At 71.4% G+C, this 55,257-nt stretch carries 56 protein-coding genes (1 of these 56 cut by a window edge); 32 read left to right on the forward strand and 24 right to left on the reverse strand.

Going from position 1 to position 55,257, the window contains the following annotated elements:
* Positions 1–968: the 3' portion of a hypothetical protein gene (locus AB0L37_RS24175; protein ID WP_365509053.1), read on the forward strand. The gene continues 424 nt to the left of window position 1, outside the view; the window shows 968 of its 1,392 coding nt (coding positions 425–1,392); its start codon lies off the left edge, out of view; the stop codon is at positions 966–968.
* Positions 969–972: 4 nt separating this feature from the next.
* Here the strand turns inward: AB0L37_RS24175 and AB0L37_RS24180 are convergent, their stop codons facing one another.
* Complete coding sequence (locus AB0L37_RS24180) at positions 973–1,860, reverse strand: neutral zinc metallopeptidase (protein WP_365509056.1); 888 nt, start codon at positions 1,858–1,860, stop codon at positions 973–975.
* A 223-nt stretch (positions 1,861–2,083) separates the two neighbouring features.
* On the opposite strand from AB0L37_RS24180, the gene AB0L37_RS24185 reads away from it, so the two are divergent.
* The 4 genes from AB0L37_RS24185 (at position 2,084) to AB0L37_RS24200 (ending at position 6,115) form a co-directional block, all read left to right on the forward strand.
* Positions 2,084–2,890: a hypothetical protein gene (locus AB0L37_RS24185; protein WP_365509058.1), complete on the forward strand. Its 807-nt coding sequence runs from the start codon at positions 2,084–2,086 to the stop codon at positions 2,888–2,890.
* 105 nt (positions 2,891–2,995) lie between these two features.
* On the forward strand, positions 2,996–4,594 hold the full coding sequence (locus AB0L37_RS24190) for an ABC-F family ATP-binding cassette domain-containing protein (RefSeq protein ID WP_365509061.1): 1,599 nt from the start codon (positions 2,996–2,998) through the stop codon (positions 4,592–4,594).
* Positions 4,595–4,968: 374 nt separating this feature from the next.
* Positions 4,969–5,190: a helix-turn-helix domain-containing protein gene (locus AB0L37_RS24195; RefSeq protein ID WP_018533414.1), complete on the forward strand. Its 222-nt coding sequence runs from the start codon at positions 4,969–4,971 to the stop codon at positions 5,188–5,190.
* A gap of 133 nt (positions 5,191–5,323) precedes the next feature.
* A complete protein-coding gene (locus tag AB0L37_RS24200) occupies positions 5,324–6,115 on the forward strand; it encodes an enoyl-CoA hydratase/isomerase family protein (protein ID WP_365509064.1) in 792 nt (263 codons plus the stop codon).
* Positions 6,116–6,139: 24 nt separating this feature from the next.
* Here AB0L37_RS24200 and AB0L37_RS24205 read toward each other — a convergent pair whose 3' ends face one another.
* On the reverse strand, positions 6,140–6,868 hold the full coding sequence (locus AB0L37_RS24205) for a nucleopolyhedrovirus P10 family protein (RefSeq protein WP_365509067.1): 729 nt from the start codon (positions 6,866–6,868) through the stop codon (positions 6,140–6,142).
* Between the two features lie 101 nt (positions 6,869–6,969).
* On the opposite strand from AB0L37_RS24205, the gene AB0L37_RS24210 reads away from it, so the two are divergent.
* From AB0L37_RS24210 to amaP, 5 genes are read left to right on the forward strand one after another with little or no spacing between them, the layout of a single operon-like run.
* Positions 6,970–7,452: an Asp23/Gls24 family envelope stress response protein gene (locus tag AB0L37_RS24210; protein WP_365509068.1), complete on the forward strand. Its 483-nt coding sequence runs from the start codon at positions 6,970–6,972 to the stop codon at positions 7,450–7,452.
* A 40-nt stretch (positions 7,453–7,492) separates the two neighbouring features.
* On the forward strand, positions 7,493–7,678 hold the full coding sequence (locus tag AB0L37_RS24215; RefSeq protein ID WP_127830364.1) for a hypothetical protein: 186 nt from the start codon (positions 7,493–7,495) through the stop codon (positions 7,676–7,678).
* Between the two features lie 3 nt (positions 7,679–7,681).
* The gene (locus AB0L37_RS24220; protein ID WP_365509071.1) at positions 7,682–8,026 is read left to right on the forward strand and encodes a hypothetical protein; all 345 of its coding nucleotides are present in this window, start codon (positions 7,682–7,684) and stop codon (positions 8,024–8,026) included.
* The gene (locus AB0L37_RS24225) at positions 8,023–8,679 is read left to right on the forward strand and encodes a DUF6286 domain-containing protein (protein ID WP_365509074.1); all 657 of its coding nucleotides are present in this window, start codon (positions 8,023–8,025) and stop codon (positions 8,677–8,679) included. Before AB0L37_RS24220 ends, AB0L37_RS24225 begins: the two co-directional genes overlap by 4 nt.
* Entirely contained in the window at positions 8,676–9,263 is a 588-nt protein-coding gene (amaP, locus tag AB0L37_RS24230) for an alkaline shock response membrane anchor protein AmaP (RefSeq protein ID WP_365509077.1), read from the forward strand. Before AB0L37_RS24225 ends, amaP begins: the two co-directional genes overlap by 4 nt.
* A 108-nt stretch (positions 9,264–9,371) precedes the next feature.
* On the opposite strand, the gene AB0L37_RS24235 is transcribed toward amaP, so the two are convergent.
* The 6 genes from AB0L37_RS24235 to AB0L37_RS24260 form a co-directional block, all read right to left on the reverse strand.
* Positions 9,372–10,127 (reverse strand): SDR family oxidoreductase, encoded by a 756-nt coding sequence (locus AB0L37_RS24235; RefSeq protein ID WP_365509080.1) that lies wholly within the window; start codon positions 10,125–10,127, stop codon positions 9,372–9,374.
* 5 nt (positions 10,128–10,132) lie between these two features.
* On the reverse strand, positions 10,133–11,926 hold the full coding sequence (locus AB0L37_RS24240; RefSeq protein WP_365509082.1) for a glycoside hydrolase family 15 protein: 1,794 nt from the start codon (positions 11,924–11,926) through the stop codon (positions 10,133–10,135).
* A 58-nt stretch (positions 11,927–11,984) separates the two neighbouring features.
* Complete coding sequence (locus tag AB0L37_RS24245) at positions 11,985–12,779, reverse strand: SURF1 family protein (protein WP_365509085.1); 795 nt, start codon at positions 12,777–12,779, stop codon at positions 11,985–11,987.
* Between the two features lie 50 nt (positions 12,780–12,829).
* Entirely contained in the window at positions 12,830–13,063 is a 234-nt protein-coding gene (locus AB0L37_RS24250; protein WP_255966985.1) for a hypothetical protein, read from the reverse strand.
* 86 nt (positions 13,064–13,149) lie between these two features.
* Positions 13,150–14,133: a DEDDh family exonuclease gene (locus AB0L37_RS24255; protein ID WP_365509089.1), complete on the reverse strand. Its 984-nt coding sequence runs from the start codon at positions 14,131–14,133 to the stop codon at positions 13,150–13,152.
* A 62-nt stretch (positions 14,134–14,195) separates the two neighbouring features.
* Entirely contained in the window at positions 14,196–14,825 is a 630-nt protein-coding gene (locus tag AB0L37_RS24260) for a TetR family transcriptional regulator (protein WP_365509092.1), read from the reverse strand.
* 123 nt (positions 14,826–14,948) lie between these two features.
* Between AB0L37_RS24260 and AB0L37_RS24265 the strand changes: the two genes are divergently transcribed.
* The 8 genes from AB0L37_RS24265 to AB0L37_RS24300 all read left to right on the forward strand — a co-directional run bounded on the left by AB0L37_RS24265 (position 14,949) and on the right by AB0L37_RS24300 (position 22,618).
* Positions 14,949–15,746, forward strand: a complete 798-nt coding sequence (locus tag AB0L37_RS24265; RefSeq protein ID WP_365509095.1) for an acetoacetate decarboxylase family protein — start codon at positions 14,949–14,951, stop codon at positions 15,744–15,746.
* Positions 15,746–16,630, forward strand: coding sequence for an SDR family NAD(P)-dependent oxidoreductase (locus AB0L37_RS24270; protein WP_365509098.1), 885 nt, complete (start codon positions 15,746–15,748; stop codon positions 16,628–16,630). Before AB0L37_RS24265 ends, AB0L37_RS24270 begins: the two co-directional genes overlap by 1 nt.
* A gap of 17 nt (positions 16,631–16,647) precedes the next feature.
* On the forward strand, positions 16,648–17,940 hold the full coding sequence (locus AB0L37_RS24275; protein WP_365509101.1) for an amidohydrolase family protein: 1,293 nt from the start codon (positions 16,648–16,650) through the stop codon (positions 17,938–17,940).
* Positions 17,937–19,175, forward strand: coding sequence for an amidohydrolase family protein (locus AB0L37_RS24280; protein ID WP_365509104.1), 1,239 nt, complete (start codon positions 17,937–17,939; stop codon positions 19,173–19,175). The genes AB0L37_RS24275 and AB0L37_RS24280 overlap by 4 nt, the downstream gene beginning before the upstream one ends.
* Before the next feature lie 25 nt (positions 19,176–19,200).
* Complete coding sequence (locus tag AB0L37_RS24285) at positions 19,201–19,923, forward strand: VIT family protein (RefSeq protein ID WP_365509107.1); 723 nt, start codon at positions 19,201–19,203, stop codon at positions 19,921–19,923.
* A gap of 73 nt (positions 19,924–19,996) precedes the next feature.
* Positions 19,997–20,881 carry a sterol desaturase family protein gene (locus AB0L37_RS24290; RefSeq protein ID WP_365509110.1) on the forward strand — a complete coding sequence of 295 codons (885 nt, stop codon included), beginning with the start codon at positions 19,997–19,999 and terminating at the stop codon, positions 20,879–20,881.
* On the forward strand, positions 20,878–21,552 hold the full coding sequence (locus AB0L37_RS24295) for a lysoplasmalogenase (RefSeq protein WP_365509113.1): 675 nt from the start codon (positions 20,878–20,880) through the stop codon (positions 21,550–21,552). The genes AB0L37_RS24290 and AB0L37_RS24295 overlap by 4 nt, the downstream gene beginning before the upstream one ends.
* Before the next feature lie 22 nt (positions 21,553–21,574).
* Positions 21,575–22,618 carry a zinc-dependent alcohol dehydrogenase family protein gene (locus AB0L37_RS24300; protein ID WP_365509116.1) on the forward strand — a complete coding sequence of 348 codons (1,044 nt, stop codon included), beginning with the start codon at positions 21,575–21,577 and terminating at the stop codon, positions 22,616–22,618.
* 17 nt (positions 22,619–22,635) lie between these two features.
* Here the strand turns inward: AB0L37_RS24300 and AB0L37_RS24305 are convergent, their stop codons facing one another.
* The 5 genes from AB0L37_RS24305 to AB0L37_RS24325 form a co-directional block, all read right to left on the reverse strand.
* A complete protein-coding gene (locus tag AB0L37_RS24305) occupies positions 22,636–23,631 on the reverse strand; it encodes a CopD family protein (RefSeq protein ID WP_365509230.1) in 996 nt (331 codons plus the stop codon).
* Between the two features lie 121 nt (positions 23,632–23,752).
* Positions 23,753–25,102, reverse strand: a complete 1,350-nt coding sequence (locus tag AB0L37_RS24310) for a CoA transferase (RefSeq protein ID WP_365509118.1) — start codon at positions 25,100–25,102, stop codon at positions 23,753–23,755.
* A gap of 72 nt (positions 25,103–25,174) precedes the next feature.
* Positions 25,175–26,680, reverse strand: a complete 1,506-nt coding sequence (locus tag AB0L37_RS24315; protein WP_365509121.1) for a S8 family serine peptidase — start codon at positions 26,678–26,680, stop codon at positions 25,175–25,177.
* 24 nt (positions 26,681–26,704) lie between these two features.
* Positions 26,705–28,159, reverse strand: a complete 1,455-nt coding sequence (locus AB0L37_RS24320; RefSeq protein WP_365509233.1) for a S8 family serine peptidase — start codon at positions 28,157–28,159, stop codon at positions 26,705–26,707.
* Positions 28,160–28,221: 62 nt separating this feature from the next.
* Entirely contained in the window at positions 28,222–29,754 is a 1,533-nt protein-coding gene (locus tag AB0L37_RS24325; RefSeq protein ID WP_365509124.1) for a S8 family serine peptidase, read from the reverse strand.
* Positions 29,755–30,112: 358 nt separating this feature from the next.
* On the opposite strand from AB0L37_RS24325, the gene AB0L37_RS24330 reads away from it, so the two are divergent.
* From AB0L37_RS24330 to moaA, 3 genes are all read left to right on the forward strand, one after another.
* Entirely contained in the window at positions 30,113–30,481 is a 369-nt protein-coding gene (locus AB0L37_RS24330) for a DUF485 domain-containing protein (protein ID WP_365509126.1), read from the forward strand.
* Positions 30,478–32,103: a cation acetate symporter gene (locus tag AB0L37_RS24335; protein ID WP_365509129.1), complete on the forward strand. Its 1,626-nt coding sequence runs from the start codon at positions 30,478–30,480 to the stop codon at positions 32,101–32,103. The genes AB0L37_RS24330 and AB0L37_RS24335 overlap by 4 nt, the downstream gene beginning before the upstream one ends.
* Positions 32,104–32,255: 152 nt before the next feature.
* Positions 32,256–33,254, forward strand: a complete 999-nt coding sequence (moaA, locus tag AB0L37_RS24340; protein ID WP_365509132.1) for a GTP 3',8-cyclase MoaA — start codon at positions 32,256–32,258, stop codon at positions 33,252–33,254.
* Position 33,255: 1 nt separating this feature from the next.
* Here the strand turns inward: moaA and AB0L37_RS24345 are convergent, their stop codons facing one another.
* Both AB0L37_RS24345 and AB0L37_RS24350 read right to left on the reverse strand, forming a co-directional pair.
* Positions 33,256–33,510: a hypothetical protein gene (locus AB0L37_RS24345; protein ID WP_365509134.1), complete on the reverse strand. Its 255-nt coding sequence runs from the start codon at positions 33,508–33,510 to the stop codon at positions 33,256–33,258.
* 276 nt (positions 33,511–33,786) lie between these two features.
* Complete coding sequence (locus tag AB0L37_RS24350) at positions 33,787–34,137, reverse strand: DUF3099 domain-containing protein (protein WP_365509135.1); 351 nt, start codon at positions 34,135–34,137, stop codon at positions 33,787–33,789.
* Positions 34,138–34,361: 224 nt separating this feature from the next.
* On the opposite strand from AB0L37_RS24350, the gene AB0L37_RS24355 reads away from it, so the two are divergent.
* Complete coding sequence (locus AB0L37_RS24355; protein ID WP_365509138.1) at positions 34,362–34,637, forward strand: GlsB/YeaQ/YmgE family stress response membrane protein; 276 nt, start codon at positions 34,362–34,364, stop codon at positions 34,635–34,637.
* 68 nt (positions 34,638–34,705) lie between these two features.
* Here the strand turns inward: AB0L37_RS24355 and tyrS are convergent, their stop codons facing one another.
* The 3 genes from tyrS to AB0L37_RS24370 form a co-directional block, all read right to left on the reverse strand.
* A complete protein-coding gene (gene tyrS, locus AB0L37_RS24360) occupies positions 34,706–35,977 on the reverse strand; it encodes a tyrosine--tRNA ligase (RefSeq protein WP_365509141.1) in 1,272 nt (423 codons plus the stop codon).
* 65 nt (positions 35,978–36,042) lie between these two features.
* Positions 36,043–37,437: a metallopeptidase TldD-related protein gene (locus AB0L37_RS24365; protein ID WP_365509144.1), complete on the reverse strand. Its 1,395-nt coding sequence runs from the start codon at positions 37,435–37,437 to the stop codon at positions 36,043–36,045.
* The gene (locus AB0L37_RS24370; RefSeq protein WP_365509147.1) at positions 37,434–38,957 is read right to left on the reverse strand and encodes a TldD/PmbA family protein; all 1,524 of its coding nucleotides are present in this window, start codon (positions 38,955–38,957) and stop codon (positions 37,434–37,436) included. The genes AB0L37_RS24365 and AB0L37_RS24370 overlap by 4 nt, the downstream gene beginning before the upstream one ends.
* Positions 38,958–39,153: 196 nt before the next feature.
* On the opposite strand from AB0L37_RS24370, the gene fabG reads away from it, so the two are divergent.
* The 3 genes from fabG (at position 39,154) to AB0L37_RS24385 (ending at position 41,110) form a co-directional block, all read left to right on the forward strand.
* Entirely contained in the window at positions 39,154–39,873 is a 720-nt protein-coding gene (fabG, locus tag AB0L37_RS24375; RefSeq protein ID WP_365509149.1) for a 3-oxoacyl-[acyl-carrier-protein] reductase, read from the forward strand.
* A 5-nt stretch (positions 39,874–39,878) separates the two neighbouring features.
* Positions 39,879–40,655, forward strand: coding sequence for an enoyl-ACP reductase FabI (gene fabI / locus AB0L37_RS24380; protein WP_365509152.1), 777 nt, complete (start codon positions 39,879–39,881; stop codon positions 40,653–40,655).
* Between the two features lie 80 nt (positions 40,656–40,735).
* Positions 40,736–41,110: a hypothetical protein gene (locus tag AB0L37_RS24385; RefSeq protein ID WP_365509154.1), complete on the forward strand. Its 375-nt coding sequence runs from the start codon at positions 40,736–40,738 to the stop codon at positions 41,108–41,110.
* Here the strand turns inward: AB0L37_RS24385 and AB0L37_RS24390 are convergent.
* Positions 41,085–41,780 (reverse strand): FadR/GntR family transcriptional regulator, encoded by a 696-nt coding sequence (locus tag AB0L37_RS24390; protein WP_365509156.1) that lies wholly within the window; start codon positions 41,778–41,780, stop codon positions 41,085–41,087. The two genes, AB0L37_RS24385 and AB0L37_RS24390, sit on opposite strands and share 26 nt — an antisense overlap.
* Before the next feature lie 79 nt (positions 41,781–41,859).
* On the opposite strand from AB0L37_RS24390, the gene AB0L37_RS24395 reads away from it, so the two are divergent.
* The 4 genes from AB0L37_RS24395 (at position 41,860) to AB0L37_RS24410 (ending at position 44,329) form a co-directional block, all read left to right on the forward strand.
* Complete coding sequence (locus AB0L37_RS24395; RefSeq protein WP_365509159.1) at positions 41,860–43,173, forward strand: CynX/NimT family MFS transporter; 1,314 nt, start codon at positions 41,860–41,862, stop codon at positions 43,171–43,173.
* Positions 43,174–43,202: 29 nt separating this feature from the next.
* Positions 43,203–43,322: an SGM_5486 family transporter-associated protein gene (locus AB0L37_RS24400; protein ID WP_324772382.1), complete on the forward strand. Its 120-nt coding sequence runs from the start codon at positions 43,203–43,205 to the stop codon at positions 43,320–43,322.
* A gap of 196 nt (positions 43,323–43,518) precedes the next feature.
* Complete coding sequence (locus AB0L37_RS24405) at positions 43,519–43,725, forward strand: hypothetical protein (protein ID WP_365509162.1); 207 nt, start codon at positions 43,519–43,521, stop codon at positions 43,723–43,725.
* 85 nt (positions 43,726–43,810) lie between these two features.
* Complete coding sequence (locus AB0L37_RS24410; protein WP_365509165.1) at positions 43,811–44,329, forward strand: histidine phosphatase family protein; 519 nt, start codon at positions 43,811–43,813, stop codon at positions 44,327–44,329.
* Between the two features lie 101 nt (positions 44,330–44,430).
* Here AB0L37_RS24410 and serB read toward each other — a convergent pair whose 3' ends face one another.
* On the reverse strand, positions 44,431–45,678 hold the full coding sequence (gene serB, locus AB0L37_RS24415; protein ID WP_365509168.1) for a phosphoserine phosphatase SerB: 1,248 nt from the start codon (positions 45,676–45,678) through the stop codon (positions 44,431–44,433).
* Between the two features lie 125 nt (positions 45,679–45,803).
* Positions 45,804–47,462 carry a streptophobe family protein gene (locus AB0L37_RS24420; protein WP_365509171.1) on the reverse strand — a complete coding sequence of 553 codons (1,659 nt, stop codon included), beginning with the start codon at positions 47,460–47,462 and terminating at the stop codon, positions 45,804–45,806.
* A gap of 270 nt (positions 47,463–47,732) precedes the next feature.
* On the opposite strand from AB0L37_RS24420, the gene AB0L37_RS24425 reads away from it, so the two are divergent.
* Positions 47,733–50,273, forward strand: a complete 2,541-nt coding sequence (locus AB0L37_RS24425; protein WP_365509174.1) for an FHA domain-containing protein — start codon at positions 47,733–47,735, stop codon at positions 50,271–50,273.
* 117 nt (positions 50,274–50,390) lie between these two features.
* On the opposite strand, the gene AB0L37_RS24430 is transcribed toward AB0L37_RS24425, so the two are convergent.
* From AB0L37_RS24430 to AB0L37_RS24440, 3 genes are all read right to left on the reverse strand, one after another.
* On the reverse strand, positions 50,391–51,128 hold the full coding sequence (locus tag AB0L37_RS24430; RefSeq protein WP_365509177.1) for a transglycosylase SLT domain-containing protein: 738 nt from the start codon (positions 51,126–51,128) through the stop codon (positions 50,391–50,393).
* A gap of 281 nt (positions 51,129–51,409) precedes the next feature.
* A complete protein-coding gene (locus tag AB0L37_RS24435) occupies positions 51,410–52,492 on the reverse strand; it encodes an S-adenosylmethionine:tRNA ribosyltransferase-isomerase (protein ID WP_365509180.1) in 1,083 nt (360 codons plus the stop codon).
* On the reverse strand, positions 52,489–53,187 hold the full coding sequence (locus AB0L37_RS24440; RefSeq protein WP_365509183.1) for an SDR family oxidoreductase: 699 nt from the start codon (positions 53,185–53,187) through the stop codon (positions 52,489–52,491). The genes AB0L37_RS24435 and AB0L37_RS24440 overlap by 4 nt, the downstream gene beginning before the upstream one ends.
* Before the next feature lie 183 nt (positions 53,188–53,370).
* On the opposite strand from AB0L37_RS24440, the gene AB0L37_RS24445 reads away from it, so the two are divergent.
* Both AB0L37_RS24445 and AB0L37_RS24450 read left to right on the forward strand, forming a co-directional pair.
* Positions 53,371–54,516, forward strand: coding sequence for a GAF domain-containing sensor histidine kinase (locus tag AB0L37_RS24445; protein WP_365509185.1), 1,146 nt, complete (start codon positions 53,371–53,373; stop codon positions 54,514–54,516).
* Positions 54,509–55,150 (forward strand): response regulator transcription factor, encoded by a 642-nt coding sequence (locus AB0L37_RS24450; RefSeq protein WP_365509188.1) that lies wholly within the window; start codon positions 54,509–54,511, stop codon positions 55,148–55,150. The genes AB0L37_RS24445 and AB0L37_RS24450 overlap by 8 nt, the downstream gene beginning before the upstream one ends.
* Positions 55,151–55,257: the final 107 nt, after the last annotated feature.

Genomic DNA, 55,257 nt, shown 5'->3' on the forward strand with positions numbered 1-55,257 from the left:
GCGGCTGGGTCGCCCTGTTCGACGCCTGGTCCCTCGTGCACCCCGCGCCGGACTCCCTGGAGCCCGCCGCCGTCGCCGAAGTCGTCGAAGCCGTACCGCAGTTGCTCTCCTTCCTCCAGCTGATGGCGGGCCCGGTCGCCGTCGACCAGCTCCTCGACCTGCTCGACCAGCGCGTCACCGAACTCCGTACGGAGCGCTGCGAGATCCCCTTCGGACCGCAGCCGGAACCGACGCCGCCCGAGGACACCCCGCTCCTCCCGCTCCTCGACTGGGCGCTCAACGGCCTCGCCTCGGTCAGCGCGCTCACGTACGCCGACGGGCACGCCACCCTCACCCCGCTGGGCAGTTGGGCGGTCTGGGTCAAGCTGGAGCAGATCTGCGTCGCCGCCCAGTCCCCGGCCGGGAACATCGAGGTCTCCGCCGAGGACATGCTGCGCGGCTGCGCGCGGCTGCGGCCGAACGCGGCCCGCTCCGAGTACCGCGCCTGGCTAGCCGCCCGTGACGTCGGCACCGCCGTCACCGAGCTCGTCGACGCGGCCGGTGGCGAGGACGCCCTGCTGCGCGGCCTCGCCTTCGAGGCGCTGCGCGTCGTCGGCGCCCCCGCCGAACCCGAGGTCCGCCGCGCCGCCGACGACCCGGCCCTGCGCCCCTACGCCCTGCTGTGGCTCGCCGAGTACGAGGGCGCGGACCCCGAGGACGTCCACACGGTCCTCACCCGGGAGGAGGCGACGTGGCTGTGGGTCGACACGGCCGCCGCCGTCGCCGACCACGGCGAAGCCCCCCTGCTCGTACGGCACTTGGAGTCCGCGGTGCAGCCGACCGTGCCCGCGCTGATCGAGGAGGTCCGCGCCGTCGGCCACCCCCGCACGGTTCAGGTCCTCGTCGCCCTCGCCGCCGCCCACCCGGACCCGGCGCTCGCGAAGGCGGTCCGCCGCGCGGCCTTCCAGGTCCACACCGGCGGGGCCTGACGCCCTACCTGAACGTGTTGCACTGCGCCATGTCGCCGCTCTTGTAGCCCTGGTAGAACCACTGCTGGCGCTGCTGCGCCGAGCCGTGCGTCCACGACTCGGGCGTCACACGGCCCTGGTACCGCTCCTGGATCCGGTCGTCGCCGACCGCGGCGGCGGCGTCCAGGCCGTCGCGGATGTCGGCGTCGGTCAGGTTCGTGATGAGCGGCCTGCCGGTCGACTCGTCCGGCGTGCGCGTGGCGTTGCGGGCCCACACCCCGGCGTAGCAGTCGGCCTGCAACTCCACCTTCACGGCGTTGCTGTTCTGCCCGGTGCGCCCGTCCTGCGAGCGCTTCAGGGTCCCCATCAGGTTCTGCACGTGGTGCCCGTACTCGTGCGCCACCACGTACGCCTGCGCGAACGGCCCGCCGCTGGAGCCGAACTTGGTGCGCAGCTCGTCGAAGAAGCCGAGGTCCAGATAGACCTTCCGGTCGCCGGGGCAGTAGAAGGGCCCGACCGCCGAGGTCGCCGCGCCGCACGCCGTGGACACCCGGTCGGTGAAGAAGACGGTCGACGCGGGCGTGTACGTGCCGCCCCTGCGCTGGAACTCCGGGCGCCAGAAGTCCTGCACGCTGTTGACCACCGCGACGATCCGGCAGTCGTCCTTGGTGTTCGCGTCCGATCCCGTACGGCAGTGCTGCTGCACCTGCGCCGCGCTGGAGACCGACGTCGCCGGGGTGCCGGTGCCGTCGGAGGAGAGCCCGAACTCGTCCGTGCCGAAGAAGAGCCCGAAGAACAGCGCGATCAGCCCGACGAGCCCGCCCCCGATGGTCGCCTTCCCGCCCGGGACCCGGCTGCCCCGCACGTCCTGGACCTCCGAGGTGTCCAGATTCGCATCGTCGTCGAACTGCATGCCGCACCGCTTTCTTGTCTCTTGCAGAGAGCTGGGGGATCGACCACTTCATCCTGTTACGTGCCCTCCATGGAGGGCCTGATGCGGGGGCCGAACGGGGGAACGCGCGCCGTCGTGCACGCCGTGTCGTCACGCGCCGGGGAGCTGGCCGCGCGCCCCGCGGCTACGCTCTGCGCCGGATCGTGGCCGAAGGCGACGAAAACGGCACAAAAAAGGGGGAGCAGTGGCGGTCGTTCCGCTCGACGTGGCACTCGACGTGACAACAGAGGCGGGCCACGTACCGGTCTCCCGCGTCGCCCCGCCGCCCGCGCCCCGCCGCCGTCCCCGCGCCGCCCTCCTCCTGCCGGTGCTCGGCGCCCTGCTCGCGCTCCCGCTGGTCACGGCCGCCCACCAGGTCCGCCCCACCGCCTACGGCGACCACCTCACGCGGTACGCGCGCGTCGCCGCGGCGCCCGAGCCCCAGCTGCGCACGCGCGGCCGGGCGGTCGAGGCGTACGACGACACCGGCGTCCGCTGGCGCCACACCCGCGACGGCCGCCGCCCCCTCACCGTCCTCGCCGCACCGGGCCGGGCCTTCGCCCTCTGGAGCGACGGCATGGTCACCGACACCGAACGCGCCGCGGGCCGCGGTGTGCGCTGGCACCGGGCGATCCCCGACGCGGCGCCCTGGCTGCGCACCCCCGGCGCGCGCGACGGCGCGGGGGTCCTCCAGCCGCTGGACGCCGACACCCGGATGCTCGCGGTCGTCACGCCCCGGCGGATCGCCGCGTACCGCACGGCGGACGGGGACCTGCGCTGGGTGCTGCCCGCGCGCGCGGGCTGCGTCTTCGAACCGGCCGACTACGTCAGGCGCGAAAAAGCGGTCCTCGTCGCGCAGCCCTGCACGGATCCCGCCGTCCCCTGGACCGAGCGGATCGTGGCCGTGGACGGCCTCGGCCGCATCGTTCCCCGGCGCACGCCCCTGGGCAACGACCTGCCCGCGTCCCGGCACCCGGGGCGCGCGGGAAATCCGCTTGCATCCCACCGTTAAACTGGCTCGTATGACGTTTCTTCTCTGGGTGCATTAGCGGCGCCGACCGGCCCTCGCCCTGGCCCTTGCTCGTCAGTAAGCCGTTAATCCTGTCCTGGAGTCTTCGTGATCACCGCATCCGGCATCGAACTGCGCGCCGGCGCCCGCATCCTCATCGAGAACGCCACGTTCCGTGTCGCCAAGGGCGACCGCATCGGCCTCGTCGGCCGCAACGGCGCAGGCAAGACCACGCTGACCAAGTGCCTGGCCGGTGAGGGCATCCCGGCCGGCGGCACCATCAGCCGCTCCGGCGAGGTCGGCTACCTCCCGCAGGACCCGCGCACCGGCGACCTCGACGTCCTCGCCCGCGACCGCATCCTCTCCGCCCGCGGCCTGGACACTTTGATCCGCAAGATGCGCGAGAACGAGCAGCGCATCGCGACCGGCACGGGCGCCACGCAGACCAAGGCCCTCAAGCAGTACGAGCGCCAGGAGACGGAGTTCCTCACCAAGGGCGGGTACGCCGCCGAGGCCGAGGCCGCCACCATCGCCGCCGCGCTGAACCTCCCCGACCGCGTGCTCGGCCAGCCCCTGCACACGCTCTCCGGTGGTCAGCGCCGCCGTATCGAGCTGGCCCGCATCCTCTTCTCCGACGCGGACACGCTCCTGCTCGACGAGCCCACGAACCACCTGGACGCGGACTCGATCGTCTGGCTGCGCGACTACCTGAAGACGTACAGCGGCGGCTTCATCGTGATCTCCCACGACGTCGACCTGGTCGAGACGGTCGTCAACAAGGTCTTCTACCTGGACGCGAACCGCGCCCAGATCGACGTCTACAACATGGGCTGGAAGCTCTACCAGCAGCAGCGCGAGGCCGACGAGAAGCGCCGCAAGCGCGAGCGCCAGAACGCCGAGAAGAAGGCCGCCACCCTCAACGCGCAGGCCGACAAGATGCGCGCCAAGGCCACCAAGACGGTCGCCGCGCAGAACATGGCCAAGCGCGCCGACAAGCTCCTCGCGGGCCTGGAGGAGGTGCGCCAGCAGGACAAGGTCGCCAAGCTGCGCTTCCCCGAGCCCTCGCCGTGCGGCAAGACGCCGCTCATGGCCGAGGGCCTGTCGAAGTCGTACGGCTCCCTGGAGATCTTCACGGACGTCGACCTGGCCATCGACAAGGGCTCGCGCGTCGTCATCCTCGGCCTCAACGGCGCGGGCAAGACGACCCTGCTGCGCCTGCTCGGCGGCGCGGAGGAGCCCGACACCGGCCAGGTCATCAAGGGCCACGGCCTCAAGCTCGGCTACTACGCGCAGGAGCACGAGACCCTCGACCCGGAGCGCACGGTCCTGGAGAACATGCGCTCGGCCGCCCCCGACCTGGACCTGATCCAGGTGCGCAAGACGCTGGGCTCGTTCCTCTTCTCCGGCGACGACGTCGACAAGCCGGCCGGGGTCCTCTCCGGCGGCGAGAAGACCCGTCTCGCCCTCGCCACCCTCGTGGTGTCGTCGGCGAACGTGCTGCTGCTCGACGAGCCCACGAACAACCTCGACCCGGCGAGCCGCGAGGAGATCCTCGGCGCGCTGCGCACCTACAAGGGCGCCGTCGTCCTCGTCACGCACGACGAGGGCGCCGTCGAAGCGCTCCAGCCGGAGCGGATCATCCTGCTCCCGGACGGTGTCGAGGACCTGTGGGGCCAGGGCTACGCGGACCTCGTCGCGCTCGCCTGACGTCAGCACCGCTTGATCGAATAGCTGATCCACTGACTGGTCACCGGCTGATCCACTCCGTATGGATCATTCGGCCGATCCGTGATCCTTCATCTGAGTGAGATCGCCTCGTACCGCGGTGTGTCCTACACGGATCCGGGCCCGCCCGGGACCCCACAGCCCTTGCGGCGCCTGGGCAGTCGCTGACCTGCCGGTTCTTTCCCAGGGGCCTTTCCCGGACCCGGGAAAGGCCACCGGAACCCCTGATTCCACTCGTGTGGATCGCCTCGCGCCCCGGAATTCCCGGCCTACGGACCTTGCCGAATGGGTGGCCAGGAAGGCCGCAAGGGGTGATCATGGGAAATCCAGAGCGCACTTCCCATGAGGAGGCACGGGTGGCCGAGACTCTGAAGAAGGGCAGCCGGGTAACCGGCGCCGCGCGCGACAAGCTCGCGGCAGACCTGAAGAAGAAGTACGACTCCGGTGCGAGCATCCGGGCACTGGCCGAGGAGACCGGCCGCTCGTATGGCTTCGTCCACCGGATGCTCAGCGAGTCCGGGGTCACGCTGCGAGGTCGCGGTGGGGCCACGCGAGGCAAGAAGGCCGCGGCGAGCTGACGCTCCCCACGGCTCGTTCTGCTCACTGGCTCCCTCGGTGACCACCCGGTCGGTTCTCTGATCGGCCGGGTGGTTACTGTGCAGTCACTTACGCTCGTGTGTTGCGTACGACTGCGCAGACCCGGAGGTCCAGATGACCAAGCCCGCACCGCTGCTCGACCAGGACGGCGTCCGGCTCACCGTTGACGACGCGATCGCCACGGTGACCCTGACCAATCCGGACAAGCGCAACGCCCAGAGTCCCGCGCTGTGGCGGGCGTTGAGCGAGGCCGGCCGTGTCCTGCCGGGTTCCGTACGGGTGGTCGTGCTGCGCGGCGAAGGCAAGTCCTTCTCCGCCGGCCTGGACCGTCAGGCGTTCACGCCTGAAGGGTTCGACGGCGAGCCGTCCTTCATCGACCTGGCACGCGGCGCCGACGACGTCCTCGACGCGACGATCGCCGAGTACCAGGCCGGTTTCACCTGGCTGCGGCGCAGCGACATCCTGTCCGTCGCCGCGGTCCAGGGGCATGCGATCGGCGCCGGATTCCAGCTCGCCCTCGCCTGTGACCTGCGCGTCGTCGCCGACGACGTGCAGTTCTCCATGCGCGAGACCAGCCTCGGCCTGGTGCCGGACCTGACGGGCACGCACCCGCTCGTCTCCCTGGTCGGCTACGCGCGCGCCCTCGAGATCTGCGTCACCGGGCGCTACGTCCATGCCGACGAGGCCGTCGCCAGTGGTCTGGCCAACGTGGCCGTGCCCGCCGAGCAGTTGGACGCCGCGACGCAGGACCTGGTCGCGGCGCTCGTCGCCGCGCCCCGGGACGCCGTGATCGAGACCAAGGCGCTGCTCCAGGGCGTGAGCGGCCGCACCTTCGACGAGCAGCGGACGGCCGAGCGCGCCGCGCAGGGCCGCCGGCTGCGTGACCTCGCGGGCGTCGGCGAGTAGCACCCTCCGCCACGGGTCACCGGGTCACCGCGTCACCAGGACCGCGACCGTCGGGCCGTCCGCAAGAGCCGTCGCCACGGCCTCCCGGACGGCCCGCGCCACGTCCAGGGCGCGCGCGTCCGGCGACACCGCGAGTTCCACCCGTACATGACGGCGCGGCAGGGACGCGGCCGCCTCGGCGGGGCGGGACTCGATGTGCACCGCGCGGCCGAGACCGCCGAGCGACCCGGTCAGCCGGACCACGCCGGGCACCGCGAGCGCGGCCTCGGCGACCCGGCCCTCGTCACCCTCTGCGGACTGCTTGCCGGCCGGCTCCGGCTCCGAGGGCTCCGCCTCGTCCTCCTGCGGCGCCGGATCCTCGTCGAGCAGCGCCGTGACCTGGAGATCCACCTCCGCGATCACCAGGCCGAGCCGGTCGCGCGCCGCCCGTGCCAGCGCGTCCCGCAGCCGCCCGGCCGCCGCCGGCAGCGGTTCCTCCGCCGTCGCCGCGCACTGCGCCTCGATCCGCAGCGGCCCCGGCGGCAGCGCGCTCGGCGGAGCCGGCACCGCCGGCTCGTCCGCGGCCTCCGGGTCCGCAAGATCCAGGCGCAGCGCCCCGAGGCGAACGCCGCGCACCTCCTCCACCGCCCGGCTCAGCGCCGCGCGCGCCGCGGGCTCCGTGATCCACGCGCCGTCACCCGGTCCGCCCAACGGCAGCAATCTGCCCAGTCCGAGCTGTTGCCGCACTGCCTGTCCCCATCGGTCAACCGTCATGGTCCCCAGGCTGCCCCATCCCGGGCGCGGTCCCGGGTAACCGCACTTAGTGTGGGCAAAAGAATGCAACACCCCACCTCCCAGACAGAGGGGACGGCCCGATGAGCGACACCACGCAGAAGCCGGGTGAGACGTCCGGGGCCTCGACCGTGGCCCCCACCGGCAAGACCAATGTGACCAAGCGCGGCGGGGGAGACCCCGCGAGCCGCGGGCGCACCACCATCGCCGACGGCGTGGTCGAGAAGATCGCCGGGCTCGCGGCCCGCGACGTCGTCGGCGTCCACGCGATGGGCAGTGGCCTGTCGCGCACGTTCGGCGCGGTCCGCGACCGGGTGCCGGGCGGCACCAAGTCCGTGTCGCGCGGTGTGAAGGCCGAGGTCGGAGAGGTCCAGACGGCGCTCGACCTGGAGATCGTCGTCGAGTACGGCGTGTCGATCTCGGACACCACGCGCGCGGTACGGGAGAACGTGATCGCGGCCGTGGAGCGCATGACCGGCCTCGAGGTCGTCGAGGTGAACATCGCCGTCAGCGACGTGAAGCTGCCGGACGAGGAAGAGGACGAGCCGGAGTCACGGCTCCAATGACCACCGGGTCCGCACCGGAGAGACGTAGGAGGAGCACACGATGAATCTGGCCGTGATCGGCATGATCGCCGGCATGGCTCTCGGGTTCGCCGGATATTTCGGCGGCTTCGGGGCCTTCCTGCTGGTGGCGGCGCTGGGCGCCATCGGCTTCGTCGCGGGCCGGTTTCTCGAGGGGGACCTGGAACCCGGCGAGTTCTTCCGTACGCGCGGCGATCGGCGGCGGTGACCCATGGCGGCACAGGTCGCGCCCGCGGAGCGCGGCGCGACCCGGATCGCCGACCGGGTCGTCGCGAAGATCGCCGCGTACGCGGCACGTGAGGCGCTGGTCACCGTCCCCGAGGACGGTGCACCGCCGCACGCCACAGTCACCGTGCACCACGACACCGCGCGCGTCCGCGTCAGCCTGGAGCTCGACTACCCGGCGGACATCGGCGCGCAGTGCGGTCGGGTGCGTCGCCAAGTCGCCGAGCGGGTAAGGGCGTTGGCGGGGATGGAGGTGCCGGAGGTGGCCGTTCAGGTGGAGCGGCTGCACTCGGCCCGGACGCGCGGAACGGACCGGGGAAGGATCCGATGAGCGAGCCCACCGAGCGCCTGCCCGTCGTCGAGCGCGGCCAGGGCGAGTTCGGCGACCAGTCGGAGTCGGCGGCGGCGTACGAACCGCACCCCACCCTGGCCGGCGAGGAGAAGCCGGGCCGGTTCTGGTCGGCGCGGCGCGTCCCCGCGGCCCTCGCGGCCCTGGTGCTCCTCGGTGGCACGGGGCTGCTCCTCTACGACATCGCCGCGGTGCGCGCCGGACACGACGCCATGTCCTGGCGCGGCTCCCTCGCCGACGAACTGGCGACGCGGCCGCTCGACGACACCGCCGTCCTGGTCGGCGCGGGCGTCGCCGCGGCGCTCGGCCTCTGGCTGATCGTCCTCGCGGCGACCCCCGGCCTGCGCGCGCTCCTGCCGATGCGCCGCACCCACGCCGACGTCCGCGCGGGACTGAACCGGGACGCCGCCGCGATGGTGCTGCGCGACCGTGCGATGGAGGTGTCGGGCGTGCAGTCCGTACGGGTCCGTGTGAAGCGTTCCAAGGTGGATGTGCGGGCACTGTCGCACTTCCGCGAACTCGACGACGTACGGGCCGACTTGGACACCACTCTGGGCAACGGCATCAAGGAGCTGGGGCTCGGCAGCGCCCCCGCGCTCTCGGTGCATGTGGCGCGGCCCGGGAAGAAGGGATGAGCGGCGTGCTGAAGACCGTGAACCGGATCGTGCTCGGCCTGCTCGGCCTCGTCCTGGTCCTCGGCGGCGGCTCGGTGCTCGCCGTCGGACTCGGTGTGAACCCGCCGTCCTGGTGGATCCACGACGGGCCGCACGACGTGCTGCTCAGCGAGGCGGACCGGGACCGGTGGCGCGGCGACGGCTGGTGGTGGCCGACGGTCATCGCCGTCCTGGCCGTCGTCGTCCTGCTCGCCCTGTGGTGGTTCGTCGCGCAGTTCAGGCGGCGCAGGCTCACCGAGGTCCTGGTCGACACGGGCGACGGCGAGGGCGCGCTGCTGCGCGGCCGCGCCCTGGAGAGCGTGCTGGTGAGCGGCGCCGAATCGCTGGACGGGGTCGCCCGCGCCGCCGTCGCCCTGACCGGCCGCCGCTCGGCCCCCGAGGCCCGCGTGAGCCTCACGCTGGAGTCCCACGCGGCCCCCGGCGAGGCCCTCACCCTGCTCAGCGACGACGCCCTGACCGAGGCGAAGAACTCGGCGGGCCTGGCGACCCTCCCGGCCGAGGTCCGCCTCCGCGCGGTCAAACACCGCGCGGAGAGGGTCAGTTGACCGCCTCGATCTTGCCCGTCACACATCAAGCCCGTCCGGTGATTGAGGACGAGCCCGAAGGGCGATCGACGGGACGAAGTCCCGTGTCCCACGACGGGACGATCAGCGTCAGAACCCGTGCCGGAACCCACCGTCCACCGGCAGCATGACCCCCGTCAGATACGAAGCAGCCGGCGACAGGAAGAACGCCGCGGCTCGCCCGAACTCCGCAGGCGTCCCGTACCGCCGCAACGGAATCCGCGCCTCATTGGCAGTCCGAGTGGCCTCCGGATCAGCCGAGTACCCGTCCAGCTCGCGCACGCGATCCGTGTCGATGCGCGCCGGCAGCAGCCCCACCACCCGAATCCCGCGCGGCCCCAGCTCGTCGGCAAGGGACTTGGCGAACCCGGCGAGACCGGGCCGCAGCCCGTTCGAGATGGTCAGCCCGGGGATCGGCTCGTGCACGGAGCCGGAGAGCACGAACCCGATGACCCCGCCCTCGCCGAGCTCGGCCGCCGCGGTCCGCGCAAGCCGCACCGCCCCGAGGAACACTGACTCGAACGCCGCCTGCCACTGCTCGTCCGTGTTGTCCGCGACGAACCCGGGCGCGGGCCCGCCCACGCTGACCAGCACCCCGTCGAAGCCGCCGAATTGCTCGCGCGCGACGCCGATGAGCCGCTCCGCGACCTGCGGCTCGGCGTTGTCGGCCGCGACCCCGAACGCGTTCGGGCCGAGCTCGGCCGCCGCGTCCTTCACCTTCTGCTCGTCGCGCCCGGTGATGACGACCTTCGCCCCGTCGGCGACCAGCTCACGCGCGGCGGCGTTGCCGAGGCCGCGGGTGGCGCCGGTGACTACGTACACACGGTCCTTCAGTCCAAGATCCATGGCTCCTATCCTGCCTCTCCGTCCCGCGCGGTGCCGAACAGGGTCAGCGCGGTGCCCACCATGCCGATGTGGCTGAACGCCTGCGGGAAGTTGCCGAGCTGGCGCCGCGCCACCGGGTCGTACTCCTCGGCGAGCAGCCCCACGTCGTTGCCGAGCGCCACGAGCCGTTCGAACAGCTCGCGCGCCTCCTTCGTGCGGCCCGTCATGTGCAGCGCGTCCGCCAGCCAGAACGAGCAGACGAGGAACGTGCCCTCGTGCCCGGGCAGCCCGTCGACGGCGGTCTCGTCCGAGCTGTAGCGCCGCAGGAACCCGTGGTGCGACAGCTCGGCGCGCACCGCGTCGACCGTGCCGACGACGCGCGGGTCGTCCGGCGGCAGAAAGCCCACGCGCGGGATGAGCAGGAGGGAGGCGTCGAGTTCGTCGGAACCGTAGAACTGGGTGAAGGTGCCGCGCTCCGCGTCGTAGCCGTTCTCGCACACATCGCGGTGGACGTCGTCGCGCAGCTTGCGCAGCCGGTCGATGTCGCCGGGCAGCCGCGGGTCGTCCTCCATGGCCCGCACCGTCCGGTCGGCGGCGACCCAGACCATCACCTTCGAGTGCACGAAGTGCCGGCGAGGACCGCGCACCTCCCACAGCCCTTCGTCGGGCTCGCGCCACGCCTCGTACAGGAAGTCGAGCAGCGCCAACTGGAGCCGCCAGGCGTGGGGTTGGGCCTTGAGGCCGAATCTGCGCGCCAGGGCGAGCGAGTCCACGACCTCCCCGTACACATCGAGCTGGAGCTGTCCCACGGCGTCGTTCCCGGCACGTACGGGACTCGATCCGTCGTAGCCCTCCAGCCACGGCAGCTCGTACTCGGGCAGCCGCCGTTCGCCCGCGAGCCCGTACATGATCTGGAGGTCGGCGGGGGCGCCGGCCGCGGCGCGCAGCAGCCAGTCGCGCCACGCCTCGGCCTCCTCCAGGTACCCGGCCGACACCAGGGCGCCCAGGGTGAGCGTGGAGTCGCGCAGCCAGCAGTACCGGTAGTCCCAGTTCCGTACGCCGCCGATCTCCTCCGGGAGCGAGGTGGTGGGGGCCGCCACGATCCCGCCGGTCGGCGTGAAGGTGAGTGCCTTCAAGGTCAGCAGGGAGCGCAGGACGGCATCCTTGTGCGGGCCGTCGTAGCGGCAGCGGTCGGACCACGACTGCCAGTCCTCCACGCTGTGCCGCAGCGACTCGTACGGGTCGACGAGGGGCGGGCGCGGCTCGTGCGAGGGGTGCCAGGTCAGGACGAAGGCGACCTTCTCGCCCTCTTCGACGGTGAACTCGGAGTGCGTGCAGAACGACTCGCCCCAGGTGCGCACGGCCGGTTCGCTGCGCAGCCACGCCGAGTCGGGGCCCGCGACGGCCACCCGGTGCCCGTCCGAGCGGCGCATCCACGGCACGACGGATCCGTAGTCGAAGCGCAGCCGCAGCGTGCCGCGCATCGTGACGCGGCCGCTGAGCCCCTCGACGACACGGACGACGTCCGGTGCCTTGTCGCGCTGCGGCATCAGGTCGGTGACGCGGACGCTGCCCTCGTCGGTCTCCCACTCGGTGTCGAGCACGAGGGTGCCGGGGCGGTACGCGCGCCGCGTGCACTCCTTCGCGCCCCGGGGCGCGAGTCGCCAGTGGCCGTTGTCCTCGTCACCGAGCAGCGCGGCGAAGCAGGCGGGGGAGTCGAACCGCGGCAGGCACAGCCAGTCCACGGAGCCGTCCCGGCCGACCAGGGCCGCGGTCTGTTCGTCGCCGATGAGGGCGTAGTCCTCGATACGTGGATGCACGTATCACGTGTGCCCCGCCCGGGGCCGGTGGCTGCATAAAATCTGCGGCCCGCCGACCTCACCCGACCGCGGCGGGCACCTCGTCCACGGTCTCGGCCTCGGCGCGGCGGCGCCGGTCCCGCAGTTCGCGCCGGAGCAGGACGACCCAGCCGACCGGCACGGCGGCGGCGAACAGCCACCACTGGTAGGCGTAGGCGAGGTTCAGCGCGGAGTCCTCCTTGCCGGGCTTGCCGACCAGCTCGGGGGTGTCGCCCTTGGGGTCGGGGGCGGTCTGCGCGATGTAGCCGCCGAGGACCTCCTTGCCGAGCCGCTTCGCTTCCTGCGCGCTGTTGATCAGCATGATCTGCCGGTCGGGCAGTCCCTTGAGGTCCTTGATGCCGCTCGCCGCGGTCGTCTCGTCCGGCATCAGCCGGCCGGTGACGGTGGTCTCGCCGGCCGGCGGCGCGGGGATCTTGGGGAAGGCGGTCTGGCTCGGGCCGTTCGCGGGGATCCAGCCCCGGTTGACCAGCAGGACCTTGCCGTCCTTGAGGACGAACGGGGTCAGGACGTGGTAGCCGACCTCGTCGTCGGAGTTGGTGCGGCGGCGGACGACGACCTCGTCGTCGGTGTCGAAGTGCCCCGTCGCCGTCACGGCGCGGTAGCGCTCCTTGCGGGTGACGCCGTGCCCGGCGGCATCCATCTCCTCGACGGGCACCGGCTTCGCGGACAGCGCGTCACTGACCAGTTGGTTCCGGGCGGAGCGCTCGTCGTAGCGGTGCATCTGCCAGATGCCCAGCCGGATCATCGTGGGGATGAGGAGAAGAGCGACCAGGGTGAGGATCACCCACTGCCGGGTCAACAGAAAGCGGTACACCCCATGACCGTACAACCGCGTCATGGGGTGCGATGAGGGGGGTACCGGGATCAGACCTTGTCGACGATGCCCACCTTCCCCTCCGCGCGGGAGCAGTGCGCCCCGCAGAACCAGTGCCCGTCCACCTCGACGCCCTGCCCGATGATGCGGCACCGGCAGTGCTCGCAGATGGGCGCCATGCGGTGGATGGCGCAGGAGAAGCAGTCGAAGACGTGCACCGCGCCCTGCGCGTGCACCTCGAAGGACATGCCGTAGTCGTTTCCGCAGACCTCACAACGTGCCATGCGCCACAGGGTGGGCGCCGGGACCCCGCCTGGCGAGCGGGCGCGGGGTGAGTCGCCCCGCAATCACCCGTCTGTAGCCCAGCTCTCTAGTCCGCCGGGGCCACATCGCGCAGCAGCTGGCCGAACGCCGCCTCGTCCACGACCGGCGTCCCGAACTGCTTCGCCTTCACGACCTTCGACGTGTACGAGTCCGGGTCATTGGTCACCAGAAGGCTCGTCAGCCGCGACAGGCTCGTCGCCACATGGAGGCCCGCCTCGACCGCCCGGTCCTCGAGCAGCTCCCGCTCGACCGACGTGTCCCCGGAGAACGCGACGCGCATGCCCTGCTTGAGCGGCTTGTCCGGTTCGTAGCGGCCCGGGTTCGGGTACGGGCACGCCGGCCGCTTGCGCGAGGGGCGCCAGGTGCCCGCGGCGCCACCGCCACCGCGGTACGAGGACTGCGGCTGGCGCGGCACCGCCGAGTCGGACCACTCGGTGAGCGGCCGGCACTCCAGGAGCGGCAGCCGCACGCCGCCGGCGGCGGCCGCCCGCAGGCTCGGCCGGAACGCCTCCGCGAGCACGCGCGCGTCGTCCAGCGCGTGGTGCGCGCGCTCCTGGACGACACCGAAGTGCGCGGCCAGCGACTCCAACTTGTGGTTGGGCAGCGGAAGGCCGAGCTCCTTGGAGAGCGCGATGGTGCACAGCCGCTGACGCACCGGGGCGGTGCGCTCCGCACGCGCGTACTCGCGGGAGATCATCGACCAGTCGAAGACCGCGTTGTGCGCGACGAGGACGCGGCCGTCGAGGCGCGCCGCGAACTCCTCGGCGATGTCCGTGAACAGCGGCGCCCCTTCGAGGACGTCCGCCGTCAGGCCGTGGATCCAGACCGGGCCCGGGTCACGCTGCGGATTGACGAGCGTGTACCAGTGGTCCTCGACCTCGCCCTGCGCGTCCAGGCGGTAGACGGCAGCGGAGATTATCCGGTCGTCCCTGGAGAGGCCGGTGGTCTCCACGTCGACGACCGCGTATCCCTGCGGATACGCGGCCGGCCAGGGGGCTGCGGACGCTGCGGTCGGGCGGTCTTCGAGCATGGTCCCTGAGGATACGGGCCCGCACTGACACTCCGATCGCCGCCCGCCCCGTCCGCCGGCCCTCAGGAGCAACTGCCGCCCTCCAGGAGGGACTTCACCAGAGCCCGTACGGAGGTGAGGAAGAGGCGGTCGGGATCGACGGGCCGGGACAGGGAGCGGGCCAGCGTCGCGTCGTCCTCCGCGAGGGCCGTGTCCCACAGCTCCTCCTCGCCCGGCCGCTGCACGGGAGCGCGCTCACGATTCCGCTCGACCAGGACATATCCGACAACCTGGAACTGCACGGCCCGTACGGCGTCGGCGGCGCGGGCCCCGCGCAGTCCGGCCGCGTGCACCTCGCGCACCAGGGCCTGTTGGGCGGGCAGGAACATGCGCTCGGTGAGGCCGCGCTCATGGACCATCGCGACGAGGTGAGGATGGTCACGCAGCTGACGGCGCAGGGTGCGGGCGACGGAGACGACGCGCTCGGCGGGGGTGGCGCCGCGCGGGCGGATCGTGCCGAGGTCGGCGACCGTGCGCTCCACGAGGGCGTCGAGCAGCGACTCCCGGTTGCCGACGTGCCAGTAGATCGACGTGACGGCCGTGCCCAGTTCGGCCGCCAGCTTGCGCATGGTCAGCGCCTCGGGGCCGTGCTGCTTGACCAGGTCCGCGGCGACGACGAGCACCTCGTCCCGGGTGAGCGGTACGCGTGCCATCCTGCGCCCTCCCTCAACTCCCGTACGTGCACGTGTCTTTACCCTTCATCGGCGTCGGTGTAACTGTGTTACAGACGCAGCGCGAACGACCCCCATCACGTCTCGGACGAAGGGCGGTACGGCATGGCACGCGTACGGTACGGAGCGCGCAGCGAGGCGGAGATCGCCGCCGCGCGCACCGCGAGCAGCAAGCTTCCCGACATCTGGTCCACCGGCGTGGTCGCCGTGTGGGAATCCGATCCCGACGCGGTGGCGGCCGTCCTGCCGCCCCCGCTCAAGCCCACCGCGCGGCCCCTGGTGCGGGCCAACATCAGCAAGGTCGACCTGCCGGGCTATCCGCTCGGCGCGGGTTCCGTCGCGGTCGCGGCCGAGCACGGCGGCGTCGAGGGCTGGTATCCGCTCGTCATGCCGATGACCCACGAGCGGGCCCTGATCGGCGGCCGCGAGGTCTTCGGCGAGCCGAAGAAGCTGGGCGAGGTCACCGTCGAGCGCGACGGCCTCGTGGTGCGGGCCGCGCTCGCCCGGCACGGCATCGCCTTCGTGGAGGTGCGCGGCGCCGTCAGCGGCAGCCTGCCGCTCCCGGAGCCGACCCAGAAGACGGACTTCTACTTCAAGTTCCTTCCCGCGGTGGACGGTTCGGGCTTCGACGCGGACCCCGTGCTCGTGCACTGCCTGCGCAACGAGAAGGTCAGGAAGCTGGAGCGGGTCACCGGGGACGTCGTCCTGCGGGAGTCCATGTTCGACCCCGTCGCCGACCTGCCGGTGCGCACCCTCGTCGAGATCACCATCGGCGAGAAGACCACCGACCAGCGCGGCAAGGTCGTCGAGCGGGTCAGCGCGCAGGCCCTGCTCCCGTACATCCACCAGCGCTACGACGACCCGCAGCAGATCCTCGACGGGCCGCCCGAGGGGAGCGTCTGATGCGTCTGGAGGCGGGACAGGTCGCCGTCGTCACGGGCGCGGCGAGCGGCATCGGGCTCGCCATGGCGCGCCGGTTCGCGGCGGACGGCCTGAAGGTGGTGCTCGCCGACGTCGAGAAGGGCGCTCTGGAGAGCGCGGCCGGCGAACTGCGGGCGGACGGCGCGACGGTGCACGCGCGCGTGGTCGACGTCGGCGAGCGCGACCAGGTGATGGCGCTCGCCGAGGACACGTATGCGACGTTCGGCGCCTGCCATGTGCTGTGCAACAACGCGGGCGTCGGCTCGGGCGCCGAGGGCCGCATGTGGGAGCACGAACCCAACGACTGGAAGTGGGCGTTCAACGTCAACGTGTGGGGCGTCTTCCACGGCATCCAGGCCTTCGTGCCCCGGATGATCGCGGGCGGCGAGCCCGGCCACGTCGTCAACACCTCGTCCGGGGACGGCGGGATCGCGCCGCTGCCGACGGCGTCCGTGTACGCGGTCACCAAGGCGGCCGTGGTGACGATGACCGAGTCGCTGTACGCGCATCTGAAGGCGGAGCACGCGCGCGTGGGTGCCTCGGTGCTCTTCCCGGGCCCTCACATGTTGCGTACGGGCCTGTGGGAGTCGCACCGCAACCGGCCCGACCGGTTCGCGAAGGAGCGGCCCCGCAAGACGCCCTACCGCAGCCTCGACCAGTGGGAGGCCGCCATGAAGGAGGCCGGCAAGGAGGTCGCGTTCACGCCCGTGGAGGAGGTGGCGGACTTCGTCGCGGAGGGGATCGCGGCGGACCGGTTCTGGCTGCTTCCCGACAGCGAGCACAGCGACCGTCAGATCCGGGCCCGCTCGCGGTCGATGCTGGACCGGGCGAACCCGGCGTACCTGGAGAGCTTCATTCTCGACTGACCACCGAGGGACGTGTGATGACCGATCAAGACCCGTACCTGATCATCTCCTCCGACTGCCACGCCGGGCTGCCGACCGAGGAGTACCGCCCGTACCTGGACAGCCGCTTCCACCGCGCCTTCGACGAGTTCCTCGGTGAGCGGGACAAGCGCCGCGAGGAGGCGACGCGGCTCGGCATCCGCAACGACGCGTTCGCCGCCAAGTGGTTCCAGGACAACGAGGAGGGGCTGCGCGGCGGCTGGGACGCCGCGCAGCGTCTCAAGGAGCTCGACGGCGACGGGGTGGCCGCCGAAGTCGTCTTCCCCGACGCGGACGCCGTGGACAGCGGGACGGCGGCGCCCTTCGGCGTCGGGCTCGGCCTCTCCGGCGACCAGGACCCCGAGCTCGGCATGGCGGGCGCGCAGGCGCACAACCGCTGGCTCGCCGAGTTCGTGGGGCGGAACGAAGAGAGCGCGGCACGGCACTGCGGCGTCGCCCTGTTGCCGATCACGGCGGAGCCCGACAAGGTCGTCGCCGAGGTGTACCGCGCCAAGGAGTCGGGGCTCGGCGCCCTGATGATCCCCTCCATGTGGGTCGACAAGGACCCGTACCACGCGCGCCGCTACGACCCCGTGTGGGCGGCGGCGGCCGAGTGCCAGATGCCGGTCGTGACGCATTCAGGTGCGGCGCCGCGCCACGAGTACGGCGACCATCTGGGCATCTACGTGAGCGAAGTGACGTGGTGGCCGGCCCGCCCCCTGTGGTTCCTGCTGTGGTCCGGTGTCTTCGAGCGGCACCCAGGGCTGAAGTTCGGTGTCGCCGAGTCGGGCTGCTGGTGGCTGCCCAACTTGCTGTGGTTCATGGACCGCCTCTACCTGGGCGCCCACGGCGGCAAGAAGCTGTCCCCGTTCGCCGAACTGAAGCGGGCGCCGCACGAGTACCTGGACCGGCAGGTCTTCGTCTGCGCCACCAACACCAAGCGCCGCGAACTCGCGCAGCGCTACGAGATCGGCGTCGACAACATCCTGTGGGGCAGCGACTTCCCGCACCCCGAAGGCACCTGGCCCGACACGCGCGCGTGGCTGCGCAGAACCTTCCACGACATCCCGGTCGCCGAGACCCGCCGCATGCTGGGCCTCGCCGCCGCCGAGGTCTTCGGCTTCGACACCGAGAAGCTCGCCCCGATCGCCCGGCGCATCGGGCCGACCCCTGCCGACCTCGGCCAGGACGCCGACCAGAGCGCCGTGGAGGCGTCCTGGGCGCGCTCGCGCGACGTGGGCAGGCACTGGCTGACCGACCACGACTTCCCGACCCTCGGGGTGACGCCATGAGCCATGCGCACCAGGACAGGTACACGGTGATCTCCGCCGACTGCCACGCGGGCGCCGACCTCCTCGACTACAAGCCGTACTTGGAGGCCCGCCACCACGACGCGTTCGACGCGTGGGCGGCCACCTACGTGAACCCGTACGAGGATCTGCTCGCCGACACCGCCGACCGCAACTGGAACTCCGACCGCCGCGTCGAGGAACTGGAGCGGGACGGCATCGTCGCCGAGGTCGTCTTCCCGAACACGATCCCGCCGTTCTTCCCGTCCGCGTCGCTCATGGCGCCCGCGCCCACGCGTGAGGAGTTCGAGCGGCGCTGGGCGGGCCTGCGCGCCCACAACCGGTGGCTCGCGGACTTCTGCGCCGCCGCTCCGGGCCGCAGGGCGGGCGTCTTCCAGATCCTCCTCAACGACGTCGAGGAGGCCGTGAAGGAGATCCGCTGGGCGGCCGGAGCGGGCCTGAAGGGCGGCCTGTTGCTGCCCGGGACGCCGCCGGGGTCCGGCCTCCCCGAGCTCTACTCGTCGACGTACGACCCGATCTGGCAGGTCTGCGCCGAACTCGGCGTGCCCGTCAACCACCACGCGGGTTCGGCATCGCCGCCGCTCGGCGACGAACCGGCCGCCCGCGCGGTCTTCATGGTCGAGACGACCTGGTTCTCGCACCGCGCCCTGTGGCACCTCGTCTTCGGCGGCGCTTTCCGCAAGCACCCGGACCTGAAGCTCGTCCTCACGGAACAGGGCTCCGGCTGGATCCCCGGCGTCCTGGACATGCTGGACTACTACCACGCACGCCTCGTACGGGCCGCTACGAAGGCGAACACCGCGGAGTCCAAGTTCGGTGCGGGGCTCGCCGATTCGATGGGCAAAGGCCCCTCTACTGTGTGGCGCGAGAACTGCTACGTAGGCGCGAGTTTCATGCGCCCCCACGAAGTGCCCCTCCGGGACCGCATCGGCCTCGACAAGATCATGTGGGGCAGCGACTACCCGCACGACGAGGGCACCTACCCGTACACGCGCGAAGGTCTGCGCATCGCCTACGCGGGCCTGCCGCACGACGAGATCGCCGCGATGGTCGGCGGCAACACCGCCCGCGTCTACGGGTTCGACCTCGCCTTCCTCGACCCGATCGCGGCCCGCGTCGGCCCCACGGTCGCCGAGATCGACGAGCCCCTGAAGGAGCCGCCGGCGGACGCGACGAGCCCGGTGTTCGCGCCCGGAGCGTCGGTGCGGGTGTGGTGACGGTGCGGGGTGCCATGCTCGCCCCGTGACAGAACCCCAGGCACCGACCGGTCATGACGAGGCACACGGTGGCGCGCTCGGCTCGCGGCTCAACTGGCTGCGCGCCGCCGTCCTCGGCGCCAACGACGGCGTGGTCTCCACCGCGGGCCTCGTCGTCGGCGTGGCCGGCGCCACCGACGACCGCTCCGCGCTGCTCACGGCGGGGCTCGCCGGACTGTTCGCCGGATCCATGTCCATGGCCGTCGGCGAGTACGTCTCCGTGTCCACCCAGCGGGACTCCGAGAAGGCGGCCATCGCCATGGAGCGGCGTGAGCTGAAGGAGCAGCCGGAGGCCGAACTGGAGGAGCTGACCGGCCTGTTGGAAGGGCGCGGGCTCAGCCGCGAGGTGGCCCGCGAGGCCGCCGAACAGCTCACCGCGCGGGACGCGCTGCGCGCCCACGCGCGCGTGGAGCTCGGTATCGACCCCGACGACCTCACCAACCCCTGGCACGCGGCCTGGGCGAGCTTCCTCGCGTTCACCGCGGGCGCCCTGCTCCCCCTGCTCGTGATCGTGCTGCCGCCCTCGGGCGTACGGCTGCCCGCCACGGTCGGCGCGGTCCTCGCGGGGCTCGCGGTCACCGGCTGGTTCAGCGCGCGCACGGGCAGCGCCGCGGCAGGGCCCGCGGTGTGGCGCAACGTGGGCGGGGGAGCGCTGGCGATGGCGGTCACGTACGCCGCGGGATCTTTGTTGGGAGCCGCCGGAGTCTGACCCTTTACCGCAGGTAATACTTGTCGGTAACTACCTCTAGCCCTGCCTCGGTTCCCCGCCTTACGGTGCACGCATGCCGTCCCCGAACCTGCCCGACGTCGTGCTGTGGTCGATACCCGCCTTCGTGCTGCTCACGGTCGTCGAGATCGTGAGCGTACGGATCCATCCCGACGAGGACGCCGCCGGATACGAGACCAAGGACGCGGCGACCAGCATCACCATGGGGCTGGGCAGCCTCGTCTTCGACTTCCTGTGGAAGATCCCGATCGTCGCGATCTACACGGCCGTGTACGAACTGACGCCGCTGCGCGTGCCCGTCCTGTGGTGGACGATCCCGCTGATGCTGCTCGGCCAGGACTTCTTCTACTACTGGTCGCACCGCGGGCACCACGTCATCCGCATCCTGTGGGCCTGCCACGTGGTGCACCACTCCAGCCGCAGGTTCAACCTCTCGACCGCGCTGCGCCAGCCCTGGACGAGCCTCACCGTGTGGCCGTTCTACCTGCCGCTCATCGCCTGCGGCGTGCACCCGGCGGCGCTCGCTTTCTGCTCGTCGGTCAACCTCGTCTACCAGTTCTGGATCCACACCGAGCGCATCGACAAGATGTGGCGGCCCTTCGAGTACGTCTTCAACACGCCCTCCCACCACCGCGTCCACCACGCCTCCCAAGGGGGCTACCTGGACCGGAACTTCGGCGGAATACTGATCGTCTGGGACCGGTTGTTCGGTTCCTGGGTGGCGGAGGGGGAGCGGCCTGTGTTCGGGCTCACCAAGAACATCAGCACGTACAACCCGTTGCGGGTGGCGACCCACGAGTACGCGGCCATCGCCAAGGACCTGAAAGCGGCGGGCAGCTGGCGCGAGCGGGCCGGGAGGGTCTTCCGCGGGCCCGGGTGGCAGCCCGAGCCCGTGGCCGCCCCGAGCGCCCCGCAGAAGGTCACCGAGGGCGCCGCGTGAGCCTCGTACGCGCGCTGCGGTGGGGCTTCTTCGCGGTGTGCGCCGCCGACCTCGCCGCCCTGCTCGCCGGCCTCGACACGGCGCACACCGTCCTCAAGCCGCTGCTCATGCCCGCCCTGCTGGCGTACGTCGTCGCGCGCGGCGGGCCCCGACTGCTGTGCGCGGCGCTCCTGTTGGGCTGGGGCGGCGATGTCCTGCTCCTGTTCGACAAGGACGCCGCGTTCCTCGCCGGGATGGGCTGCTTCGCCGCCGGGCACGTCTGCTACATCGTGCTCTTCAGGCGGTACGGGACGCCGCGCGCGCCCGAGTCGCGGCTCGGGATCGGGTACTTCGTCCTCCTCACGAGTTCGATCGGCTCCTTGTGGCCCGATCTGCCGGGCGACATGAAGGTGCCCGTCGCCGCGTACAGCGTGCTGCTGACCGGGATGGCGTTCACGGCGGCCCGGCTCGGCCGCAACGCCGGCATCGGTGGCGCCCTGTTCCTGCTGTCGGACTTCCTCATCGCCACCGATGTCGCCGGATGGCCACCGTTCTGGCGGCAGGACTTCTGGATCATGGGCACCTACGTAGCGGCGCAGTACCTGCTGGCCCAGGGGGTCCTCGATGAGCGGCCCACGCCCACCGCGGCGTACCGTGAGGAGAGCGCCGAGACCCGGCGCACCCCCCACTGACCTGCACAAAGGAACACCCCCGATGCGCGCCACCACCATCCACGCCCCGTACGACATGCGAGTCGAGGACGTCCCGGAACCCGTCGTCCAGCTCCCCACCGACGCCGTCGTACGGGTCCTGCGCGCCTGCATCTGCGGCAGCGACCTGTGGGCCTACCGGGGCGAGGCCGCGCGGCAGCCGGGCCAGCGCATCGGGCACGAGTTCCTCGGCATCGTGGAGGAGACCGGCACGGAGGTGTCCGGCATCAAGCGGGGCGACCTGGTCGTCGCGCCCTTCATGTGGTCGGACGGCGTGTGCGACTACTGCCGCGAGGGCCTGACGACGTCGTGCGAGCACGGCGGCTTCTGGGGCGCGGTCGGCCACGACGGCGGACAGGGCGAGGCCGTACGCGTCCCGTTCGCCGACGGCACCCTCGTGCGGCTGCCGTCCGAGGCCGCCTCCGACGACCACCTGCTCTCCGCCCTCCTGACGCTCTCCGACGTCATGGGCACCGGCCACCACGCGGCCCTCGGTGCGGGCGTGCGCGAGGGCGCCACGGTCGCCGTCGTGGGGGACGGCGCGGTGGGCCTGTGCGGCGTCCTCGCGGCCAAGCGGCTCGGCGCCGACCGGATCATCGCGCTCGGCCGTCACCAGGTCCGTACGGACATCGCCCGGCGCTTCGGCGCCACGGACGTCGTCGCCGAGCGCGGGGACGCTGCCGTCGAGGCGATCCGCGAGCTCACCCGCGGCCAGGGCGCGCACGCCGTGATCGAGGCCGTCGGCACCGAGCAGTCCATGAAGACGGCCGTGAACATCACCCGCGACGGCGGCGCCATCGGCTTCGTCGGCGTCCCGCACGGCAGCGGCACCGGCCTCGACCTCGGCGTCATGTTCGACCGGAACATCGCGCTGCGCGGCGGCGTCGCCCCCGTCCGCAGCTACATCCCCGAGCTGCTGCCCGACGTCCTCGACGGCACCATCGACCCGTCGCCCGTCTTCGACATGACGGTCGACATCGAAGGCGTGCCCGGCGGCTACAAGGCGATGGACGAGCGCACCGCCCTGAAGGTGCTCGTCACCAACTGAGCGACTACAAAAGTCACCTACCAGCGGATCGGCAGCGGCAGCGCCGTCAGCGCCGCCGACACCGCCACTACCACGCCGAGCACCGCGACCTCCGCGCGCGCGGGGACGTACGCCCGTGTACGGTCCCGCGCGCCGCGCAGCCGCAGCCGCGCCACCAGTGCGAGCGCGGCGACGACCACCACGAGCAGCACCTTCGCGAGGAGCGTGCGCCCGTACGCCGTCGTCGTGAGCTGGTCGAGGACGGTGCTCGGCGGCATCCGGCGCAGCGTGCTGCACAGGCCGGTCGCCGTGATGGCGGCGAGCAGGATCGCGGCCACGCGCGCGTAGAGGCCCAAAAGGGCCGCGCCCGCCTCGGGGCCGCGCGTCCGCCACGTATGCGTCGTGCGCAGCACATACAGGAGCCCGCCCACCCACAGCGCGGCGCTCGTGAGATGGACCAGCGTGAGCCCGGAGCCGATGAGCGGGGTGTCCTCGGTCGGCGGATGGGCGCGCAGCGCCTCCGCGACGATCACGGCCGCCAGCGGCAGCAGCGCGGTGTCCGGGCGGCGCGAGCGGGCGCACAGGGCCGCCACCAGGAAGGCGTTCACCTCGACGAGCGCGAGGGTGCCGTCGCGCGTCCCGTACAGGCCGCCGATGTCGAGGGCCGCGAGGCTGTGCGGAATCAGGTTCCCCGCGGCCACGATCGAGGCGAGGCCGAGCGCGGCAGCGAACCCCGCCCAGGCGGCATGAGGCGACCAGCGGCGCGGCAGCGCGCCCAGCGGGTCCACCCTGCGCGCGAGGAACGCGGCGAACACCTCGCCCGACTGCACGCACAGCGCGGCGAACAGCACGGCCCGCAGCAGCGCGACCCCGCCCACGCCGGGCGCGGCGGCCTCGCCCGTGCCGTCGAGCGCGGCCCGTGGCCCGAACATCGGGATCAGGGCCGCGGCGGCGACGAGCACGACGACGGCGACGGCGCGCCCGGCGCCGGGTCTGCGCACGGGAGCGGCGTCCACCCCGACCGGGGCGGACATTTCGGTGGTCGGCGGTAGGGAACTCACCGTTGGATCTTCGCCAGTACGGGCAGACCAGGGCAAGTGCACAGGGACAACTGGAGCAAAGCGATCCGGACGTTCCGGTGAGCGCCCATGGAACTCAGGCCCACTCGGGGGCGTCGGTCCCCCAAAGCCCCGGCGGGCGCGCCCAGTCGGTGGGCCCGCCCGCGAACGAGACCGGCGGCGGCGCGTACCGCAGCCGTCCCACCGGGCTTTCGGTCTCCGCGAGCACCGGCGCGGGCGCCTGCGCCGTGGCCGGGGCGCCCCGCTCCCCGCCGAGCAGCCAGTGCGCGGTCTGCGCGAGCGCGTACCGCAGCACCCGCGAACCGCCGTCCCGCGCCTGTTCGGTGAGCGAGCGCAGCACCCCCGCCGCGATCAGGTAGCCCGTGCCGTGGTCGAGCGCCTGCGCGGGCAGCGCTCCCGGGGCGTCGGCGGAGCCCTCGACCGCCGCGATGCCCGTCGCCACCTGGACGAGGCTGTCGAAGCCGCGCCGCCCGCCCCACGGCCCGTACGCGCCCCACGCCGAAAGCGACGCCACGACGAGCCCCGGGCGCCGCTCCACGAGCGCCTCGGGGGAGAGCCCGAACCGGTCGAGCGCGCCGGGCCGGTATCCCGTGACCACCACGTCCGCGCCGGACAGGAGCTCCTCGAACGTGCGCCGGTCGCCCGCGTCGCCCAGGTCGAGCCGCGTCGAGCGCTTCCCGAACCCGGTGTCGGCGTGCGCGTCCGGGTCCTCCGGCAGCTGCGGCGCGTCCACCCGCAGCACGTCCGCCCCGAGGAGCGCGAGCGTGCGGGTGGCGACGGGGCCCGCGATGACCCGGGTCAGGTCCAGGACCCGCACCGGACGCGTCGTGGGCCGGGGCGCCGCCGTGTCCAGCACCTCCCTTTCCAGCAAGGGGTGTTGGGCCACCGCCGCGCCCTGCGGATGCGCCGCCCACTCCTCGGGCGTGCGCAGCGCGACGGCCAGGCCGCCCGCCGCGTACACGCTCTCCTCGACCTCGTGCGCCGACCGCTCGGCGAGCAGCGCCGCCACCTCGTCGACCGTGGCGTCCTCGCCGAGGCCGAGCGCCGCACGCAGCCGCGCGCGGTGGTGCGGGTAGTTCGCGTGGGTGCGGAGCCGGCCGTCCTTGGTGTGCCAGAAGCGGGACAGGGGCGCGAAGTTGACCGGCGCGCGCCCGTCGATGAGCAGATGCCGTTCGCTTATGAAGGCGGTGGCCACCGTGGCGTCGTCGACGGTCACCTGTATGTCGCCCACGGGCCGACCCGTGCGCGTGGCGGCGAATTCCGCCGCCGCGAGGGAGCAGGCGCCGACGCAGGCGCCGGCCAGTTCGCGGACGGGGAGGCGGGCGGGCAGCGCGCCCGCGTGCGTGTGGTGCGAGATGCGGGACAGCAGGGCGGGGTCGCCGCCCAGGGCGTCCCAGGCTGCCGCGGTGCCGACTGCGTGTGTCATACGAGAACTATCCAGGAGCGGTGGGTGCGGGACCCGGCCGGGCCCCACACCCACCGCACACCTCTGCTGGGTCTACTTGGTCACGGCGTCCAGTGCGTCCGCCGTACCGGCCCCGTAGAAGCTGTTCCGGTTCTTGCCGCCCTCGCAGACCGCGTCGACCTTGCCGTCGCCGTTGAAGTCGTACGGGTCGGTGCACGCGGTCGCGTCGGCCTCCCCGTACAGGAGGGCCTTCACCTGCGCCGCCGAGGCGTGCGGGTGCGTCGACTTGATGAGCGCGGCCACGCCCGCGACGTGCGGCGACGCCATCGACGTACCGGCCTTGTAGCCGTACCTGCCGCCCGGCAGCGTCGACAGGATCCGGCCGTCGACCGCCGGGGGAGCGGGCGTCTGGTACTTGGTGCTGTCCCCGCCCGGCGCCGCGATGTCGACGACGTTCTTGCCCCAGTTCGAGTACGACGCCTTGATGCCCTTGGCGCCCGTCGCCGAGACCGTGACGACACCCGGAAGCTGCGACGGGATGTCGAAGCAGTCCTTCGTCTTGATCGTCCGCGGCACCGGGGTGGTGTCGTCGGGCGACGAGTCGTCGAGGATCTCGTCCTGCGCGAGGTCGGTGGCCGCGTTGCCGGCCGCCGCCACGTTCACCGCGCCCTTGCGCTCGGCGTACTGCGTCGCCCGCGTGACGGCCGTGACGAGCGCCTTCTGGTCGGCGTCCGTCTTGCAGTTGAAGAGCCAGGGGTCGGTGTAGTAGCTGGAGTTGGTGACGTCCACGCCGTGGTCGGCCGCCCACATGAAGCCGCAGACGACGGCCTCCGTGTAGTACATGCCGGTGGCCGGCTCGGCCACCTTCAGGCTCGCCACCTTCACGCCCGGCGCGACGCCGGTGACGCCGACGCCGTTCTTCGCGGCGGCGATCGTGCCCGCCACGTGCATGCCGTGGTCGGACTCACCGGCCACCGGACGCCATGCGTCGTCCTTCTGCACGGGCACGCCGCCCAGGCAGTTGGCCGACGCCTCCTTGTCGAAGTTCGGCGCGATGTCCGGGTGGGTGTCGTCGACGCCCGAGTCGAGCACGCCGACGGTCACGGACCGGCTGCCCAGCGACTTCTCGTGCGCCTGGTCCGCCTTGATGGCGGGCAGGTCCCACTGGAGGGGCTCAAGCGGATCCTGGCCCGAACCCGCCGTGGCCGAGGCCTTCTTGACCTCGTCGGCGGTCAGCACCTGTTCGGTGGCCAGGTCGTCGCTGGACTGCGCGGCCAGCGGCGCGGTGCGCGTGGCACCGGCCGACTCGACGCCCCGTGCGGCCCGGATCGTGCGCGCGAAGTCCGGGTTCTTCGAGTGGACGACGACGACACCGATCTTGTCGTACGTGATGACGACGGACCCGCCCGCGGCGGCGATGGCCCGCTTCACGGAGGCCGAACCACCGTGCCCGGGGCGGACGTTGACGACATAGCTGAGCTGCGGCCCGTCGGCGGCGACGGGCGCGTCCGAGGCCGCCGCGTTCGGGACGACCGCGAGCGCCGCCGCCGTGGCGAGTCCCGCGGGCAGCGAGAGCGACCGTATGAGACGCGATTTCATGCACGAACTCCCTTGCTGGGTCGGCTACTTCGTGACGGCCTTGAGCGCGTTGACGATCCCGTGGCCGTAGAAGCCGTTGTGCTGCGCGACGCCCTCGCAGACCGCGTCGACGACACCGTCGCCGTCACTGTCGTACGGGTCCGTCGGGCACGCCCGCTCGTCGGCCTGCGTCTTCAGGAGCGCCTCCAACTGGCCCGGAGTCGCCTTCGGGTGCTCGGACTTGAGCAGCGCGAGGACACCGGTGACATGCGGGGCCGCCATCGACGTGCCCTGCTTGTAGCCCCAGCCGCCGCCGGGCAGCGTCGACAGGACGCGGCCGTTCTTGTCCGGGGTGTCGGCCGGCTTGCGGCCGTCGCCGCCCGGCGCCGAGACGTCGATGACGCCGTTGCCGTAGTTGGAGTAGTACGCCTTCTCCTTGGTGACGCCCACCGACGAGACCGTGACGATCCCCGGCAGCATCTCCGGGGCGATCGGGCACTCGGACGGGTCGACCGTGCGGTCGACGGGCGTGCCGTCGTCGGGACTTGAGGTGTCGGTCACCGAGTCCGACGCCAGGTCGTCGTTGAAGTTGTGGGCGCTCGCCACGCTCGTGACGCCCTTGTCCCGCGCGTAGCGGATGGCCCGCGAGACCGAGTCGACCAGAGCCTTCTGGTCGGCGTCGGTCACGCAGTTCATGTACCAGGGGTCCGAGTAGTAGCTGTTGTTGGTGATGTCGATGCCGTGGTCGGCGGCGAACACGAAGGCGCAGACCACGGACTCCGTGTAGAAGAGCTGCGTGCCCGGATCGGCCACCTTGATGGCGGCGACCTTCACCCCGGGCGCGACGCCCGCCACGCCGACTCCGTTACGGGCGGCGGCGATCGTGCCCGCCACGTGCGTCCCGTGATCGGCCGCGGCCTCGTACGGGCGCCACGCGCCGAACGACGCGTCCGGCTTGCCGCCGACGCAGTTCGCGGACTGGGAGGCGGAGAAGTTCGGCGCGAGGTCGGGGTGGGTGTCGTCGACGCCGGTGTCGATGACGCCGACCGTCACCTTGCGGCTGCCGTCCTCGATCGCGTTCGCCTTGTCGGCGCCGATCAGCCGCATGTCCCACTGGTTCGGCTCCAGCGGCTCCTGCGCCGCGGTCGCCGCCGCACCGGCCTGCGCGACCTGCGCGCCGCTCAGCGCCTGCGTCGTGCCGGTCTCGTCCGTGGCCGACGCGGCGAGCGGCGCGGTACGGGTCGCGCCCGCGCTCACCACCCCGCGCACGCCACGGATCGTCCTGCCGAACTCCGGGTTCTTGGAGTGCGCGACGATGACGCCGATCTTGTCGTACGCGATGACGACGGACCCGCCCGCGGCGGCGACGGCCCGCTGCACGGAGGCCGAACCGCCGTGCCCCGGGCGGACGTTGACGACGTAACTCAGCAGCGGCCCGTCCGTCGCGACCGGTGCGTCGGCCGCGACGGCGTTCGGCACCACGGCGAGCGCGGACGCCATCGCGAGCCCGGCGGGCACCGCGAGGGCTCTCAGGAGACGCGCTCTCCCACGCGCGGCGCCCCTCACTTCTTGACGGCCTTCAGGGCATCGACGATGCCGTAGCCGTAGAAGCCGTTGCGCTGCACGGGGCCCTCGCAGGTCGCGTCGACGACACCGTCGCCGTCACCGTCGTACGAGGCCGGGCAGGCCTGCTCGTCGGCCTGCGTCTTCATCAGGAGCTGGAGCTCGGCCGGGGAGGCCTTCGGGTGCGTCGACTTGAGGAGTGCGGCCACGGCGGCGGCGTGCGGCGACGCCATCGACGTGCCCTGGAGGAAGCCGTACTCGCCGCCCGGCATCGTCGAGAGGATGCGGCCGTTCTTCGACGGGGTGTCCGGGATCTGGTACTTGTCGCCGCCCGGCGCCGCGATGTCGATGACGCCCTTGCCGTAACTCGAGTAGTACGCCTTCGCCTTGGTGACGCCCACCGACGAGACCGTCACGACACCCGGGAGCTGGGTCGGGACGTCGAAGCACGTGTGCGGGTCGATGGTGCGGGTGACCGCCGTCGAGTCGTCGGGGCTCGTGTCGTCCACGATCGCGTCGGAGTCGAGGTCGTGGTTGGAGTTGCCGGCCGAGGCGAAGTTCAGGGTGCCCTTGCTCGTGGCGTACAGCTGGGCCCGGTTCACCGCGTCGACGATCGCCCGCTGGTCGGGGTCGTCCATGCAGTTGTACATCCACGGGTCCACGTAGTAGCTGTTGTTGGTGACCTCGATGCCGTGGTCGGCGGCGAACACGAAGGCGCAGACGACGCTCTCCGGGTAGAACAGCTCGCTGACCGGGTCGGCCACCTTGATGCCCGCGACCTTCACGCCCGGCGCGACGCCCGCGACGCCGATCCCGTTGCGCGCGGCGGCGATCTCACCGGCGACGTGCGTGCCGTGGTAGTGCTCCGGGTTCGCGGGCCGCCAGGCGCCCGGCGAGGTGTCCGCCTTGCCGCCGACGCAGTTCGCGGACTGGGAGGCGGAGAAGTTCGGCGCGAGGTCGGGGTGGGTGTCGTCGACGCCGGTGTCGATGACACCGACCGTGACGTTTCTGCTGCCCGGGTTGATCTCCGCGGCCTTGTCGGCGCCCATGGCCCGCAGGTTCCACTGGTCGGCCTCCAGCGGCTCCTGGCCCGAAGTCGCCTTCGCCGCGAGCGACGTGGCGTCGGCGGCGGAGAGCTTCTGCACCGCGCCCTCGTCGGTGGTGCCGGCGATGCTGAGCGGCGCGGTGCGCGTGGCACCCGCCGTGGCGACGCCCTTCGCGGCCCGTATCTGCTTGCCGAAGTCCGGGTTCGAGGAGTGCACGACGAAGACGCCGATCTTCGCGTACGTCTCGACTATGGAGCCGCCGGCCGCGGATATCGCGCGGCCGACCGAGGCGATGGTGCGGGAGTCGGTGCTCCGCGTGTTGACCACGTAGGCGAGGGAAGCGGCCGACGTCGCCGAAGTCCCCGACGTGGCAGGGGAGTCGGCGGACGCGGCGACCGCGGACGGCAGGAAACCGAAGGAGGCCGTGAGCGCGATGCCGATCGGCAGGGCGAGGGCCATGCGGCGTCTGGCGGGCAGATGAGCCATGGGATCTCCACATCATCCGTCGTATGAGGCGTATACGGAAAAGCCCGAGACACGAGTGGTGCTCGGGCAGGTACATGACGCGTGGTGCGGTGTGAACGTATCTCTAGTCGCCGCAGGTCATCAACGAGTTCCGAAAGAAATCAGGGGAGTTGAACCGGCCCGCGCGTGTCCCCGTGACGTTGGACAGGGGGCACGTGCCCGATCCAGCCCCCTGTTGGATCACGCCGGGGAGCCCTACCATCGCGACCCGGCCCACGTGATCCACGTCACTGTGAGGTCCGAGACAGTCATGCGCACACCCCCGTCCCCTGTTCCGTCCCCGTCCCTGCCGACCGCATCCGCACCGCGAGGAGACTCCGTGGCCACCGACGCACCACCACCCCAGAAGGGCAGCCCGGACGCCGGTCCGGCGCTGCCCTCCACCGAGGAGTTCACCGCGGTGCAGGAGAGCGCGGAGTTCGGTGAACTGCGCCGCGCGCACCGCTCGTTCGCGTTCCCGCTGACGATCGCGTTCATCGCCTGGTACCTGCTGTACGTCCTGCTCTCGAACTACGCGGGCGACTTCATGGGCACCAAGGTCTTCGGCAACATCAATGTCGCCCTCCTCCTCGGTCTCGCCCAGTTCCTGACCACGTTCCTCATCGCCTGGTGGTACGCGCGGTACTCCGCCGCGAAGCTCGACCCCAAGGCCGAGGCCATCAAGTCCCGTATGGAGGGCGGCGCATGAGCCCCGCGACGCACGTACTCGCCGCCGCCGAGGCCAGCGAGCACCGGCCGCTGATCATCACCCTGTTCGCGGTGTTCGTCGCCGCGACGCTCGTCATCACCGTATGGGCGGGCCGTCAGACCAAGAGCGCCTCCGACTTCTACGCGGGCGGCCGCCAGTTCACCGCCTTCCAGAACGGCCTGGCCGTCTCCGGCGACTACATGTCGGCGGCGTCCTTCCTCGGCATCGCCGGCGCCATCGCCCTCTTCGGCTACGACGGCTTCCTCTACTCCATCGGCTTCCTGGTCGCCTGGCTCGTGGCGCTCCTCCTGGTCGCCGAACCCCTGCGCAACTCCGGCCGCTACACGATGGGCGACGTCCTCGCCTACCGGATGCGCCAGCGCCCGGTCCGCACCGCGGCCGGCACCTCCACGATCGTCGTCTCGATCTTCTACCTGCTCGCGCAGATGGCGGGCGCGGGCGTCCTCGTCTCGCTGCTGCTCGGCATCACGTCCGACGCGGGCAAGGTCGGCATCGTCGCCCTCGTCGGCGTCCTGATGATCGTGTACGTGACGATCGGCGGCATGAAGGGCACCACCTGGGTGCAGATGGTCAAGGCGGTCCTGCTGATCGCCGGCGCCATCCTGCTCACCTTCCTGGTCATGCTGAAGTTCAACTTCAACATCTCCGACCTGCTCGGCACCGCCGCCTCCAACAGCGGCAAGGGCACCCCGTTCCTCGAGCCCGGCCTCAAGTACGGCGCCACCGGCACCTCGAAGATCGACTTCATCTCGCTGGGCATCGCGCTCGTCCTCGGCACCGCGGGACTGCCGCACATCCTGATCCGCTTCTACACGGTGCCGACCGCCAAGGCCGCCCGTAAGTCGGTCAACTGGGCCATCGGCATCATCGGCGCCTTCTACCTGATGACGATCGCGCTCGGCTTCGGCGCGGCCGCCCTCATCAAGCCGGACGAGATCATCGCCTCGAACCCGGCGGGCAACACGGCGGCGCCGCTGCTCGCCCTCCACCTGGGCGGCGTCGACTCCAGCTGGGGCGCGATCCTCCTCGCCTCCATCTCGGCGGTCGCCTTCGCCACGATCCTCGCGGTCGTCGCCGGCCTCACGCTCGCCTCGTCGTCCTCGTTCGCGCACGACATCTACGCGAACGTCATCAAGCGCGGCCAGGCGTCCGAGAAGCAGGAGATGCAGGCGGCCCGCTGGGCCACCGTCTTCATCGGCATCATCTCGATCGCGCTGGGCGCGCTCGCCCGCGACCTGAACGTGGCCGGCCTGGTCGCGCTCGCCTTCGCGGTCGCCGCCTCCGCCAACCTGCCGACGATCCTCTACAGCCTCTTCTGGAAGCGCTTCAACACCAACGGAGCCCTCTGGTCGATCTACGGCGGCCTGTTCACGGCCGTCTTCCTCGTCCTCTTCTCCCCGGTCGTCTCGGGCAACCCGAAGACGTCCATGTTCAAGGGCGTCGACTTCCACTGGTTCCCGCTGGAGAACCCCGGCATCATCTCGATCCCGGTCGGTTTCCTCCTTGGCGTCATCGGTACGTACATGGCCAAGGAAAAGGCCGACAAGGGCAAGTACGCGGAGCTGGAGGTCCGGTCCCTGACCGGCACCGGAGCCCACTGACCCGCCCGTACGCCGCGCGCCCCCGCCGTAGAAGGCTGTAGCTCTCTACGACGGGGGCGCGGCGCTCTCGTGGGATCTTCGACCCGTCTTTGTCATACCCGTCGCGTAGGCTCGTCGGTGTCAGGCAGAACACGCTCAGGGAGGGGGCCCACGTGCTCATCGACACCTTCGGCCGAGTGGCCACCGACCTCAGGGTCTCGCTGACCGACCGGTGCAATCTCCGCTGCACGTACTGCATGCCCGAAGAGGGCCTTCAGTGGCTGGCCAAGCCCGACCTCCTGACGGACGACGAGATCGTCCGCCTCATCCGCATCGCCGTCACGCACCTCGGCATCACGGAGGTCCGCTTCACCGGCGGCGAGCCCCTGCTCCGCCCCGGTCTGGTCGGCATCGTCGAGCGGGTCGCCGCCCTGGAGCCCCGCCCCCAGATGTCCCTGACGACGAACGGGATCGGGCTCAAGCGCACCGCGCAGGCGCTCAAGGACGCGGGCCTCGACCGGGTGAACGTGTCGCTTGACACCCTGCGCCCGGACGTCTTCAAGACGCTGACCCGCCGCGACCGCCACAAGGACGTCATCGAGGGCCTCGCGGCCGCCCACGACGCGGGCCTGACCCCGGTGAAGATCAACTCGGTCCTGATGCCGGGGCTGAACGAGGACGAGGCCCCCGACCTCCTCGCCTGGGCCGTCGAGCACTCCTACGAACTGCGGTTCATCGAGCAGATGCCGCTCGACGCCCAGCACGGCTGGAAGCGCGACGGCATGATCACCGCGGGCGACATCCTCGCCTCCCTGCGTACGCGCTTCGAGCTGACGGCCGAGGGTTCCGACGAGCGCGGCTCCGCCCCGGCCGAGCGCTGGGTCGTCGACGGCGGCCCGCACCGCGTCGGTGTCATCGCCTCGGTCACCCGCCCGTTCTGCTCGGCCTGCGACCGCACCCGCCTCACCGCCGACGGACAGGTCCGCACCTGTCTGTTCGCCACCGAGGAGACGGACCTGCGGGCGGCGCTGCGCGCGGACGGCGCGGAGAGCGACGACGAGAACATCGCCCGGATATGGAAGCAGGCGATGTGGGGCAAGAAGGCGGGCTCGGGCCTCGACGACCCGACCTTCCTCCAGCCCGACCGCCCGATGTCGGCGATCGGCGGCTGACTCAGCCCTGCTCGCCGGCGGAGTCCCACTCCGCCAGCGTCACGACGTCCTTGAGGAATCCCCGTACGCCCAGGAACTGCGAGAGGTGCTCGCGGTGCTCGTCGCACGCGAGCCACGTCTTGCGCCGCTCCGGCGTGTGGAGCTTCGGGTTGTTCCACGCGAGGACCCACACGGCGTCGGCGCGACAGCCCTTGGCCGAGCACTGCGGAGTGGTGGGCGAGGGCTGCGACGCGGCGGAGAGATCGGCGAGGTTCACGCCTCAACCTTAAAGGCCCCGGAAAAAGGGGCTCGACGGGCCGTCGCGGCCATGAAAAAACCCCCGGAAATGGCGACGCCGAGCAGCCACGGGGGGAGCTGCCCGGCGTCGGTCCGTCGCTCCGACGGGGGATGCGGAGCGCGTACGAAGTATGTCACGGGGTACCCCCGGCCCGGCACCGGAACCACATGATTGATCTGAGCTTTTCTTGAGCTTTGCGGACTGGTCGCACTGCGCGGTCGGGCGGCGCCCGACGGTGTCCGGCAGGCCCGTCGACTAGCCGCGGTCCTCCGGGACGGATTCCGCCGCACCACCGGCCGGGGTCGGGGCGATCATGGGTCGCGTCGGGGCGGGGACGAAGGTCGAGGGCAGCGACGGCACGTTCTCCCGGCCCGCGTTCGCGATGACCACGGCGACATAGGGGAGGAAGGCGCCGACGACGAGCGTCACGATGGCGACGTGCCGCTCCACGTTCCACAGCACCGCCGTGAGGATCACCGCGAGCGTGCGGATCCCCATCGAGATGATGTAGCGGCGCTGCCGCCCGCGGACGTCCTCGGCGAGGCCCGTCCGGGCTCCCGTGATGCGGAAAACCTCTGCTCCGCCGTTGCTGCCGCGCTTCCGCATCACATTCCACCACCCGACGTCTCGCCGGACTCTCCCCGGCCCGGACCGCTTCCACGTTACGCCCGGGGTGCGTCGGCTACGAGACCGGGGCAGGCCTGACCTGGGCGTGCCGCCTGCGCCGTACCGCGTATGGCGTCGCCCGACATGCGCCGTACGGAGTACGGACCGAAACTGATCACAGGTGCGCACGCGCGCACCCTCGCGCCGCTAGAGGAGGCGACGGCATGGGCTGGTTGTGGGCAATCATCGTGGGCTTTGTCCTCGGTCTGATCGCCAAGGCGATCCTGCCGGGCAAACAAGCGATCCCCCTGTGGCTGACGACGGTATTCGGCATCATCGGCAGCGTCCTCGGCAACTGGGCGGCCACGGGCCTCGGAGTCAACGACACACGGGGCATCGACTGGACCCGCCACCTGCTGCAACTGATCGGCGCCATCGTGGTGGTCGGCGTCGGCGACATGGCGTGGGTGGCGCTACGGGGCAACAGGAAGAAAGCCTAGGCACGACACAGGGCCGGCCTCCCGCCGATGTGCGGACGGGAGGCCGGCCCTGGTGCGTGCGGCGGGCGTCAGCCCTTGAGCTCCACGGCGGCCAGGTTCTTCTTGCCCCGCCGCAGCACCAGCCACCGCCCGTGCAGCAGCTCGTCGGCGCCCGGGACGAAGTCCTCGGCGGCGACCTTCACGTTGTTCACGTAGGCGCCGCCCTCCTTCACGGTGCGCCGCGCGGCGGACTTGCTCGCCACGAGACCGACCTCGGCGAAGAGGTCGACGACCGGGCCGAGCTCGGCGACCTCGACGCGCGGCAGCTCGGAGAGCGCCGCGGCGAGGGTCGCCTCGTCCAGGTCCGCCAGGTTCCCGTCGCCCTGCCCGAACAGGGCCTTCGACGCGGAGATCACGGCGGCCGTCTGGTCGGCGCCGTGCACCAGCGTCGTCAGTTCCTCGGCGAGGGCGCGCTGCGCGGCGCGGGCCTGCGGGCGCTCCGCGGTGAGCGTCTCCAGCTCCTCGATCTCCTCGCGGGACTTGAAGGAGAAGGTCCGCAGGAACTTGGAGATGTCCCGGTCGTCCGCGTTCAGCCAGAACTGGTAGAAGGCGTACGGCGAGAACATCTCCGGGTCGAGCCAGACGGTGCCGGACTCGGTCTTGCCGAACTTGGTGCCGTCCGCCTTCGTGAGCAGCGGGGTGCCGAGCGCGTGCACGACGGCTTCCGGGTGGACCCGGTGGATCAGCTCGGTGCCGGAGGTGAGGTTGCCCCACTGGTCGCTGCCGCCGGTCTGCAGGACACAGCCGTACTGCTCGTACAGCTTGAGGAAGTCCATCCCCTGCAGGATCTGGTAGCTGAACTCGGTGTAGCTGATGCCCGCGTCCGAGTTGAGCCGTCGCGAGACGGCCTCCTTGGCGATCATCTTGTTGACACGGAAGTACTTGCCCATGTCCCGCAGGAACTCGATGGCGGACATGCCCTGGGTCCAGTCCAGGTTGTTCACCATCGTCGCCGCGTGCGGGCCCTCGAAGTCGAGGAAGCGCTCGACCTGGCCGCGCAGCCGCTCCACCCAGCCGGCCACGACCTCCGGGGAGTTCAGGGTGCGCTCCGCCGTCGGCTTCGGGTCGCCGATCAGCCCCGTGGCGCCGCCGACCAGACCCAGCGGGCGGTGCCCCGCCTGCTGGATGCGCCGCATGGTGAGGATCTGCACCAGGTTGCCCAGGTGCAGGCTCGGCGCGGTCGGGTCGAAGCCGCAATAGAACGTGACAGGACCGTCCGCGAACGCCTTGCGCAGCGCGTCTTCGTCGGTGGACAGGGCGATGAGCCCGCGCCACTTGAGTTCGTCGACGATGTCCGTCACGGTTTTGAGTCTCCTTGTACGTACCTGAAAGCGATCCCGGCCAGTCTATGGGCGAAACCGAAGGGTCAGACGCCCTGGCTGACCGAGCTCATGTTGAAGTCCGGCACCCGCAGCGCCGGCATCGCAGCCCTAGTGAACCAGTCGCCCCACTCCCGGGGCAGCGTCTTTTCCGTCCGGCCGGCCTCGGTGGCCCGGCCCAGCAGGCCGACCGGCGACTCGTTGAACCGGAAGTTGTTCACCTCGCCGACCACCTCACCGTTCTCCACGAGGTACACGCCGTCCCGGGTCAGACCGGTGAGCAGCAGCGTCGCCGGGTCGACCTCGCGGATGTACCAGAGGCAGGTCAGGAGCAGCCCGCGCCCGGTCGCCGCGACCATCTCGTCCAGGGACTTGTCCGAGCCGCCGTCGAGGATCAGGTTGTCGCCGGCCGGTGCGACGGGCAGCCCGGTGAGCGCCGCGCTGTGCCGCGTCGTCGTCAGATGCCGCAGCTCACCGTCCGAGATCCACTCGGTGGCGCCGACCGGTAGACCGTTGTCGAACACGGACGCGTCGTCCCCGGAGGCGTGGGCGAGGACGAACGGCGCGCACTCCAGGCCCGGCGCGTGCGGGTCGCTGCGCAGCGTCAGCGGCAGCTCGCTCAGCTTCTCGCCGACGCGGGTGCCGCCCCCGGGCTTGCTGAACACGGTCCGGCCCTCGGCCGCGTCCCGCGCCCCCGCCGACCACAGCTGGTAGACCAGCAGGTCCGCGACGGCCGTCGGCGGCAGCAGCGTCTCGTACCGTCCGGCGGGCAGGTCGATCCGGCGCTCGGCCCAGCCGAGCCGGGTCGCGAGGTCCGCGTCCATCGCGGCCGGGTCGACGTCCTTGAAGTCCCGCGTGGACTGCCCGGCCCACGCGGACCGGGTGCGGTCCGGCGACTTGGCGTTCAGCTCAAGCGTCCCGTTCGGCTGGTCGTGGCGCAGCCGCACCCCCGTCGACGTACCGAGATAACTGCTGGTCAGCTCGTGGTTCGCGAAGCCGTACAGCTCGCGCCCCCCACTCCTGGCCCGCGCGAAGGCCTCGCCGAGGGCGGGCGCGAACTGCGCGAACACGTCCGAGGAGGTCTCGGCCGGGGCTTCGCGGAAGTCGGCGGAGTGCGGTACGCCGCTGACGAGCGGCTGCGCGTCCTCTGCGGGGCCGGCCTTGGCCGCGGCCTCCTCGGCGGCGCGCACCAGCGGTTCGAGGTCGTCGGCGGTGACGGCGGCGCGGGAGACGACCCCGGTCGCCGTCCCCTCCTTGCCGTCGACGGTCGCGACGACGGTCAGGGTGCGCCCGCGCGTGACCCCGTTCGTGGTCAGCGCGTTGCCCGCCCAGCGCAGGTTGGCGGAGGACGTCTCGTCGGCGATGACGACACAGCCGTCGGCCCGCGACAGTGCGAGGGCGCGCTCGACGATCTCGTACGGCTTGCTGCTGCGCGGGCTCATCGACCGGCCTCCTGCGTGGTGTTGAGGATGTTGACGCCCTTGAAGAGCGCGCTCGGGCAGCCGTGGGAGACGGCCGCGACCTGGCCCGGCTGGGCCTTGCCGCAGTTGAAGGCGCCGCCGAGGACATAGGTCTGCGGGCCGCCGACCGCCGCCATCGAGCCCCAGAAGTCGGTGGTCGTCGCCTGGTACGCGAAGTCCCGCACCTGCCCGGCGAGGCGTCCGTTCCGGATGGCGTAGGCCCGCTGCGCGGTGAACTGGAAGTTGTAGCGCTGCATGTCGATGGACCACGAGCGGTCGCCGACGAGGTAGATGCCGTTGTCCACGCCCGAGATCAGATCCTCGGTGGACAGGCCGCCGGGGTCGGGTTGCAGCGACACGTTCGCCATCCGCTGCACCGGGACGTGCCCGGGGGAGTCGGCGTACGCACACCCGTTGGACCGCTCGAACCCGGTCAACTTCGCGATGCGGCGGTCGAGTTGATAGCCGACCAGCGTCCCGTCCTTCACCAGGTCCCACGACTGCCCGGCCACGCCCTCGTCGTCGTACCCGATCGTCGCGAGCCCGTGCTCGGCGGTCCTGTCACCCGTCACGTTCATGATCTCGGAGCCGTACCTGAGCTTCCCGAGCTGGTCGAACGTGGCGAAGGACGTACCCGCGTACGCCGCCTCGTAGCCGAGCGCGCGGTCCAGCTCGGTGGCGTGCCCGATCGACTCGTGGATCGTCAGCCAGAGGTTGGACGGGTCGACGACCAGGTCGTACGAGCCGGCCCGGACGCTCGGCGCCCGCATCTTCTCGGCGAGCAGCCCGGGCATCTGCTCCAGCTCGCTCTGCCAGTCCCAGCCCGTGCCGGTCAGATACTCCCAGCCGCGCCCCGCCGGCGGCGCGATCGTGCGCATCGAGTCGAACTCGCCGCTGGAGTCGTCCACGGAGACGGCCGTCAGCTGCGGGTGCAGCCGCACCCGCTGCTGGGTCGTCACGGTCCCCGCGGTGTCCGCGTAGAACTTGTTCTCGTGCACGGCGAGCAGCGAGGCGTCCACGTGGGAGACGCCGTCGGCCGCGAGCAGCCCGGCGCTCCAGTCGGCGAGCAGCGCGAACCGCTCCTCCTCCGGTACGGAGAAGGGGTCGATCTCGTACGAGGAGATCCAGGTCTTGTCGGCGTGCACGGGCTCGTCGGCGAGCTCCACGCGCTCGTCCGACCCCGCGGCCCTGATGACCTGCGCGCTCAGCTTCGCCATCGCCACGGCCTGCGAGGCCACCTTCGCCGCCGCGTCCATCGTCAGATCGACGCCCGAGGCGAACCCCCACGTACCGCCGTGGACGACCCGCACCGCATAGCCGAGGTCCGTGGTGTCGGAGGAGCCCGACGGCTTGGCGTCGCGCAGCCGCACCGCCGCGCCGCGCACCCGCTCCAGGCGGAAGTCCGCGTGCTCGGCGCCCAGCGCACGGGCCCGGGCGAGGGCCGCGTCGGCGAGGGCGCGCAGCGGGAGCGCCGTGAAGGACGCATCGATCGTATGAGGCACGAATGTCTCCCTGTCGTCCGTCATGCCGGTCATGCCGGTCGCCCCGATCATGTCGCGCGGCGGGGGTGTGCGGCCAGACCTTTCTGTAGGGACCCGACAGTGAGTCGAGTACGCCACTGTCGGTGGTCGATTCTCCGTACCAAGGGTCGTACCGATAGGTTTCGAGGACCACCACCGCTATCGAAAGGGTGATCCGTTGAGCCGCTCGGTTCTCGTCACCGGAGGAAACCGGGGCATCGGCCTCGCCATCGCCCGGGCCTTCCTGGAGCAGGGTGACAAGGTCGCCTTCACCTACCGCTCGGGCGAGCCGCCCAAGGAGCTCGTCGACGCGGGCGCCCTGGCCGTTCGGTGTGACATCACGGACTCCGCGCAGGTGGACGCCGCCTACAAGGAGATCGAAGAGAAGCACGGCAACGTCGAGGTCCTGGTCGCCAACGCGGGCGTCACCAAGGACCAGCTCCTCATGCGCATGTCCGAGGAGGACTTCACGTCCGTCCTCGACACGAACCTCACCGGGACCTTCCGCGTCGTGAAGCGGGCCAACCGCGGCATGCTGCGCGCCAAGAAGGGCCGCGTCGTGCTGATCTCCTCCGTCGTGGGCCTGCTCGGCTCGGCGGGGCAGGCGAACTACGCCGCTTCGAAGGCGGGTCTGGTCGGTTTCGCGCGCTCCCTCGCCCGTGAGCTCGGGTCGCGCAACCTCACCTTCAACGTCGTCGCCCCGGGTTTTGTCGACACCGACATGACCCAGGCGCTCACGGACGAGCAGCGCGCGGGCATCGTCGCGCAGGTGCCGCTCGGCCGTTACGCGCAGGTCGAGGAGATCGCCGGAGTGGTGAAGTTCCTGGCCTCCGACGACGCCTCGTACATCACTGGAGCCGTCATCCCGGTTGACGGCGGACTGGGAATGGGTCACTGACAATCATGGCTGGAATCCTCGAGGGCAAGAAGATCCTCATCACCGGTGTGCTGATGGAGTCCTCCATCGCCTTCCACGCCGCGAAGCTGGCCCAGGAGCAGGGCGCGGAGATCATCCTCACCGCCTGGCCGCGGCCGACGCTGACCGAGCGCATCGCCAAGAAGCTGCCGCAGCCCGACAAGGTCAAGGTCCTGGAGCTCGACGTCTCGAACGACGAGCACCTCGCCCGCCTCGAGGGCCAGGTCCGCGAGCACCTCGGCGGCCGGCTCGACGGCATCGTGCACTCCATCGGCTTCGCGCCGCAGGACGCGCTCGGCGGCAACTTCCTGAACACGCCGTTCGAGTCCGTCTCCACCGCCATGCACGTCTCCGCCTTCTCCCTGAAGTCGCTGACGATGGCACTGCTGCCGCTGATGAACGAGGGCGGCTCCGTCGTCGGCCTCACCTTCGACGCGCAGTTCGCCTGGCCGCAGTACGACTGGATGGGCCCGGCCAAGGCCGCCCTCGAGGCGACGAACCGCTACATGGCCCGTTACCTGGGCGAGCACGACGTCCGCAGCAACCTGGTCTCGGCGGGCCCGCTCGGCTCGATGGCCGCCAAGTCCATCCCGGGCTTCAGCGACCTCGCCGCCGTGTGGGACACGCGCTCCCCGCTGGAGTGGAAGCTGGACGACCCGGAGCCGGCCGGCAAGGCCATCGTCGCGCTGCTCTCCGACTGGTTCCCGAAGACCACCGGCGAGATCATCCACGTCGACGGCGGTCTGCACGCCATCGGAGCCTGACGGCTTCTGACCCGTTCGGCCCACCGGCCAGGCGAGTCGAGGGGACCTCTACGCACCCTGGGTGCGAGGAGGTCCCCTTCGTGCACCTGCCCCGCCGTGTCACCCCCGCCTGCATAGCCCCCGCCCTCGCCGCGCTGGCCCTGCTGCTCGTGGTGCCGTACGAAGCGATGTCGGACACCGGAGCGGACACCGGCAAAGAGCGCGCCGAGAAACGTGAACTGTTCGGCGCCGACTGCCGGATCCGTGTCGACGGACCACTGGTGAGCGTCACCTGCCACAACCCGTATCCGCGCACCGATCGCATCGCCCTGCACGTCGAGTGCGAGGCGTGGTGGGACATCGACGTCGACGCGAAGCCCGTCCCGGCAGGCCCCGCCGAGACCGTGCGGCTCGACGGCCGCTGCTGGAAGAAGGTCCGGACCGCCTGGGTCAGTCACCGGAAAGCGGCGGTGTGAGCCGCCCGGGACGGCACAGGAACGGATAGCCCGCCGCCTCGGTCGCGGCCGCCTCCTCGTCCCCGTCCCTGATCGCGTCGACCAGCCGCGTGTGGTCCATGTGGTTCTCGGCGCTGAGCTTGCCGCCCACGTCCTCGCGCAGCCAGTCCCGCATGACCTTGCCGAGGTCCGCGTACATCGCGGTCATCACGTCGTTGTGCGACGCGGCCACCACGGCCAGATGGAACGTGGTGTCCGCCGCCACGAACGCCTCCGTGTCACCCGAGTCCCACGCCTCCTCACGCCGTACGAGGAGTGCGTCGAGCTGCTTCAGATCGCGCTCGGTGCGGCGCTGGGCGGCCAGCTTCGCCGCGCTCGACTCCAGCGTGGAGCGCAGCTCGGCGATGTGCCGCGGATCGGCGTCCGCGAACCGGCGCTGCATCACCCCCGCCAGCTCGCTCGTCGCCACGACGTACGTGCCCGAGCCCTGCCGGATGTCGAGCAACCCGTTGTGCGCGAGGGCGCGCACCGCCTCCCGCACCGTGTTCCGCGCCACCCCCAGCTGTTCGACGAGCTCCGGCTCCGTGGGGATACGGGAGCCCACCGGCCACTCGCCCGAGGAGATCTGGGCGCGCAGAGCGGAGATGACCTGCTCGGACAGGGCCGAGCGCCGGGGGGAGGACAGCGGCATGAGGATCCTTGTTCCCTTGTTCCTTTATGACGCGAAGCGATTGGACAACCAATCATCCCATGATTCTAAGATGGGTCTCATGGCTAGTGAGGAAACCCCGACGATGACAGCGCCGTCCGCCCCGAACTCCGTACCGAGCGGTACCCGCACGGAGGCGGCGGAGAAAAACGCGCCGCGCACGTGGGCCCTCCGGCTCGTCACCCTCGGCATCGTCCTCGCCGCCCTGAACCTGCGGCCCGCGATCACCAGCCTCGGCGCCCTCCTCGAAGAGGTCCGCGACGGGCTCGGCATGAGCGGCAGCGTCGCCGGACTCCTCACCTCCGTACCGCCGCTCTGCTTCGCGATCTTCGGCGTGATGGCGCCCCGCCTCGCCAAGCGGTTCGGCGCGAGCACCGTCGTCTGCGCGGGCATGGTCGCCATCACGGCCGGCCTGCTGATCCGCCCGTACACGGGCAACACGGTCGGCTTCCTGGTCGCCAGCGCGCTCGCCCTCATGGGCATCGCGGTCAGCAACGTCCTGATGCCGGTCATCGTCAAGCGCTGGTTCCCCGACCGCGTCGGCTCCATGACCGGCGTGTACTCGATGGCCCTCGCGGCCGGCACGTCCCTCGCGGCCGCCGCGACCGTGCCCATGACCTCGGCCCTGGGCGGCAGTTGGCAGACCGGCCTCGCCGTCTGGGCCGCGCTGGGCGCCGCCGCCGTCCTGCCCTGGATCCCGCTCGTACGCGACAAGAGCGCGGCCTCCGCCGAACCGGCGCAGCCCGCTGCCGGCAGCGGCGACGCACTGCGCATCACCCGCAGCCGTACCGCCTGGGCGCTCGCCGTCTTCTTCGGACTCCAGGCCACCGCCGCGTACATCACCATGGGGTGGATGGCGCAGATCTTCCGGGACGCCGGGGTCTCCGCGTCGACCGCCGGTGTGCTGCTCGCCGTGACCATGGTGATGGGCGTGCCGCTCGGCTTCGTCATCCCGCGCGTCGCCGCCCGGCTGCCCAGCCAGGGCCCGATGGTGATCGCCCTCGGCCTGTGCGGTCTCGCCGGGTACGCGGGCCTCTACATCGCCCCCGCCTCCGGCGCCTGGGCGTGGGCGATCCTGCTCGGTGTCTCCAACTGCGCCTTCCCGCTGGCCCTCACGATGGTCGGCATGCGCGCCCGCACCGGCGCCGGCGTCGTCAAGCTGTCCGCGTTCGCGCAGTCCACCGGCTACCTGATCTCGATCCCCGGGCCGCTGCTCGTCGGCGTCCTCTACCAGCACACCGGCGGCTGGGGCGTGCCCATCGCGCTGATGGCCGCGCTGATGGTGCCGCAGATCGCGGTCGGCGTCCTCGCGGGCCGCAACCGCACCGTCGAGGACGAGGTCGGTCCCGCCACCGAGACGGCCCCGGCGTCCTGACGGCGGGGGACGGGTGCGACACTTGCCGCATGTCGCCTGTGCTCGAACCGAACCCCCAGAACGGCCAGAAGAAGCTTCTCCTCGTGCTCGGCGCGATGCTGGCCGTCACCGTGATCGTGGCCGTCATCGCGACGATCGCCTCCCCGTGACCGGGCGGGGGTGGGGATAACTCCACCATCCCCTAGGGGGCCAGTGTCAGGGTCAAGTGGGTGGATCACCGGATGGGTTGGGGCCCGCCGAGTCCGTACCTTCGAAGTGTCGCCGAGATCGCCGGCGCACGAACGAAGAACCTGACGGACACGGACCCCGGAGCACGCTCCGCGGCCACGGCATTCGGAGGCACCCATGTCGGCCCCCACGCACACCCGGCCCCACCCGGCTGCCTCGGGCGGCGTCGACGTCCGCTTGCCCTGGTGGGCGATCGTGCTGCCGGCCGTCGCGTTCGTGGCGCTGCTCCTGCTGATCCTCAACCCGGCCGACGCCCACGCCACGGCGGGCGACCCGACCCTCGCGCACGTCCTGGAACGGGCCAAGGAACTGGTGCTCCGCTAGGGCCTTTCGGAGGGCGTTCACCCGTGCCGGGTGAGCCCTTCAACTCCCTGCGCCCCGTGGCGCGTTTCGTGCGAAGCTGGGACTCATGAGCGTCGCAGAACCCCGCAGGATTGTCCTTTTCCGGCATGCCAAGGCGGACTGGCCCCAGGTCTCCGACCACGAGCGGCCGCTCGCCGAGCGGGGGCGCAAGGACGCCCCCGTCGCCGGCCGCAAGCTCGCCGACTCCGGCATCGCCTTCGACCTGGCCCTCTGCTCGACCGCCGCGCGCACCCGGGAGACCTGGAAGCTCGCCGTCGCGGAGCTGCCCGAGCGGCCGAAGACCGTGTACGAGGAGCGGATCTACGAGGCGTCCCCCGGCGAGCTGATCGCCGTGCTGAACGAGACGCCGGACGACGTCCACGATGTCGTCCTCATCGGCCACAACCCGGGAGTGCACGGCGTCGCCGAGGTGCTCACCGGTGAGGCCGAGGACGAGGCGGGCAAGCGGATGAGCCGCGGCGGCTTCCCGACCGCCGCGTTCGCCGTGCTGACCTTCACCGGACCGTGGAAGTCCCTGGAGCCGGGCACCGCCACGCTGACCGACTACTGGTCGCCGAACGACTGAATCCGCGTACGTATACGGAGCGCATCCGTATACGGAGAAGGGGCCCGGCACCGCTCATCGGTACCGGGCCCCACCTACGTATGCCACGAACCCGCGGACGCTCAGGCCCCCTGGGCGTCCGCCGCCTCGACCTCTTCGCGCGTGATACCGAGCAGGTACAGGACCGTGTCGAGGAACGGCACGTTCACCGCGGTGTGCGCGGCCTCGCGCACCACGGGCTTGGCGTTGAAGGCGACGCCCAGGCCCGCCGCGTTCAGCATGTCCAGGTCGTTCGCCCCGTCGCCGATCGCCACGGTCTGCTCCAGCGGGACCCCGGCCTCCTCGGCGAAGCGGCGCAGCAGCCGCGCCTTGCCCGCCCGGTCCACGATCTCGCCGACGACCTTGCCGGTCAGCTTCCCGTCGACGATCTCCAGCGTGTTGGCCTGCGCGAAGTCGAGCCCGAGCCGCTCCCGCAGATCGTCCGTGACCTGGGTGAACCCGCCCGAGACCACGCCCACTTGGTAGCCGAGGCGCTTGAGCGTACGGATCAGGGTGCGGGCGCCCGGGGTCAGCCTGACCTCGCTCCTGACCTTCTCCACGACCGACGCGTCGAGCCCTTCGAGGAGCGCCACGCGCGCGTGCAGCGACTGCTCGAAGTCCAGCTCGCCGCGCATCGCCGCCGCCGTCACCTCGGCGACCTGGTCCTCGCAGCCCGCGTGCGCCGCGAACAGCTCGATCACCTCGTCCTGGATGAGCGTCGAGTCGACGTCCATCACGACGAGGCGCTGCGCGCGCCGGTGCAGCCCGGCCGCGACGACCGCCACGTCCACGCCCCACTTCGCCGCCTCGGTGGCGAGGGCGGTGCGCAGCTCCTCCGTACCGGTGCCGGAGACCGCGAACTCCACTGCGGTGACCGGGTACTTGGCGAGCCGGAAAATGCGGTCGATGTTGCCGCCGGTGCCGGTGATCGACGCGGCGATCGCGGCGGTCGACTCGGCGGTGAGCGGGTGCCCGAGCACGGTGACCAGGGAGCGGCCCAGACCGCGCGGCCGGTTGTCGCCGAGCCCGGAGATGATCTCCGCCTGCATCTTCAGGGACTCGGCCCAGCTGTGGACGGTGGCCCGCAGATCACCCTCCAGACCGGCCGGCGGCTCGGTCACCAGGGCGCACAGGACGATCCGTCCGCGGGTGACGACCTGCTCGATGTCGACGACGTCGACGGAGTAGGCGGCGAGGGTGTCGAAGAGCCCGGCGGTGAGACCGGGCCGGTCCTTGCCGAAGATCTTGACGAGGAGAGTCGGGACGTCGGCCTGCACGTATGCGGCGTCGACCGGGGCATCAGCGGGGTGCTGGGGCTGCGAAGCGCTCATGATGGTCTTACGTTATCGGGCTTGTGTACGGCCCTGGTGAGCCGGTCCGAGTGCCGGACAAATGGAGCCCTGCGGCGATTGACCAGCGGGTCCGGGGCAGAGCCCCGCAACCTCAGCCGAGACGGTCAGCGCCCGTCCTCCCCGGGCCGCCGAGGCCGGTCCTGAGTGGGCCCCGGCGCAGGCGGCGGCGGAGGCGGCTCAGGCCACCCACCGCGAGGCCGAGGCGGATCGGGCCGCACCGGCCCGATCACCGTAGGCGCCCCGTTCACCCCGTCCGGCTCCCCGCGCGGCGGCGCCTCGTACGGCCGCAGGTACGGGTTCGTGTCCGCGTTCGACGGCCGGTACGGGCTGCTCGGCCGATACGGCCCCGTCGGCCCGTCGCCGGCCTCCACCACGGAGGTGGCCAGCGGTGACGCCCGTCCGCCCGCCGCCCCGGTCCCGTGCGCGAGCAGCGCTCCGAGGGCGCCGGTCCCCGCGCCCCACGCCGCCCCGAGCAGCAGGGCCATCCCGAGGTGACCGTGCAGATCGATGCCCGCCCCGAACGCGTCGAAGCCGAGCACCGACAGGGACGCGCCCGCCGAGACGTCCGTCAGCCACACCAGGAGCGGCAGCGCGAGTGCCGTCACGACGCCGAGCCGCAGCGCGCACCGGCCCGCGAACCTCAGCGCGCCCGCCCCCTCCGGCACGGGGGAGCGGACCGCCGCGAGCACGCCGGCGAGGAGCATCATCACGGCCATCGCGATGGCCAACAGCCAGACCCTGTTGTCGAGTTCGGCCAGCCGGCCCATCGTCACGGGCTGGTCGGAGGAGACCAGGAGATCGTCCAGCGGGTCGGGCAGCAGCTTCGCGAGTTCGCCGGTCGCCTTCCCGTCCCACGGCACGAACAGGCCGATGGGGACGCCGAGCCACGTCCCGTTCGGCGCCCCGAGCAGCGCCGCGCCCGCGATCCGCCTGGGGTGGTCGTCGCCGATCATCGCGTACACCGCCGCGGCCAGCCCCGCGACGACCGTCACCAGCAACACCGTCACCAGCGCCGACGCCGCGGGGCGCACCACCCGGTGCACCACGGACAGGGCCCGCGGCAGCGGAGAGCGCCGCGACGCGAGCAGCGCGATCACCAGGACACCGGTCACGAACGCCGCGCCGCCGAGCAGCGTCGCCCCGGTCCGCACCGTGAAGCCGACCGCCGCCTTCGCGTCCACGAGGTCGCCGAGCCGGTCGGGCAACAGCCCGCCGATCCCGCCGGGCAGCTTGTCCCCCAGGTCGCCCGGCAGGCCGCCCGCGCCCGGAATGTCGCTCAGGCCGAGCTTCGAACCGTCAATCGTGATGAGGTCGTGACCCGCCCATGCGAGCCCGCCGAGCATCCCCACGAACAGCACGACCACGGCCCCCGCGCGGACCAGAAGTTCACGCGGCGCGACCTCAACTCCCGCGCTGCGCAAGGATCGTAGGAAGAACCAGCTGAGCAGCAGCGCGCCCACGAGCGCGACGCCGAGCGGCGCGATGTCGATCGCCGTGTCGGCCTGCGCGCCCTCCAAGCCGAACGCCGAGACGTCGCCGGACGGCGTCACGCGCCCGCCGACCGCGAGCGCCACGACCGCGGCCGTCATCGGCCCGAGCGAGCCCGCCGTATCGGCCCCGAGCAGATGCAGTCCGAGCGCGGCGACCCCCGCCATGGCGATGAACGCCCAGCTCACAGCGGCTACGGCGGACAACAGCACATCGCCGACGGGCAGGCCGCCGAGGCGAGTGGCGCGGTGGTCGCCGGTCTTCGTCAAGGACATCAAGGACCCCCCGATCCGTACCGCATCGCCCCTGATTTCCCCTTTGCGCATGATCCGTAGGGAGTTGTGGGCGCTTACTACTCTCCGGGCCTGTATCTGCCCCGTCAACGGCGCGGGCGTCGGCGCTCCGCGAGAGTCTTCACAACCCCCGACGCAAGGCCCGACTTTCGGTCATGGGGGCGTTCCTGAAATAGTTCCTCACGATGTTCGACATCCCTAGACTCCCCATGACGGGGGCAATACTCGGGGGACAACTCAGTGGGGCATGGAGTGCCTGAACTCGTACTGGAATTGAACGGCAGGACCTGGACGCTCGATCCGTCCAGGTCGTACACCCTCGGACGCGATCCGCAGGGAGACGTCGCGCTCGACGACGCCAGGGTGTCGTGGCGCCATGCCACGATCAGCTGGGGCGGGCGCAGTTGGGTCATCGAGGACCACGGCTCGACGAACGGCACGTTCGTCCAGGGCCAGCGGATCCATCAGATGGAGATCGGTCCCGGCTCCTCGGTGCACCTGGGCAACGCGACGGACGGCCCGCGGCTGAACGTGCAGGGCAGCGCCCAGGCCGCGGCCGTCGCTACGCCGCACCAGGCGCAGCAGCAGGCCGCCGGTCTCAACCAGCAGCCGCCGCAGCAGTACCAGCAGCCGGGCCAGCCGGGCCAGGCGGGCTGGTCCCAGCAGGCGCCGCAGCAACAGCAGGCGCCTCAGCAACAGCAGCAGTGGCAGCAGCCGCCTGCGCAGAAGGTGCCGCAGCAGCAGGGACCCGGTGGAGTCGCGGGGGCGCCGCCGGTCTACGGCGACCGCAGCCCGACGACGTTCCACCAGCTGGCCCTCGGCCGCGTCATGCGCATCGGCCGTGCGCTCGAGAACGAACTGGTTGTCTCCGACCTCCAGGTCTCGCGCCACCACGCCGAGTTCCACGCGACGCCCGACGGCCGCTTCGAGATCCGCGACCTCGGCTCGCACAACGGCACATACGTCAACGGCCAGCCGATCACCAAGGGCGGCTCCCAGCTCCTCGGACCGAACGACATCGTCGGCGTCGGTCACTCGACGTTCCGCCTCGTCGGCGACCGTCTCGAGGAGTTCGTCGACACCGGTGACGTCTCCTTCTCCGCGCGCCACCTGACCGTCACGGTCGACGGCGGCAAGCAGATTCTCAAGGACGTGTCCTTCGGCGTCCCGGAGAAGTCGCTGATCGCGGTCATCGGCCCGTCCGGTTCCGGCAAGTCGACGCTCCTGAAGGCGCTCACGGGCTACCGCCCCGCCAACCAGGGTGACGTCCTCTACGACAACCGAAACCTGTACAAGCAGTTCGCCGAGCTGCGCCAGCGCATCGGTCTGGTCCCGCAGGACGACATCCTGCACAAGGAACTGACCGTCAAGAAGGCGCTCAAGTACGCGGCCAAGCTCCGCTTCCCCGCCGACACCAGCGAGCAGGAGCGCCAGCAGCGCATCGACGAGGTGCTGCGCGAGCTCAAGCTGGACATCCACAAGGAGAAGAAGGTCACCTCCCTCTCCGGTGGCCAGCGCAAGCGTGTGTCGGTGGCCCTGGAGCTGCTCACCAAGCCGTCGCTGATCTTCCTTGACGAGCCCACCTCGGGCCTCGACCCGGGCATGGACCGCGACGTCATGCAGCTCCTGCGCGGCCTGTCCGACGACGGCCGCACGGTCCTCGTCGTCACCCACTCGGTGGCCGAACTGGCGCTGTGCGACAAGCTGTTGGTGATGGCGCCGGGCGGTGCCGTCGCCTACTTCGGCCCGCCGGAGGAAGCGCTCAACTTCTTCGGCTACGAGACATGGGCCGACGTCTTCTCCGCGTTCGAGAACTACCGCGACTACGACTGGGCGGGCCGCTGGAAGGGCTCGCAGCACTACCAGATGTACGCGGCCGACATCGACGCCGTCGCCGCGCAGTCGGTGCAGATGCCGCCGCCCGCCGCGGTCAAGCCGCCCAAGCCGCAGCCGTGGGGCGCCCAGCTCATCACGCTGATCCGCCGCTACGTCTCGGTGATCGCCTCCGACAAGGGCTTCATGGGCCTGATGGTGATCCTGCCGGCGGTCCTCGGTGTCGTCTCGGTGGTCATCCCGGCCGACTTCGGCCTGGCCCCGCCCAAGCCACCGTCGAGGTTCAACGGTGACGCGGGCACGATCATGCTGATCGTCGCCGTCGGCATGTGCTTCTCGGCAGCGGCCAACTCGGTCCGAGAACTGATCAAGGAACGGGTCATCTACGAGCGCGAACGCGCGACCGGCCTGTCCCGCTCGGCCTACCTGATGTCCAAGGTCATCGTCCTCGGCTTCATCACGGCCATCCAGGGCGTCATCATCTGCGCCATCGCCTTCGTCCCGCGCGACCTGCCGGCCGAGGGCCTGCTGATGCCGCCGGCCGTCGAGCTGTGCATCTCGATCATCGCGCTCGGCTTCACGTCGATGATGTTCGGCCTCGTCATCTCCTCGCTGGTGAAGACCTCCGAGAAGACGATGCCGCTGCTCGTCATGTTCGCGATCGTGCAGGTCGTCTTCACCGGCGTCCTGTTCCAGATCTACGGCTCGATCGGCCTGGAGCAGTTCGCCTGGCTGATGCCGTCCCGCTGGGCGATCGGCGCGGCCGGCGCGACCCTCGACCTGGCACACCTGATGCCGCCGTGGGACCCGAAGAAGCCGAACGACCTCGACCCGCTGTGGGAGCACTCGGTCAGCCAGTGGGGCATCAACCTCGCGGTCCTGATCGCACTCGGCGTCATCTGCGGCTTCGCGGTCGCGCGCCTGCTGCGCCGCCACGAGCCCGAGGTCATGCGCAAGTAGTTCCGTACGACACGGAAGGGCGGCACCCTCGTGGGGTGCCGCCCTTCCGTGTCATGGGGGTCGGTCGGCGTGCCGAGAACCCGGAGGTCCCGTCAACGAGTCTCAGTACGCGACGTCTCAGTACGCGCTGTTCACGTTGTCGATCGAGCCGTACTTGTCGGCCGCGTAGTTCGCGGCGGCCGTGATGTTGGCGACCGGGTCGTAGATGTTCGACGAGGTGCCGTCGACGTGGTACGCGTTGAACGTCGGCTGGATGACCTGGAGCAGACCGATCGACGGGGTGCCGTTCTGGGCGTTGACGTCCCAGCCGTTGATGGCGTTCGGGTTGCCCGTGGACTCGCGCATGATGTTGCTGTAGAGCCCGTTGTAGGTACCCGGGATGCCCTTGGCCTTCATGATGTCCAGGGACTGCTTGATCCAGCCGTCGAGGTTGTTGGCGTAGACCGGCTTGCGGGCGGCGGCGCGGGAGGCGGCCTCCTGGGCCTCGCGCTCCTTCTTCGCCTTCGCCTCCGCCTCGGCCTTGGCCTTCGCCTCGGCGTCCGCCTTCTTCTGCGCCTCGGCCTTGGCCGCGGCCTCCTGCTGGGCCTTCAGCTTCGCGGCGGCCGCCTTGGCCTTCTCCGAAGCGGTGGCCTGCTGGTCGGTGACGCTGGCGTGCACGTCCTTGATCTGCTGCGCGCCGGCGTCCGTCGTGAAGGCGACGGGGGCGGCGGAGACCGTCTCGGCCTGCGCCTGCGTGTCGTGACCCGGGATCAGCGTGACCGCGAGGGCGGCGGCACCGAGAGCGGCGACACCGGCCATCGAGAACTTGTGGGCGCGGGTCAGCTGACTATGGCCGGGGGAGCTGTGCTTGGACATGAGACGGGGACCTCTCGAAGCGTTTGGGACGTGAACGCCGCGGGTAAGCCGTTACGGCGCTGAGCGACGGGGGCAATTCTTAGCGGCCGCAAAATTCCGTGGCAAAGGTGTGACGTACGAAGCCGGGTAGTGGTCCCGGGCGCACGAAAGAGGGCCGGGAGCCCGCTCTCGGCTCCCAGCCCTTACGCTTCCTCGGGACTTAAGTCCTTTGGCTATCCACTACGGTCCTTCGTACGTGACGTGCGCCCTATGCGCGGGGTCACACGCGACCCCTGCCGTTCTCACGCGCAGTTGCCAGTGCAACGCTCTGCGTGAGGCGTCTCCTCCGGAAGGATGAGGTGGACGTCCCCGAACTCGTGCCAGAGGTACCGGCCGCGCAGCGCCTCCTCGTACGTACGGCTCACCGCGGCCCCTCCGGCGACCGCCTCCAGCATCAGCAGATGCGAGGCCTCCGGCTCGTGCAGCCCGGTCAGCAGGCCGTCCACCACCCGCACCCCGCGCTCCGGCGTCACGACCAGCTCCGTCCAGCCGCCCGCCGCCCGCACCACCCCGTCCGCGCCCACCGCGGACTCGACGGCCCGCACCGCGGTGGTCCCCACGGCGATCACCCGCCCGTCGCCGGCCCTCGCCGCGTTGATGAGCCGGGCCGACACCTCGGGCACCTCGAAACGCTCCTTATAAGGAGGCTCGTGCGACTCGGCTGACGCCACACCTGTATGCAGCGTGATCGGCGCGAACTGCACACCGCGGCTCACCAGCTCCGCCACGATCCGGTCCGTGAAGGGCCGCGCCGCACTCGGCATCTCCGCACTGCCCGCCCCGTCCGCGTACGGCAGCGCGAACACCGTCTGGTACGCGGACAGCGGCTGGTCCCGCTCCGTGTAGGCGTAGCGGATCGGCCGCCCGTACCGGCGCAGCAGCGCGGACACGTCCCCGGTCGCCCGCACCCACCACAGCCGCTCGCTCCCGGCCGCCACCGGCTCCTCCCACACGAGGTGGACGCAGCCGGGCAGCGACACCACCGAACCCGCGTGGACGCCCGTACGCGGGCGCGTGGTGCCCCGGCCGTCCGGATCCCGCAGCTCGACGGCCCAGCGCCCGTCGTCGCCCCGCGTGGAGAAGTGCACGACCACGCGCGCGTCCCCGGTCGTCCCGTCGACCGCCGCCGCCAGCGTGGGAGACGTGTTCACGACGAGCAGGTCCCCGGCCCGCAGCACGCGCGGCAGCTCGGCGAACCGGTGATGGGCGACCTCGGTGCCGCGCGACACCAGAAGCCGTACGGACGATCTGTCCCGGCCGGGCCCCCGCTGCTCGGCCGGCACCCGCGCCGACAGCTCCTCCGGAACGCGCAGCGCCAGCGTCATCGTGTCTCCAGCAAGGAAGGAGCCGCGTACCGTCCGCTCGCCGGACGCTGATCAAGAAGGCGCAGAAAAGCCGGCACGACCTCTTCAGGGCGCGGCACCCCGCTCAGGTCCTCGTCCGGCTCGGCCGCCGCCAGCATGTCCGTCCGCATCCCGCCCGGATCCACCGCCCACACGCGCAGCCCCGGCTCCTCCACCGCGAGCACCGCGGACAGCTGGTCGAGGGCCGCCTTCGTCGCTCCGTAGGCGCCCCAGGTGCGGTACGCCTCCGCCGCCGCGTCCGAGCTCATGTTGATCACCGCGCCGGCCGGGGCGTCGCGCAGCAGCGGCAGCGCCTCCTGGAGCAGCGCCAGCGGTGCCACCACATTGACCTCAAGCGCCGCGCGGAAGCCGTCCAGCGCGTGCTCGCCCAGCGGTACGAGGGGCTGGGCGCCCAGCACGCCCGCGTTGTTCACCAGAAGGTCGATGCCGCCCAACTCCCATGCGGCGGCGATCAGTTCGACCCGGTGGCCCCCGTCGGTCACGTCCCCCGGCACGGCCGTCACGGCCCCGCCGTGCTTGCGCAGCTGTGCCGCCACCTCCTCCAGCGGCGCCGCGGACCGCCCGTCGAGGACCAGGTCCCAGCCCCGCTCGGCCAGCGCCGTGGCCAGCGCCCGCCCGAACCCCCGCGAAGCCCCCGTGATGATCGCTACTGCCATGACAACCGTCCCCTTTGCCGTGCCGGCCCTGCGTCGTGCCTTCAACGTAGGAACCGGGCGGCCCCGGGCGCCTCGTGCGCGGGCCGCAACAGTCAGGGGCCCTTCGGCCTACGCCCACGGTCCTAGGCTGCGGCCGCCACGCGACCGATACGCGCTGTCACACCCCGCCGGTACGGTGAGGTCATGAGTCACCGTCCCCAGAGCGGCATCGCCGCGGTGAGCGCCGCGCTCCTCGCCATGAACAGGCACCTGGAGATGCGCGACGTCCTCAAGACCATCGTCGCGTCGGCCCGCGAGCTGCTCGACGCCGAGTACGCGGCCCTCGGGGTGCCCGACGACCACGGCGGCTTCGCCCAGTTCGTCGTGGACGGTGTCAGCGACGAGCAGTGGAAGGCCATCGGCCCGCTCCCGCGCCAGCACGGCATCCTCGCCGCGATGCTCCGCGAGGCGAAGACCGAGCGTCTCGCCGACGTCCGCGAGGACCCGCGCTTCGAAGGCTGGCCCGCCGCCCACCCCGACATGTCCGACTTCCTGGGCCTGCCCATCAAGGACGGGGACGAGACGATCGGCGCCCTCTTCCTCGCGAACAAGAACTGCCCGAAGCCCCAGGGCGGTTGCGGCTTCACCGAGGAGGACGAGGAGCTGCTCCAGATCCTCGCCCAGCACGCCGCGATCGCCCTGACGAACGCCCGGCTCTACGAGCGCAGCCGCGAACTCACCATCGCCGAGGAGCGCTCCCGCCTCGCCCACGAACTGCACGACGCCGTCAGCCAGAAGCTCTTCTCCCTGCGGCTCACCGCCCAGGCCGCGGCCACCCTCGTGGACCGCGACCCGGCCCGCGCCAAGGAGGAGCTCCAGCACGTGGTCGGCCTCGCCGCGGAGGCCGCCGACGAACTGCGGGCGGCCGTCGTGGAGTTGCGCCCCGCGGCCCTCGACGAGGACGGCCTCGTGGCGACACTGCGCACCCAGATCCAGGTCCTGGACCGCGCCCACGGCGCCTGCGTCTCCTTCGACACCGGCGGCATCCGCGCACTGCCCGCGGCCCAGGAGGAGGCGGTGCTCCGCGTCGCCCAGGAAGCGCTGCACAACGCCCTGCGCCACTCGGGCGCGGGGCACGTCGCCGTGACCCTCGACAAGCGCGGCTCCGGCGCCGTCCTGCGCGTCTGCGACGACGGCGCGGGCTTCGACCCCCGGGCGATCCGCCGCGCGGGGCGCCACCTCGGCCTGGTCTCCATGCGCGACCGGTCGAGCGGCGTGGGCGGCCGGCTCACAGTGGAATCGGAGCCCGGCAAGGGCACCACGATCGAGATGGAGGTTCCCGGTGGCTGACCGGATCAAGGTGCTCCTGGTCGACGACCATCAGGTGGTCCGCCGGGGCCTGCGCACGTTCCTGGAGGTCCAGGACGACATCGAGGTCGTCGGCGAGGCGGGCGACGGTGCCGAAGGAGTCGACCGCGCCGAGGAGTTGAAGCCCGACGTCGTCCTCATGGACGTCAAGATGCCGGGCATGGACGGAGTCGACGCCCTGCGCAAGCTCCGCGAACTGGGCAACACCACCAAGGTGTTGATCGTCACCAGCTTCACCGAGCAGCGCACCGTCGTCCCGGCGCTGCGCGCCGGAGCCGCCGGGTACGTCTACAAGGACATCGACCCGGACGCGCTCGCGGGCGCCATCCGTTCCGTGCACGCGGGCCACATCCTGCTCCAGCCCGAGGTGGCGGGCGTCCTGCTCTCCCAGGAAGAGGCCAACAACGGCCAGGGGAGAGGCGGTTCGCTCACCGAGCGGGAGCGCGAGGTCCTCGGCCTGATCGCCGACGGCCGCTCCAACCGGGAGATCGCCCGCGCCCTGGTCCTCTCCGAGAAGACGGTGAAGACCCACGTGTCGAACATCCTGATGAAGCTCGACCTGGCGGACCGCACCCAGGCCGCGCTCTGGGCCGTACGGCACGGGGCCGCGGGCTGAACGGACGCCGGGTCACACACGCTCCGGCGCACTACTGCACGTCGGCACGGAAGGTTCCGGCCCGGTCTGAGATTCATACCGTCGTGTGGATGTCCTCCGTATGGCGC

The sequence above is a fragment of the Streptomyces sp. NPDC052225 genome (assembly GCF_040679615.1).
GTDB lineage: Bacteria > Actinomycetota > Actinomycetes > Streptomycetales > Streptomycetaceae > Streptomyces.

Coding starts and splice junctions, on each gene's coding strand:
- AB0L37_RS24325 (WP_365509124.1), bottom strand. CDS start 29,754: ATGGCTCATCTGCCCGCCAGACGCCGCATGGCCCTCGCCCTGCCGATC.
- AB0L37_RS24315 (WP_365509121.1), bottom strand. CDS start 26,680: ATGAAATCGCGTCTCATACGGTCGCTCTCGCTGCCCGCGGGACTCGCC.
- AB0L37_RS24440 (WP_365509183.1), bottom strand. CDS start 53,187: ATGGCAGTAGCGATCATCACGGGGGCTTCGCGGGGGTTCGGGCGGGCG.
- AB0L37_RS24260 (WP_365509092.1), bottom strand. CDS start 14,825: ATGGCACGCGTACCGCTCACCCGGGACGAGGTGCTCGTCGTCGCCGCG.
- AB0L37_RS24310 (WP_365509118.1), bottom strand. CDS start 25,102: ATGACACACGCAGTCGGCACCGCGGCAGCCTGGGACGCCCTGGGCGGC.
- AB0L37_RS24395 (WP_365509159.1), top strand. CDS start 41,860: ATGGCTAGTGAGGAAACCCCGACGATGACAGCGCCGTCCGCCCCGAAC.
- AB0L37_RS24270 (WP_365509098.1), top strand. CDS start 15,746: ATGCGTCTGGAGGCGGGACAGGTCGCCGTCGTCACGGGCGCGGCGAGC.
- AB0L37_RS24355 (WP_365509138.1), top strand. CDS start 34,362: ATGGGCTGGTTGTGGGCAATCATCGTGGGCTTTGTCCTCGGTCTGATC.
- AB0L37_RS24280 (WP_365509104.1), top strand. CDS start 17,937: ATGAGCCATGCGCACCAGGACAGGTACACGGTGATCTCCGCCGACTGC.
- AB0L37_RS24405 (WP_365509162.1), top strand. CDS start 43,519: ATGTCGGCCCCCACGCACACCCGGCCCCACCCGGCTGCCTCGGGCGGC.
- fabI (WP_365509152.1), top strand. CDS start 39,879: ATGGCTGGAATCCTCGAGGGCAAGAAGATCCTCATCACCGGTGTGCTG.
- AB0L37_RS24265 (WP_365509095.1), top strand. CDS start 14,949: ATGGCACGCGTACGGTACGGAGCGCGCAGCGAGGCGGAGATCGCCGCC.
- AB0L37_RS24305 (WP_365509230.1), bottom strand. CDS start 23,631: ATGTCCGCCCCGGTCGGGGTGGACGCCGCTCCCGTGCGCAGACCCGGC.
- AB0L37_RS24420 (WP_365509171.1), bottom strand. CDS start 47,462: ATGTCCTTGACGAAGACCGGCGACCACCGCGCCACTCGCCTCGGCGGC.
- AB0L37_RS24320 (WP_365509233.1), bottom strand. CDS start 28,159: ATGGCGTCCGCGCTCGCCGTGGTGCCGAACGCCGTCGCGGCCGACGCA.
- AB0L37_RS24220 (WP_365509071.1), top strand. CDS start 7,682: ATGGCGGCACAGGTCGCGCCCGCGGAGCGCGGCGCGACCCGGATCGCC.
- AB0L37_RS24235 (WP_365509080.1), bottom strand. CDS start 10,127: ATGGATCTTGGACTGAAGGACCGTGTGTACGTAGTCACCGGCGCCACC.
- AB0L37_RS24430 (WP_365509177.1), bottom strand. CDS start 51,128: ATGTCCAAGCACAGCTCCCCCGGCCATAGTCAGCTGACCCGCGCCCAC.
- AB0L37_RS24435 (WP_365509180.1), bottom strand. CDS start 52,492: ATGACGCTGGCGCTGCGCGTTCCGGAGGAGCTGTCGGCGCGGGTGCCG.
- AB0L37_RS24290 (WP_365509110.1), top strand. CDS start 19,997: ATGCCGTCCCCGAACCTGCCCGACGTCGTGCTGTGGTCGATACCCGCC.
- AB0L37_RS24390 (WP_365509156.1), bottom strand. CDS start 41,780: ATGCCGCTGTCCTCCCCCCGGCGCTCGGCCCTGTCCGAGCAGGTCATC.
- AB0L37_RS24180 (WP_365509056.1), bottom strand. CDS start 1,860: ATGCAGTTCGACGACGATGCGAATCTGGACACCTCGGAGGTCCAGGAC.
- AB0L37_RS24225 (WP_365509074.1), top strand. CDS start 8,023: ATGAGCGAGCCCACCGAGCGCCTGCCCGTCGTCGAGCGCGGCCAGGGC.
- AB0L37_RS24275 (WP_365509101.1), top strand. CDS start 16,648: ATGACCGATCAAGACCCGTACCTGATCATCTCCTCCGACTGCCACGCC.
- serB (WP_365509168.1), bottom strand. CDS start 45,678: ATGAGCGCTTCGCAGCCCCAGCACCCCGCTGATGCCCCGGTCGACGCC.
- AB0L37_RS24205 (WP_365509067.1), bottom strand. CDS start 6,868: ATGACGGTTGACCGATGGGGACAGGCAGTGCGGCAACAGCTCGGACTG.
- AB0L37_RS24215 (WP_127830364.1), top strand. CDS start 7,493: ATGAATCTGGCCGTGATCGGCATGATCGCCGGCATGGCTCTCGGGTTC.
- AB0L37_RS24200 (WP_365509064.1), top strand. CDS start 5,324: ATGACCAAGCCCGCACCGCTGCTCGACCAGGACGGCGTCCGGCTCACC.
- AB0L37_RS24410 (WP_365509165.1), top strand. CDS start 43,811: ATGAGCGTCGCAGAACCCCGCAGGATTGTCCTTTTCCGGCATGCCAAG.
- AB0L37_RS24445 (WP_365509185.1), top strand. CDS start 53,371: ATGAGTCACCGTCCCCAGAGCGGCATCGCCGCGGTGAGCGCCGCGCTC.
- AB0L37_RS24365 (WP_365509144.1), bottom strand. CDS start 37,437: ATGAGCCCGCGCAGCAGCAAGCCGTACGAGATCGTCGAGCGCGCCCTC.
- AB0L37_RS24335 (WP_365509129.1), top strand. CDS start 30,478: ATGAGCCCCGCGACGCACGTACTCGCCGCCGCCGAGGCCAGCGAGCAC.
- AB0L37_RS24400 (WP_324772382.1), top strand. CDS start 43,203: ATGTCGCCTGTGCTCGAACCGAACCCCCAGAACGGCCAGAAGAAGCTT.
- AB0L37_RS24250 (WP_255966985.1), bottom strand. CDS start 13,063: ATGGCACGTTGTGAGGTCTGCGGAAACGACTACGGCATGTCCTTCGAG.
- AB0L37_RS24350 (WP_365509135.1), bottom strand. CDS start 34,137: ATGCGGAAGCGCGGCAGCAACGGCGGAGCAGAGGTTTTCCGCATCACG.
- amaP (WP_365509077.1), top strand. CDS start 8,676: ATGAGCGGCGTGCTGAAGACCGTGAACCGGATCGTGCTCGGCCTGCTC.
- AB0L37_RS24210 (WP_365509068.1), top strand. CDS start 6,970: ATGAGCGACACCACGCAGAAGCCGGGTGAGACGTCCGGGGCCTCGACC.
- AB0L37_RS24255 (WP_365509089.1), bottom strand. CDS start 14,133: ATGCTCGAAGACCGCCCGACCGCAGCGTCCGCAGCCCCCTGGCCGGCC.
- AB0L37_RS24300 (WP_365509116.1), top strand. CDS start 21,575: ATGCGCGCCACCACCATCCACGCCCCGTACGACATGCGAGTCGAGGAC.